General features: G+C 67.0%; 43 protein-coding genes, 1 tRNA gene and 1 riboswitch (1 of these 45 running past the window's edge). Of the genes, 27 read left to right on the top strand and 17 right to left on the bottom strand.

From position 1 onward, the window contains the following. Positions 1-175: 175 nt before the first annotated feature. The 4 genes from pncA to AC5P7X_RS18865 form a co-directional block, all read right to left on the bottom strand. Positions 176-802: a bifunctional nicotinamidase/pyrazinamidase gene (pncA, locus tag AC5P7X_RS18880; RefSeq protein WP_206619879.1), complete on the bottom strand. Its 627-nt coding sequence runs from the start codon at positions 800-802 to the stop codon at positions 176-178. Positions 803-857: 55 nt separating this feature from the next. After that, positions 858-1,529 carry an epoxyqueuosine reductase QueH gene (locus AC5P7X_RS18875; protein ID WP_061480745.1) on the bottom strand — a complete coding sequence of 224 codons (672 nt, stop codon included), beginning with the start codon at positions 1,527-1,529 and terminating at the stop codon, positions 858-860. A 139-nt stretch (positions 1,530-1,668) separates the two neighbouring features. Further along, positions 1,669-1,882, bottom strand: a riboswitch (cobalamin riboswitch). Between the two features lie 98 nt (positions 1,883-1,980). Further along, on the bottom strand, positions 1,981-3,390 hold the full coding sequence (locus AC5P7X_RS18870) for a nicotinate phosphoribosyltransferase (protein WP_206619880.1): 1,410 nt from the start codon (positions 3,388-3,390) through the stop codon (positions 1,981-1,983). A gap of 65 nt (positions 3,391-3,455) precedes the next feature. Continuing rightward, positions 3,456-4,505: a bifunctional nicotinamide-nucleotide adenylyltransferase/Nudix hydroxylase gene (locus AC5P7X_RS18865; protein WP_053498734.1), complete on the bottom strand. Its 1,050-nt coding sequence runs from the start codon at positions 4,503-4,505 to the stop codon at positions 3,456-3,458. 194 nt (positions 4,506-4,699) lie between these two features. On the opposite strand from AC5P7X_RS18865, the gene AC5P7X_RS18860 reads away from it, so the two are divergent. Next, entirely contained in the window at positions 4,700-6,592 is a 1,893-nt protein-coding gene (locus tag AC5P7X_RS18860; RefSeq protein WP_495215259.1) for a patatin-like phospholipase family protein, read from the top strand. 346 nt (positions 6,593-6,938) lie between these two features. On the opposite strand, the gene AC5P7X_RS18855 is transcribed toward AC5P7X_RS18860, so the two are convergent. Beyond that, positions 6,939-8,306, bottom strand: a complete 1,368-nt coding sequence (locus tag AC5P7X_RS18855) for a helix-turn-helix domain-containing protein (protein ID WP_495215258.1) — start codon at positions 8,304-8,306, stop codon at positions 6,939-6,941. Between the two features lie 115 nt (positions 8,307-8,421). Here AC5P7X_RS18855 and AC5P7X_RS18850 point away from each other — a divergent pair, with 115 nt between their 5' ends. The 5 genes from AC5P7X_RS18850 to mmsB are packed head-to-tail and all read left to right on the top strand — an operon-like array spanning position 8,422 to position 13,961. Then, complete coding sequence (locus AC5P7X_RS18850; protein ID WP_206619882.1) at positions 8,422-9,927, top strand: CoA-acylating methylmalonate-semialdehyde dehydrogenase; 1,506 nt, start codon at positions 8,422-8,424, stop codon at positions 9,925-9,927. Positions 9,928-9,941: 14 nt separating this feature from the next. Continuing rightward, positions 9,942-11,108 (top strand): acyl-CoA dehydrogenase family protein, encoded by a 1,167-nt coding sequence (locus AC5P7X_RS18845; protein ID WP_095378605.1) that lies wholly within the window; start codon positions 9,942-9,944, stop codon positions 11,106-11,108. Continuing rightward, complete coding sequence (locus AC5P7X_RS18840) at positions 11,105-11,902, top strand: enoyl-CoA hydratase (RefSeq protein WP_005420654.1); 798 nt, start codon at positions 11,105-11,107, stop codon at positions 11,900-11,902. Before AC5P7X_RS18845 ends, AC5P7X_RS18840 begins: the two co-directional genes overlap by 4 nt. After that, positions 11,899-13,074, top strand: coding sequence for an enoyl-CoA hydratase/isomerase family protein (locus AC5P7X_RS18835; RefSeq protein ID WP_053498743.1), 1,176 nt, complete (start codon positions 11,899-11,901; stop codon positions 13,072-13,074). The genes AC5P7X_RS18840 and AC5P7X_RS18835 overlap by 4 nt, the downstream gene beginning before the upstream one ends. Then, on the top strand, positions 13,071-13,961 hold the full coding sequence (gene mmsB / locus AC5P7X_RS18830) for a 3-hydroxyisobutyrate dehydrogenase (protein WP_372485085.1): 891 nt from the start codon (positions 13,071-13,073) through the stop codon (positions 13,959-13,961). The genes AC5P7X_RS18835 and mmsB overlap by 4 nt, the downstream gene beginning before the upstream one ends. Before the next feature lie 229 nt (positions 13,962-14,190). Here the strand turns inward: mmsB and AC5P7X_RS18825 are convergent, their stop codons facing one another. Continuing rightward, positions 14,191-14,616: an organic hydroperoxide resistance protein gene (locus AC5P7X_RS18825; RefSeq protein ID WP_004153735.1), complete on the bottom strand. Its 426-nt coding sequence runs from the start codon at positions 14,614-14,616 to the stop codon at positions 14,191-14,193. A gap of 111 nt (positions 14,617-14,727) precedes the next feature. Beyond that, positions 14,728-15,708, bottom strand: a complete 981-nt coding sequence (locus AC5P7X_RS18820; protein WP_495215257.1) for a cation diffusion facilitator family transporter — start codon at positions 15,706-15,708, stop codon at positions 14,728-14,730. A 208-nt stretch (positions 15,709-15,916) separates the two neighbouring features. On the opposite strand from AC5P7X_RS18820, the gene AC5P7X_RS18815 reads away from it, so the two are divergent. The 7 genes from AC5P7X_RS18815 to AC5P7X_RS18785 all read left to right on the top strand — a co-directional run bounded on the left by AC5P7X_RS18815 (position 15,917) and on the right by AC5P7X_RS18785 (position 24,457). Next, the gene (locus tag AC5P7X_RS18815) at positions 15,917-17,371 is read left to right on the top strand and encodes a SulP family inorganic anion transporter (RefSeq protein ID WP_065178425.1); all 1,455 of its coding nucleotides are present in this window, start codon (positions 15,917-15,919) and stop codon (positions 17,369-17,371) included. A gap of 155 nt (positions 17,372-17,526) precedes the next feature. Then, on the top strand, positions 17,527-18,120 hold the full coding sequence (locus tag AC5P7X_RS18810) for a lysozyme inhibitor LprI family protein (RefSeq protein WP_053498749.1): 594 nt from the start codon (positions 17,527-17,529) through the stop codon (positions 18,118-18,120). Between the two features lie 25 nt (positions 18,121-18,145). Further along, positions 18,146-20,536, top strand: coding sequence for a VgrG-related protein (locus tag AC5P7X_RS18805; RefSeq protein WP_235643061.1), 2,391 nt, complete (start codon positions 18,146-18,148; stop codon positions 20,534-20,536). Between the two features lie 94 nt (positions 20,537-20,630). Continuing rightward, complete coding sequence (gene dusA, locus AC5P7X_RS18800; protein WP_495215256.1) at positions 20,631-21,662, top strand: tRNA dihydrouridine(20/20a) synthase DusA; 1,032 nt, start codon at positions 20,631-20,633, stop codon at positions 21,660-21,662. 213 nt (positions 21,663-21,875) lie between these two features. Then, on the top strand, positions 21,876-22,250 hold the full coding sequence (locus AC5P7X_RS18795) for a hypothetical protein (RefSeq protein ID WP_065196018.1): 375 nt from the start codon (positions 21,876-21,878) through the stop codon (positions 22,248-22,250). A gap of 73 nt (positions 22,251-22,323) precedes the next feature. After that, positions 22,324-23,007 (top strand): response regulator transcription factor, encoded by a 684-nt coding sequence (locus AC5P7X_RS18790; protein WP_004136763.1) that lies wholly within the window; start codon positions 22,324-22,326, stop codon positions 23,005-23,007. 25 nt (positions 23,008-23,032) lie between these two features. Beyond that, positions 23,033-24,457, top strand: a complete 1,425-nt coding sequence (locus AC5P7X_RS18785) for an ATP-binding protein (RefSeq protein WP_053498753.1) — start codon at positions 23,033-23,035, stop codon at positions 24,455-24,457. 117 nt (positions 24,458-24,574) lie between these two features. Here AC5P7X_RS18785 and AC5P7X_RS18780 read toward each other — a convergent pair whose 3' ends face one another. After that, positions 24,575-25,366, bottom strand: a complete 792-nt coding sequence (locus AC5P7X_RS18780; protein ID WP_204274215.1) for a M90 family metallopeptidase — start codon at positions 25,364-25,366, stop codon at positions 24,575-24,577. Beyond that, a complete protein-coding gene (locus AC5P7X_RS18775; RefSeq protein ID WP_014645622.1) occupies positions 25,333-25,617 on the bottom strand; it encodes a hypothetical protein in 285 nt (94 codons plus the stop codon). The genes AC5P7X_RS18780 and AC5P7X_RS18775 overlap by 34 nt, the downstream gene beginning before the upstream one ends. Positions 25,618-25,761: 144 nt before the next feature. Here AC5P7X_RS18775 and birA point away from each other — a divergent pair, with 144 nt between their 5' ends. The 4 genes from birA (at position 25,762) to AC5P7X_RS18755 (ending at position 28,432) form a co-directional block, all read left to right on the top strand. Next, complete coding sequence (gene birA, locus AC5P7X_RS18770) at positions 25,762-26,730, top strand: bifunctional biotin--[acetyl-CoA-carboxylase] ligase/biotin operon repressor BirA (protein ID WP_053498755.1); 969 nt, start codon at positions 25,762-25,764, stop codon at positions 26,728-26,730. Further along, the gene (locus AC5P7X_RS18765) at positions 26,727-27,458 is read left to right on the top strand and encodes a type III pantothenate kinase (RefSeq protein ID WP_329843281.1); all 732 of its coding nucleotides are present in this window, start codon (positions 26,727-26,729) and stop codon (positions 27,456-27,458) included. The genes birA and AC5P7X_RS18765 overlap by 4 nt, the downstream gene beginning before the upstream one ends. A 9-nt stretch (positions 27,459-27,467) precedes the next feature. Then, positions 27,468-28,316 (top strand): SPOR domain-containing protein, encoded by an 849-nt coding sequence (locus AC5P7X_RS18760; RefSeq protein WP_346607457.1) that lies wholly within the window; start codon positions 27,468-27,470, stop codon positions 28,314-28,316. Between the two features lie 40 nt (positions 28,317-28,356). Beyond that, positions 28,357-28,432, top strand: a tRNA-Thr gene (locus AC5P7X_RS18755). 84 nt (positions 28,433-28,516) lie between these two features. Here AC5P7X_RS18755 and AC5P7X_RS18750 read toward each other — a convergent pair. The 3 genes from AC5P7X_RS18750 to AC5P7X_RS18740 form a co-directional block, all read right to left on the bottom strand. Beyond that, on the bottom strand, positions 28,517-29,641 hold the full coding sequence (locus AC5P7X_RS18750; RefSeq protein WP_346607458.1) for an XVIPCD domain-containing protein: 1,125 nt from the start codon (positions 29,639-29,641) through the stop codon (positions 28,517-28,519). Between the two features lie 22 nt (positions 29,642-29,663). Beyond that, complete coding sequence (locus AC5P7X_RS18745; RefSeq protein WP_139726619.1) at positions 29,664-30,263, bottom strand: hypothetical protein; 600 nt, start codon at positions 30,261-30,263, stop codon at positions 29,664-29,666. 287 nt (positions 30,264-30,550) lie between these two features. Next, entirely contained in the window at positions 30,551-30,952 is a 402-nt protein-coding gene (locus tag AC5P7X_RS18740) for a hypothetical protein (protein WP_053498761.1), read from the bottom strand. Between the two features lie 586 nt (positions 30,953-31,538). Here AC5P7X_RS18740 and AC5P7X_RS18735 point away from each other — a divergent pair. Further along, complete coding sequence (locus tag AC5P7X_RS18735; protein ID WP_053498763.1) at positions 31,539-32,309, top strand: DUF3011 domain-containing protein; 771 nt, start codon at positions 31,539-31,541, stop codon at positions 32,307-32,309. Between the two features lie 60 nt (positions 32,310-32,369). Here the strand turns inward: AC5P7X_RS18735 and AC5P7X_RS18730 are convergent, their stop codons facing one another. Continuing rightward, a complete protein-coding gene (locus tag AC5P7X_RS18730) occupies positions 32,370-32,819 on the bottom strand; it encodes a hypothetical protein (RefSeq protein WP_053498765.1) in 450 nt (149 codons plus the stop codon). A gap of 275 nt (positions 32,820-33,094) precedes the next feature. Between AC5P7X_RS18730 and rocF the strand changes: the two genes are divergently transcribed. The 3 genes from rocF (at position 33,095) to AC5P7X_RS18715 (ending at position 34,745) form a co-directional block, all read left to right on the top strand. Then, entirely contained in the window at positions 33,095-34,015 is a 921-nt protein-coding gene (rocF, locus tag AC5P7X_RS18725) for an arginase (RefSeq protein WP_005420594.1), read from the top strand. A gap of 163 nt (positions 34,016-34,178) precedes the next feature. Next, on the top strand, positions 34,179-34,316 hold the full coding sequence (locus AC5P7X_RS18720) for an entericidin A/B family lipoprotein (RefSeq protein WP_005407710.1): 138 nt from the start codon (positions 34,179-34,181) through the stop codon (positions 34,314-34,316). A gap of 207 nt (positions 34,317-34,523) precedes the next feature. Then, positions 34,524-34,745, top strand: a complete 222-nt coding sequence (locus AC5P7X_RS18715; protein ID WP_004153772.1) for a CsbD family protein — start codon at positions 34,524-34,526, stop codon at positions 34,743-34,745. Between the two features lie 73 nt (positions 34,746-34,818). On the opposite strand, the gene AC5P7X_RS18710 is transcribed toward AC5P7X_RS18715, so the two are convergent. Further along, a complete protein-coding gene (locus AC5P7X_RS18710; RefSeq protein ID WP_053498768.1) occupies positions 34,819-35,619 on the bottom strand; it encodes a hypothetical protein in 801 nt (266 codons plus the stop codon). A 108-nt stretch (positions 35,620-35,727) separates the two neighbouring features. On the opposite strand from AC5P7X_RS18710, the gene AC5P7X_RS18705 reads away from it, so the two are divergent. The 4 genes from AC5P7X_RS18705 (at position 35,728) to AC5P7X_RS18690 (ending at position 40,416) form a co-directional block, all read left to right on the top strand. Then, complete coding sequence (locus tag AC5P7X_RS18705; RefSeq protein WP_053498770.1) at positions 35,728-37,023, top strand: tryptophan--tRNA ligase; 1,296 nt, start codon at positions 35,728-35,730, stop codon at positions 37,021-37,023. Positions 37,024-37,226: 203 nt separating this feature from the next. Then, complete coding sequence (locus AC5P7X_RS18700) at positions 37,227-37,523, top strand: hypothetical protein (RefSeq protein ID WP_329843294.1); 297 nt, start codon at positions 37,227-37,229, stop codon at positions 37,521-37,523. Between the two features lie 202 nt (positions 37,524-37,725). Beyond that, positions 37,726-38,658 carry an MBL fold metallo-hydrolase gene (locus AC5P7X_RS18695; protein WP_329843276.1) on the top strand — a complete coding sequence of 311 codons (933 nt, stop codon included), beginning with the start codon at positions 37,726-37,728 and terminating at the stop codon, positions 38,656-38,658. Positions 38,659-38,763: 105 nt separating this feature from the next. After that, positions 38,764-40,416, top strand: coding sequence for a M28 family metallopeptidase (locus AC5P7X_RS18690; protein WP_053498772.1), 1,653 nt, complete (start codon positions 38,764-38,766; stop codon positions 40,414-40,416). A 113-nt stretch (positions 40,417-40,529) separates the two neighbouring features. On the opposite strand, the gene AC5P7X_RS18685 is transcribed toward AC5P7X_RS18690, so the two are convergent. Together AC5P7X_RS18685 and AC5P7X_RS18680 are read right to left on the bottom strand one after the other, a co-directional pair. Then, the gene (locus tag AC5P7X_RS18685) at positions 40,530-40,865 is read right to left on the bottom strand and encodes a hypothetical protein (RefSeq protein WP_495215255.1); all 336 of its coding nucleotides are present in this window, start codon (positions 40,863-40,865) and stop codon (positions 40,530-40,532) included. Between the two features lie 31 nt (positions 40,866-40,896). Next, complete coding sequence (locus AC5P7X_RS18680; RefSeq protein ID WP_005420583.1) at positions 40,897-42,231, bottom strand: MFS transporter; 1,335 nt, start codon at positions 42,229-42,231, stop codon at positions 40,897-40,899. Positions 42,232-42,454: 223 nt separating this feature from the next. Here AC5P7X_RS18680 and yedA point away from each other — a divergent pair, with 223 nt between their 5' ends. Both yedA and rarD read left to right on the top strand, forming a co-directional pair. Further along, the gene (gene yedA, locus AC5P7X_RS18675; protein ID WP_495215254.1) at positions 42,455-43,360 is read left to right on the top strand and encodes a drug/metabolite exporter YedA; all 906 of its coding nucleotides are present in this window, start codon (positions 42,455-42,457) and stop codon (positions 43,358-43,360) included. After that, the gene (gene rarD, locus AC5P7X_RS18670) at positions 43,357-44,253 is read left to right on the top strand and encodes an EamA family transporter RarD (RefSeq protein WP_495215253.1); all 897 of its coding nucleotides are present in this window, start codon (positions 43,357-43,359) and stop codon (positions 44,251-44,253) included. Before yedA ends, rarD begins: the two co-directional genes overlap by 4 nt. 120 nt (positions 44,254-44,373) lie before the next feature. Here rarD and AC5P7X_RS18665 read toward each other — a convergent pair whose 3' ends face one another. Then, on the bottom strand, positions 44,374-44,567 hold the 3' portion of the coding sequence (locus AC5P7X_RS18665) for a TonB-dependent receptor (protein ID WP_495215252.1). 2,632 nt of this gene lie beyond the right edge of the window; the window shows 194 of its 2,826 coding nt (coding positions 2,633-2,826); the start codon falls outside the window, past its right edge; the stop codon is at positions 44,374-44,376.

Below are 44,567 nucleotides of genomic sequence, written 5' to 3'. Positions count from 1 at the left end.
GCACTACCGAATCCTGATTTCATCCAATGAAAAGCCCCCGGTTCGGCCGTCCCGCGATCTGTAGGGGGGCGTAGTTAGGGGGCTGGATGAATCGATTGTGTTGTTGTGGGCAGGAGCGCGCAAGCGGCATAAGCGACGTGCGCGGTAGCGCCGGGCCATGCCCGGCGGTCACGCCTCAGACGATCGCGATCCCTGCCTTGCCCAGCGCTTCGCGCACCATCGCGTCGTTGGCTTCGGTCACCGGCCGGGTCAGCTCCCACAGGAACTTCACCCGGAAGCCGGACTTCACCGCATCCTGCGCGCTCCACAGCACGCAGTAGTCGCGGGCCAGGCCGCACACATGCACTTCGCGGATGCGGCGCTCATGCAGCCAGCCGGCCAGGCCGGTGGCCGGGCGCTCGCCATCAGGGCCGTGGTTCTCGCGGAAGGCGCTGTACGAATCCACCTGTTGGCGCGTGCCCTTGCGCAGGATCAGGTCGGCCACGGTCCAGTCCACATCCGGGTGCAGGTCGGCACCCGCGCTGCCCTGCACGCAGTGGTCCGGCCACAGGGTCTGCGGCTGCGCGTGCAGCAGGATGGTTTCGAACGGTCGCTTGCCGGGGTGCTGGCTGGCGAACGAGGCGTGGTCGGCCGGGTGCCAGTCCTGGGTCGCCACCACGGTGCGGTAGCGGCGCTGCGCCAACAGATCGCCAATCGGTGTTACCAGCGCATCGCCCTGGTCGCAGGCCAGCGCACCGCCGGGCATGAAGTCCGGCTGCAGGTCGATCACCAGCAGAGCGACATCGGCGGGCAGGGCGGTCATGGCAGTTCCGGTACAACAGAAGGGGCGACCAGCGTGGCCGCCCCATGCCTGCACGTCAATCGCCCTGCGGCGCCTCAGCGTCCTGCCCGTAGTACAGCAGGCCGATCCTGATCCGCTCGCGGCCGTTCTCACGGCGATGGCGGTTGGCATCGCGCAGCGAGTACACGCAGCCGCAGTACTCCTGCTGGTAGAACTGCTCGCGCTTGCTGATCTCGATCATGCGGCTGGCACCGCCGCCCTTGCGCCAGTTGTAGTCCCAGTACTGCAGGCCTTCATAGCGCGACGCCGCGCGGATGCCGCAGTCGTTGATCTGCGCCATGTTCTTCCAGCGCGAGATGCCCAGCGACGAACTGATGGTGTCGTAGCCGTGCTCGTGCGCGTACAGCGCGGTGCGTTCGAAACGCATGTCGAAGCACATCGTGCAGCGGATGCCGCGCTCGGGCTCGTTCTCCATGCCACGCGCACGACTGAACCAGTTGTCGGTGTCGTAGTCGCAGTCGATGAACGGAATGCCGTGCTGCTCGGCGAAGCGGATGTTCTCCTGCTTGCGCAGCTCGTACTCCTTCACCGGATGGATGTTGGGGTTGTAGAAGAAGATCGCGTAGTCGATCCCGGAAGCGGTGATCGCCTCCATCACTTCGCCCGAGCACGGCGCGCAGCACGAATGCAGCAGCAGGCGCTTGCCATCGGCGGGCAGGGTCAGGGTGGGGCGTTGGAACTCGGTCATCGTGGCGTGCGTCAGGGCGTGGGAGCGGTCTGGCCGGTTACCGTGAACAGGACGCGCGCGGCCACGCCGCCTGTACGTGCAGGCTGGCGATGGCCCCGGCACCCTCCCCGCGGAGAGTCCAGGTCGAATCAGGGGACGGTCGTGTCCCCCGGCCGGGGCCGGTATTCGGGCTGATGGACACGGGCCGCAGCCCACCTACTCCCTGCCGCTTCCCAGGCGCGAGCCCAGTGCTGTTGGCAGGATTCGTTTCCATTCACCGCTGCGGGGCAGCTCCGGAATGGGCGCACGAAGCGCCTTCACCGGATTCCCGTTTAACTCCCTGCCGCCATCCAGCCACGGCAGGGATACCTTCGGCGTGCCCACGGTGGACGCGTTGCCGGCGTGGGTCAAGGGGCACCGGGGTCGGAGCCCTTTGCGCTGCAACGGGATCCGACCCCGGTCGGGATGCGCCTCAACGCCCCGCCGCAGCCCGCGCGCGGATCTCATCCAAGCGCTGGTCGTGCAGCAGGCGCCCGTTCTCCCACACGGTCACCATCGCATCCTCGAAGCCGTCCGGCAGCGTCTCATCGCCATCACACGGCAACGCCACCGTGTGCAGGCTGCCGTCATCCAGGCGCCGCAGCAGGCGCATGCGGCCACGCTTGCTGGTCTTGCCGGCATCGGTGACCGGGTCCTTGTAGACGTCGATCCACTCACCCTCGACCCGTGCTGCCGAGCACTTCAGCGCGAACTTCTGGGTGTCGCGGTCCAGCCGCTGCAACAGCGCGCCGCCCATGCCGAAGGCCACGTTGTCGGCGGCGAAGCCGTCTTCGGTGATGCGCTGCAGGATGGCGCGGATCGTATCCGGGTTGATGCCATCGCCCTGGATCACCCGCACGTGGTTGAGTACGCGGTAGCCCTTGCCGTTGAGGGTGTGGCCGAATGCTTCATCCAGCCGGCGCAGGCTTTCGGCCACCACGTCCACCGGGTCACCCGAGTCGGGGCGGATGACCAGGGTGGCGCCCGAAGCGATCACTTCATCACGCAGCGTCGTGCCCCAGTGTTCACTGATCGCGCGGTAGATGTCATAGCTGTCCGACACCACTGCCACGATCGCGCCCGGCTTGCCGAACTGGCGCAGCATGTTGCGGTAGGCGTCCACTTCGCGCTCGCGGCCCCAGCTGGTGATGGTGCTGTGCTCGGCGGCGGGAATCGAATAACCGGCCATCGGCGCGTGATAGTGCGCGCGGGCCAGGCACAGGGCCGAGACGGTGTCGGTGCCGAGGAAGTTGACCAGGTGTGCGGCACCACCGAGCGCAGCCGATTCCAGGCTCGATACACCGCGCGCGCCGAAGTCGTGCAGCTTGAAGGGCAGCTGCCCCTGCGGATCGTCGCTGGTCTGCTGCAGGAACGCAGCAATGGTCTGCCGTGCATGCCAGCTGATGGTGGCCACGGTGACCGGGTACCACACGCGCAGCAGCAGCGTTTCCAGGTACGACGGCACCCAGAATGCAGCCGGGTCGGTCGACTCGATCGTCATCAGTGCCTGGTGGGTGGGTACCACGCTGCCCTCGGGCACGGCACGGATGCGCACTGGCAGGTTGCCCCCGAGCCGGTCGACGATATCGCGCCAGCCGGCTTCGTTGAACGGCTCGCCATGGGCGGCGAATACCGCAGCAGCGTCGTCGATGTCAGCGTGGGTGACCGGCCGTGCCAGCGCGTCCTTGAGGATCGCCTGCAGGCCGAAGAACACCGTGCGATCGTGCAGGCCGCCACGTGATTCGACGTAGAAGAACGTGGCATCGGTACCCGGCGGGTACTGCAGCCAATGGCTGGCCTTGTAGCTGTCGGTGTTGAGGAGAAGATTATCGAGGTAGTGCATGACGGAAGCTCCTTCGCGTCGAGTGACACCAGCGGTCTATCCGCCAGTGGGGAGAGCCGGGCAGGTCAGCCGCGGCCGAGGAAATACTCCAGGATGTGCAGGTGGTCCTCGAACAGCTGCGGGCCCATGTCCAACGCCTCACTCACCGGTATCCAGCGCGCCTTGTCGGCGTCGTCGCCACCGCGCACCGGCGGCAGGTCACCGGCCGGGAATTCGAAGTGGAACCCGTGGGTGATGGTGCGGCCGCGCTGGCTGCGGTCGGGGTGGTCGAATACCTGCTGGCCCTTCAGCGAACCCTTCAGCACCGGCAGCGGAATCTTCAGACGGGTTTCCTCGCGCAGTTCGCGCAGGCAACTGTCCAGCAGGCTCTGCTCCTGGCCAACGAAACCGCCGGGCAGCGCCCACAGGCCCTTGCCGGGCTCCGAACGGCGCCGTACCAGCAGCACGTGGCCCGAATGCACTACCACCGCATCGGTGGTGACGAAGGTGGGCGCGTAGGGCGCATCCTTCCAGGCGGCCTTGTACTGTTCGATGAAGCGGTACTCGGCCACCAGCTGGGCATACGCAGGCGCGCTTTTGCGGAACGCTTCGAGCATGTCGTACACCGGCGCCGGCACATTGCCACGCAGCATCAGCAGCGCGCCGTGGAAGTCGACGTCGCCGGCTTCGAACAGGTAGCGCCGCAGCTCGGTGGCCGACAGGGTGGCGGTGTGCTGCACGTCCACCAGCGGCCATTGCGGGAACTCCCTCAGGTAGTAGCTGGAGGCATCCTTGTCCATGCCGATCAGGCCGACCTTGGCATCGGCGGCGGCGCCGTCGTTGCGCAGGGCTTCGGCCACCTGGCGCTGCACGTTGGCGATCCACTGCGCTTCGTTGTACAGGTGGTCGCGCAGCGGGCGGATCAGCAGGCGGTCGGTGTGGCCATCGAGGGCTGCCTGGATCATCACGGCGCGTTCGGCCACGGTCCAGGGATTGCGGAGGCTGCGGGGGGTATCGGCAGAGCCGACCAGGAAGATCAGCTTGCGGGCCCGGCTCAGGGCCAGGTGGGCAACGGCGGCGTGGCCGTTGTGGAAGGGCTCGAATCGCCCGATGAAGACGAGATAGTCGAATTCCATGAGAATCCCTCATGTCGTTGTGGCAGCCGCGGGTCTGTCCCTTGGCTTGCTGCAGATGCTACGCCGATGGTGGGGCCGGTCAAGCCTGCAGGCCTGCCATCTGCTGAACGCCGCAGATTCCCGCCCGGACTGCGGTGGTGTTCTCAGGCCCTGAGAAGCCGCTGCGCCATACTGGCATTCACGCGGCGGACGGCATGCTCGGGGGCAAGACGGTGGCGGACAAGTACTGCGATCTGGTCATGAAAGGCGGCATCACCAGCGGCATCGTGTACCCCAATGCGGTACTGGCGCTGGCACGCGAGTATCGGTTCAAGAGCATCGGCGGCACCTCCGCTGGCGCCATCGCTGCGGCGGTAGCGGCTGCGGCGGCATGCGGTGATCGCCGCATGCAGGCCGGCGAGCACCTGCCCGGTGATGCCGGTTATGGCGGGCTGTCGGCGGTGTCGGCGCAGTTGTCGCGGCGCGGGTTCATCTACAGCCTGTTCCAACCGGCGCGGGGCGCGCGCGCGGCCTATCGGCTGCTGGTGGTGCTGACCGGCAATGCCGGCCTGCCGCACAAGCTGCTGTGCCTGGCGGTGGCGGTATTCGAGATCGCGCCGCTGGAAGTGCTGGTGTCGCTGGCGCTGCTGGTCGGCCTGGGCTGGTGGGGCGGTGGCTGGAGCGGCGTGGCCGCAACGCTGCTGCCGTCGCTGCTGTGCGCCTACGGTGCAGGCGTGGCCGGAGCCGCGTTGCGCGTTGCGCGTGTGGCCCGGCGCAACCTGCTGGGCCTGTGCAGTGGCCTCGGCCGCGATGCACGTAAACCGGCATTGACCGAGTGGCTGCATGAATGCCTGCAGCAGTTGTCCGGCAAGCCGCTGGATGCACCGCTGACCTTTGCCGACCTGCACGAGGCGCCGCGCTATGCCGGCGAGCCGGACAGCCCGCATGCGATCAGCCTGCAGATGATCACCACCTGCGTGTCGCACAATGAACCACGCACACTGCCGCTGGGCGGCGCGCAGTTCTGGTTCCTGCGCGAGGAGTTCGAGCAGTTGTTCCCCGCCAGCGTGGTGCAGTGGCTGGTGACGCAGGCCGGCCCGCCGCTGGAGGTGGAAGGGCGCCGGTACTACCACCTGCCGCAGGGCCCGAAGCTGCCGGTGCTGGTGGCCACGCGCATGAGCCTGAGTTTCCCGTTGCTGATCAGCGCGGTGCCGCTGCATGAGCCCTCGCGCCGCGAGCGCCGCTGCGAACCCACTGCACCGGCCGCCGACCAGGAACACAACGTGGCCGACAGCATGGAAGGGCTGACCAGCGCTGGGCAGACCTGCGGCCCGGTGATCACCGCGTTCCGCATCTGCTGGTTCTCCGATGGCGGCATCAGCAGCAACTTCCCGATCCATCTGTTCGATGCCGCGTTGCCGCGCTGGCCGACCTTCGCCATCAACCTGGTCTACCCGCAGCATGCCGAAGACGTGGGCCACGGTAGTGATGGCCGCCAGGCGCTGGAACATGCCGTGTTCCTGCCCACCGAGAACCGCCACGGCTGGCAGCGGACCTACCAGTCGATCGCCAGACCGTTGGCGGCGGCCGAGCTGGGTCGCTTCCTGTTCGCGGTGGTGGCGACCATGCAGAACTGGCGCGACCTGCTGCAGGCGCGCGCGCCGGGTTACCGTGACCGCATCGTGCACGTCAGCCTGCAGGGCGACGAAGGCGGCATGAACCTGGACATGCCGCAGGAGGTGCTGACCCGCATCGCCGACAAGGGCAGCCTGGCGGGTGCGCGCTTCTGTTCGTTCTCGTTCGGGAACCACTACTGGATCCGCTGGCGAAACCTGGCCTCGGCCTACCAGCGCTACACGCTGGAAGTGGCGCGTACCGACGACCCGGCGCAGCAGGTGCTGGCCTACCGCGCGGCGTACTCGATGGTTGCCCGTGGCGAGCCGGCACCGCCGTCGTACAAGCTGGGCTCGGAAGACAAGCGTCGCGGCTCGCAGCAGCTGTGGGCGCAGATGGTCGAGCAGGGCCGCACCTGGGAAGACCTTGGCCCGGACCTGACCGACGGCGCACCGCGCCCGCTGCCGCAGATGAAGGTGACGCCGATCTACTGACCCGGTAGTAGAACCACGCCATGCGTGGATGAACGTCCATCGAAATCGAATATTTCGAACATTCATCGAAGAGCATCCACGCATGGCGTGGATCTACCGTGTCGACCAAGGTCGACACCTACCAGAGCAATACGTCGTTCCGACAGATGGAAGGAAACTGTCGAAGGCGGGGTGGTGTCGGATTGCGGGGTGTCCGCGGCATGGATGCCGCGGCCAAGCCCCCAGGGACGGGTTCACGGCGTCCCCGCAATCCGACACCGCCCCGCAATCCCACGGAATGCCAGCTTTTGCTGTTGCTGTTGCTTCGGCTTCGGCAGGTGCAGGGCGCAGCCCTGCCGAACCAACCCTATCGCCCCGGTAACTGCGCGAACGCACGCTGCATGCAGTCCTCGCGTGGGCACACCCGGCAACCCGGTCCGATCGAAACCGAGTTCCCTGGGCTCTGCACATCCAGCCCCAGCGAATACACCAGGCGTTCGGCATGCTGTAGATCGCAGCCCAGCGCCACCGCGAAGGTCTTGCGCGGCTGGCCATGGCCCACCGGGCCACTGCTGACCTGCCGCGCCAGCCAGAAATGGCGGCGCCCGTCGGGCATGCGCGCGGTCTGGGTAAGGATGCGCCCGGGCTGGTTGAACGCCTCGTAGACGATCCACAGCGGGCACGAGCCGCCCACCTGCGAGAAATGGAAGTCGGTGGCCGAATGGCGCTTGGACACATTGCCGGCACGGTCTACGCGGATGAAGAAGAACGGCAGGCCGGGCGCACTGCGCCGTGCCAGCGTGCTCAGCCGGTGGCAGACCGCCTCGAAGCCGACGCCGAACTGGTGCGCCAGCAGTTCGATGTCATAGCTGCTGGCCTCGGCCGCACGCAGGAAGCGCATGTAGGGCATGACCAGCGCGCCGGCGAAGTAGTTTGAAAGACCCACCCGTGCCTGCGCGATGCGTGCGTCATCGGTGAAGCCGGCACGCGCCACCACCGCATCGATCTGCGGCAGGTAGCCGTGCAGGCCCAGTTCGGCGGCCATCTGGAACGCCTGCTGGCCCGGCTCCAGGTAGTCCGGCAGCCACAGCCGCCGCGTACCCGCATCGTACTGGCGCTTCTCGCGCCCGGCCTGCAGTGCGGCCACTTCCACCAGCACGCCGTGACGGTCGGCCAGCAGCTGGCGCAAGCGCGGCGCCACATGCCCGGGCGAGAGTCCCCACTCGGCGAACAGGCGCTCGGCCAGTTCGTCCAGCTCGGGAATGTGGTTGTGCATGCGGTTGAAGAACTCGCGCACCTGGTCGCCGGCCGGCAGGGTGCCGCCGGCGCCGGGCTCGCCCAGCTGGAATTCCAGCGCGGCGGCATGCTCGCGCAGTGCCAGGTGGCGGCGGTGCAGGTCCAGCAGCGCACGGCTGACCTGCGGCAGGTTGCCCGCCAGGGCGCGCAGTTCGGTGGCACTGACTTCGGCCAGGCCCAGGTCGCGCAGGGTCTCGCCCAGCGCTTCCTGCAGCGCGGCGGGCTCATCTTCGTCGAACAGCGCGGAAACATCGCCCAATACCTCGCCCAGCTTCTTCTGCACCGCTGGTGTGAGGGGGCGCTTGTTGCGCTCGATCTGGTTCAGGTAGCTGGCCGACAGCCCCAGCGCCCGCGCCAGGTCAACCTGGCTGTAGCCGCGCTGTTCGCGCAGGCGCAGCACGCGCAGGCCGAGTTGCCGCTGGGGAGCTGGGGTATTCACAAAATTAACAGGAATCGTGGGGTGTGTTGGCCAGATTAAGCGGATTCAGCCCGGAAATCGAGGTGCGTGCTGTGAATAATGCCAAGCATCTTTCGCACCCTGTGGGATTGTCGTCATGACTGTTGAAGCGCCCCGTATCCGCATGCTGATCGATGGCCAGTTCGTTGAATCGGCCACCTCCCACTGGCAGGACGTGATCAATCCGGCCACCCAGGACGTGCTGGCCAAGGTGCCCTTCGCCACCACCGGTGAAGTGGACGCCGCCGTCGCAGCCGCCAAGGAAGCCTTCAAGACCTGGCGCAAGACCCCGATCGGCACCCGTGCGCGCATCTTCCTGAAGTACCAGCAGCTGATCCGCGAAAACATGAGCGAGCTGGCCCACATCCTCACCGCCGAACAGGGCAAGACCCTGCCGGACGCCGAAGGCGATGTGTTCCGCGGCCTGGAAGTGGTCGAGCACGCCGCCGCCATCGGCAACCTGCAGCTGGGCGAGCTGGCCAACAACGTGGCCAATGGCGTGGACACCTACACGATCATGCAGCCGCTGGGCGTGTGCGCCGGCATCACCCCGTTCAACTTCCCGGCGATGATCCCGCTGTGGATGTTCCCGATGGCGATTGCAACGGGCAACACCTTCATCCTCAAGCCGTCCGAGCAGGACCCGATGGTCACCATGCGCCTGGTCGAGCTTGCCCTGGAAGCCGGCATTCCGAAGGGCGTGCTGAACGTCGTCCACGGCGGCGAAGAAGTGGTCAACGCGATCTGCGACCACCCGGACATCAAGGCCGTGTCGTTCGTCGGTTCCACCCGCGTCGGCACCCACGTGTACAACCGTGCCTCGCTGGCCGGCAAGCGCGTGCAGTGCATGATGGGCGCCAAGAACCACGCCGTGGTGCTGCCGGACGCCAACAAGGAACAGACCCTCAACGCGATGGTCGGTGCGGCCTTCGGCGCCGCGGGCCAGCGCTGCATGGCCGCCTCCACCCTGGTGCTGGTCGGTGAAGCGCGCAACTGGGTGCAGGATCTGGTCGAAAAGGCCAAGACCCTGAAGGTCAGCGCCGGCACCGTATCCGGCACCGACGTCGGTCCGGTCATTTCCTGCAGTGCCCGCGAGCGCGTGGAAGGCTTGATCGCCTCGGGTGTGGAGCAGGGCGCCTCGCTGGTGCTCGATGGCCGCAACCCGCAGGTGGATGGCTTCGAGAAGGGCAACTTCGTCGGCCCGACCATCTTTGCCGGTGTCACCACCGACATGCGCATCTACCAGGAAGAAATCTTCGGGCCGGTGCTGGTCATCCTCGAAGCGGAGACGCTGGAAGACGCCATCGCGATGGTCAACAGCAACCCGAACGGCAACGGCACCGCACTGTTCACCCAGTCCGGCGCGGCCGCGCGCAAGTTCCAGGAAGACATCGACGTCGGCCAGGTCGGCATCAACGTGCCGATCCCGGTGCCGGTGCCGCTGTTCTCGTTCACCGGTTCGCGCGCCTCCAAGCTGGGCGACCTGGGCCCATACGGCAAGCAGGTGGTGCTGTTCTACACCCAGACCAAGACGGTCACCGCGCGCTGGTTCGATGACGAAACGCTGAGCCACGGCGTCAACACCACGATCAGCCTGAAGTAACGGCAGGAGCAGCCATGAGCCACTCGATGACGACGGAACTGGAAGAAGCGCAGCAGGCGTACCGCGAGGCAGCGCGCGACTTCGCACAGGCCGAACTGGCGCCACACGCCGCGCGATGGGATGCGGAGGGCATCTTTCCGCGCGAGGCGATCGCCAAGGCCGGTGAACTGGGCTTCTGCGGTCTGTACATGGACCCGGAAGTGGGCGGCAGCGGCCTGAGCCGGCTGGACGCCGCCGTCGTCATCGAGGAGCTCGCCAACGTCGATCCGTCGACTGCGGCCTACATCAGCATCCACAACATGGCCTCATGGATGGTGTCCACGTGGGGCCAGCCAGCACTGCGCGATGCGTGGGGCACTGACCTGTCCTCAGGCAACAAGCTGGCCTCGTACTGCCTGACCGAACCGGGTGCCGGCTCCGATGCGGCCTCGCTGAAGACCACCGCCGTGCGCGACGGCGATCATTACGTGCTGAACGGCTCGAAGGCCTTCATCTCCGGCGCCGGTGCCACCGAACTGCTGGTGGTGATGGCACGTACCGGCGGTGCCGGTGCTGGCGGCGTCAGCGCCATTGCAGTGCCGTCGGACCTGCCGGGCATCAGCTTCGGCCGCAAGGAAGAGAAGATGGGCTGGAACAGCCAGCCCACCCGTGGCATCACCTTCGAAAACGTCCGCGTGCCGGTCAGCCACCTTCTGGGAGAGGAAGGCGGCGGCTTCAAGCTGGCGATGAAGGGGCTTGATGGTGGCCGCATCAACATTGCCGCCTGCTCGCTGGGTGCCGCGCAGGGCGCGCTGGATGCCGCGCGCCGCTACATGGGCGAGCGCCGCCAGTTCGGCAAGGCGCTGGCCGAGTTCCAGGCGCTGCAGTTCAAGCTGGCCGACATGGTCACCCAACTGGTGGCCGCGCGGCAGATGGTGCACACCGCCGCACGCAAGCTCGATGCCGGGGCCAGCGATGCCAATGTGTGGTGCGCGATGGCCAAGCGCTTCGCCACCGATGCCGGTTTCAACGTCTGCAATGAAGCGCTGCAGATCCACGGTGGCTACGGCTACATCCGCGAGTACCCGATCGAGCGCCTGCTGCGTGACTGCCGCGTGCACCAGATCCTGGAAGGCACCAATGAGATCATGCGGGTGATCGTTGCCCGTCACCTGCTCAACACCGAAGAGGAACTGCGATGAAGGATTGGCGTACCCAGGAGCACGTGGGCCTGAAGGTCGAGGCCGACGGCCATACCGCCGTGGTCACCCTGAACAACCCGCCGGCGCACACCTGGACCGTGCACAGCCTGTCGGCGCTGCGCGACCTGGTCGGCGCGCTCAACGCAGACCGCGACATCTACGCGCTGGTGATCACCGGTGACGGCGAGAAGTTCTTCTCCGCCGGTGCCGACCTCAACCAGTTCGCTTCCGGCGACAAGGCCGCAGCGCGCGAAGCCGCGCGCCGTTTCGGCGAAGCCTTCGAGGCGTTGTCCGGTTTCCGTGGCGTGTCGATCGCCGCGATCAACGGCTACGCGATGGGCGGAGGCCTGGAATGCGCACTGGCCTGCGACCTGCGCATCATCGAAGAGCACGCCCAGGTGGCGCTGCCGGAGGCCACCGTTGGCCTGCTGCCGTGCGCCGGTGGCACCCAGAACCTGCCGCGCCTGGTCGGCGAAGGCTGGGCCAAGCGCATGATCCTGCTGGGTGAGCGCATCAACGCCGAGACCGCGCTGCGCATCGGGCTGGCCGAAGAAAAGGTCGGCAAGGGCGAAGCCAAGGCACTGGCGCTGGAATGGGCGAAAAAGGCCGGCAAGCAGAGCCCGACCAGCATCGCCGCCTGCAAGACGCTGGTGCAGTCCACCCGCACCGGCACCCACGCCTCGGCGCTGGTGGCCGAGCGCGAAGCCTTCGTCGACCTGTTCGACACCGCCGACCAGGTCGAGGGCGTGACTGCCTTCCTGGAAAAGCGCGCCGCGCAGTGGAAGAACGCATGAGCGCCGACACCGCTGCCGACGACGCACCGGTGCTGTTCGAGGAGCGCGTGGCCGGTAACGGCGTGCGCATCGGCCTCGCCACGCTCAACGCGCCGCGCACGCTCAATGGCTTCTCGCTGCCGATGGCACACCTGCTGCTGGAGCAGTTGAACGCTTGGGCCGACGACGACGGCATCGCCATGGTGGTGCTGCAGGGTGCTGGCGAAAAGGCGTTCTGCGCCGGCGGCGACCTGCACAGCCTGTACAAGGCCATGGTCGCCTTCCGTGAGGACGGCCGCAGCGACATCCGCGAGAACGACTACGCCGCCGAGTTCTTCGACGTTGAGTACCGCGTCGATTACCTCATCCACACCTACGCCAAGCCGATCCTGTGCTGGGGCCACGGCATCGTGATGGGCGGCGGCATCGGCCTGATGTCCGGCGCCAGCCACCGTGTGGTCAGCGAGCGCTCCAAGCTGGCCTTCCCGGAAATCACCGTCGGCCTGTTCCCTGATGTCGGTGGCAGCTGGCTGCTGCCGCGCGTGCCGGGCAAGGGCGGGCTGTTCCTGGCCCTGACCGGCGCGCTGCTCAACCCGGGCGATGCCATCTACGCTGGCCTGGCCGATGTACATGTGCCCGAAGAGCGCCGCAGTACGGTGTTCGATGCGCTGCTGCAGGTGGCCTGGTCCAGTGACTCCGCACACAACCACGAACGCCTGACCCATCTGCTGCAGGCGCATGCCAGCGATGCCGCCACCGGTCCGCTGCTGGCCAATGCGGCGCAGGTCGATGCGTTGTGCGAAGGCGATGACCTTGAAGCCATTGTCGCGCGCATTGCCGGCCTGCAGACCGATGATGCGTGGTTGCAGGCGGCACAGAAGACCCTCGCCGCCGGTGCGCCGGGTTCGGCACGGTTGTCGTACGAGCTGCAGCGCCGCAGTGCCGGCCAGGATCTGGCCGCGATCTACCGCCTGGAGTACATCGTCGCCCTGCATTGCGCCGCCCACGGTGATTTCGCCGAAGGCATCCGCGCGCTGCTGATCGACAAGGACCGCAATCCGCAGTGGAACCCGGCCACCCTGGCCGAGGCCACCGGTGCGTGGGCCGACACCTTCTTCGCTTCCCCCTGGGCCGCTGCCGCGCATCCGCTGGCCGACCTGGGCACTCCCCTTGTTGAAAGGAGCCTTGCATGAGCCGCATTGCATTCATCGGGTTGGGCAACATGGGTGGCCCGATGGCCGCCAATCTGGTCAAGAACGGCCACACCGTGCGCGTGTTCGATCTGGTCCCGGCCGCGGTGCAGGCCGCCGTCGATGCCGGTGCCAGCGCGGCGTCGTCGGCACGCGACACCCTGGCCGATGCGGAAGTCGTGATCTCGATGCTGCCGGCCAGCCGCCACGTCGAAGGCGTCTACCTGGGCGATGACGGCATCCTCGCCGCAATCCCGGCCGGTGCACTGGTCATCGACTGCAGCACGATCGCACCAGCCAGTGCCCGCAAGGTCTCGGAAGCGGCCGCCGCGCGTGGCCTGCTGATGATCGACGCGCCGGTCTCCGGCGGTACCGCCGGCGCCCAGGCCGGTACCCTGACCTTCATCGTCGGTGGCGAAGAGGACGCGCTGGAGCGCGCCCGCCCGGTGCTGCAGGCGATGGGCAAGAACATCTTCCATGTCGGCGCCAGCGGTGCCGGCCAGGTCGCCAAGCTGTGCAACAACATGGCGCTGGGCGTGATCATGGCGGTGACCGGTGAAGCCATCGCACTGGGCGTGGCGCACGGGCTGGACCCGAAGGTGCTGTCGCAGATGATGGCGGTCAGCACCGGCCGCAGCTGGGCCACCGAAGTGTGCAACCCGTGGCCGGGCGTGCTGGAAAATGCGCCGGCCTCGCGCGGCTACAGCGGCGGTTTCGGCAGCGATCTGATGCTGAAGGACATGGGCCTGGCGGTGGAAGCGGCGATGAGTGTCGGCGCCTCGATCCCGCTGGGCGAAGTGGCCCGCAACCTGTACTCGATGAATCACCAGGCCGGCCGCGGCAAGCTGGATTTCTCCAGCGTCGTGCAGCTGATCACAAGCGAAAAATAAGGTTTGGATATGTAGAGCCGAGCCCATGCTCGGCTGCTTTTCCGCCGGATGTTCCAGCGCCGGACGGATCAGCCGAGCATGGGCTCGGCTCTACAGAAGCAGATGCGTCCCCGGCCATGTGCCGGGGACCACCCGGGGTGGGATGGGCGGATGCTTGGTTTCGACCGGCATCCGCCCATTTTTTTGCGCCGCGCGCGGGCAGTGCCGGCCGCTGGCCGGCAGCAGCGCATCAGGCAACGATCAGCGTCACGTCGATGTTGCCGCGGGTGGCATTCGAGTACGGGCACACGATGTGTGCCTTCTGCACCAGTTCTTCCACCTGCTCGCGCGGCACGCCCGGCACGTTGATGGTCAGCTCGGCCTCGATGCCGAAACCGGTCGGGATCTGGCCGATGCCGACCTTGCCGGTGACGGTGGTGTCGGCCGGCAGCGCGACCTTGGCCTGGCCGGCCACGAACTTCAGCGCGCCCAGGAAGCAGGCCGAGTAGCCGGCGGCGAACAGTTGTTCCGGGTTGGTGCCTGGGCCACCGGCGCCGCCCAGCTCGCGTGGGGTCGACAGCTGGATGTCCAGCACGTTGTCGGAGGAGACGGAACGGCCTTCGCGGCCGCCGGTGGAGGTGGCCTGGGCGGTGTACAGAACCTTTTCGATGGACATCGGGATGCTCCTGGTCAGTGGGTGGGTGTTGCGTTGGAGCCTACTTTGCCCGCTTTCCGCGTACGTTGGGTTGCAACGCGTACGAAAAACTTGATCGATCGTCCTGTTGGCCTAGATCGTCCACTCGCGGTCGGTGGTGAACATGATGGTCAGCCAGCGGTCCGGCGAGGCCTCGCCCAGCGCTTCGCCGATCTCGTCGCGCAGCCGGTCCCATTCCACCAAGGGCCGCGGCGGGTCGTCTTCCGGCACCACAAAGAACAGCTCGATCTGCTCGCCACGCCCCACCTGCGCGACGTAGCTGCGGTGCTCAACGAAGCCGTGCCTGGCCACGATCGCGCGTGCCACCGCATCCACATGCGCCTGCAGTTCCGGCGGGGTGACCAGCAGGATGCCGGCCAGCGCCCGGCGCACGGTGCCGAGCGGGGCGATCATCACCAGCACGCAGACGAAGGCGAGGATGGCCGGGTCGATGTACGGCCCGACCCAGGCCCAGGAGGTGCCCCGCACCAGCACGCCGCCGAGGAAGGCCAGCAGGTAGCAGGCCGACATGCTGGCCGCGATCACCCAGTTTTTCGCATCCAGTGCGATGAACTCCGAGCCGATGCGGCGGTTGGCGCGCAGCACGAACCAGGCCAGCGCACCTTCGCCGACGATCGACAGCCCGGCGAAGGCGATGGCCGGACCGAGCGCGATGTGGCGGCCGCCGGACATCAGCGCGTCGACCGCATTGACCAGCGCATACAGCGCAGCGCCGATCATCAGCGTGCCGCTCACCCCCAGCACGATCGGCTCCAGGTGCCAGAAGCCCATGGTGAAGCGCTGGTTGAGCCGCGACTGCAGCGCGTCGGTGCTGGTGGACAGTGCGATCAGCCGCGCGACCAGCAGTGACAGCCAGGTCATCACCACATCGATCAGGCCGTAGATGCCGTCGAAGATGATCAGCGAGGAATTGGCCAGCAGGCCGAACACTACCGCTGCCGCGGCCAGCAGCAGTGAGCCTGCGATGGACAGGCGCAGCACGCCTTGTTCGGTGGCGGGATCGAAGAACTGTGCGTGGTCGGTGGCCATGGCGCGATTGTAGAGCGGAGCCATGCTCCGCTGCCGTTGCGGACTGTCGACGCTGTCCCTTGGCAGCCCTGTGCCGTAGACTGCGTCCCTCCCACGTACCGATTCCCGCCTGCAGTGATCACGCCACCCTGACCCTTGCCGCATCTCGGCAGCCGGCCCGCCCGGCTCAGGAACCCGCGTCTTTCCACTGCAGCGCCATGCGGCCACGCCCGCGTGCGCGCGGAGTTTTTCCATGCAAACGTCCTACCCCCTGCGCCAGCAATGGCTCGGCAACATCCGTGGTGATCTGCTGTCCGGCATGGTCGTCGCCCTGGCCCTGATTCCCGAGGCCATCGCCTTCTCGCTCATCGCCGGCGTCGACCCCAAGGTCGGCCTGTACGCCGCGTTTTCCATCGCGGTGGTCACCGCCATCGCTGGCGGCCGGCCGGGCATGATCTCCGCCGCCACCGGTGCAATGGCGCTGGTGATGGTCGACCTGGTCAAGGACCATGGCCTGCAGTACCTGTTCGCCGCCAGCATCCTGGCCGGCCTGCTGCAGGTGCTGGCCGGTGTGTTCAAGCTTGGGTCGCTGATGCGATTCGTCTCGCGCTCGGTCATCACCGGCTTCGTCAACGCGCTGGCGATCCTGATCTTCCTGGCGCAGATGCCGGAACTGATCGGCCGCGGTCCCACCGTCTACGTGCTGTGTGCCGCCGCACTGGCGATCATCTACCTGCTGCCGCGCCTCACCCGCGCTGTGCCTTCGCCGCTGGTGGCAATCGTCGTGCTCACCGCCGTAGTGATCGGCTTTGGCGTGGACGTGCGCAGTGTTGGTGACATGGGCCAGCTGCCGGACAGCCTGCCGCAGTTCCTCATCCCCGATGTACCGCTCAGCTGGGAAACGCTGCGCATCCTGCTGCCGGTGTCGGCCACGCTGGCCGTGGTCGGCTTGCTCGAATCGATGATGACCCTGCAGATCGTCGAGGACATCACCGAGACGCCCAGCGAGCGCAACCGCGAATGCGTCGGCCAGGGCGTGGCCAACACGGTCACCGGGTTCCTCGGCGGAATGGCCGGCTGCGCGATGATCGGCCAGTCGGTCATCAACGTGACGTCTGGTGGCCGCGGCCGCCTGTCCTGCCTGGTGGCCGGCGTGCTGCTGCTGGTGCTGGTGGTGTACGGCAGCGACCTGGTGCGGCAGATCCCGATGGCTGCGCTGGTGGCGGTGATGATCATGGTCAGCATCGGCACTTTCAGCTGGCGCTCGCTGCGCGACCTGCGCACGCATCCGCGCAGTTCCTCGGCCGTGATGTTGCTGACCGTGGTGGTCACCGTGGCCACCCACGACCTGGCCAAGGGCGTGCTCAGTGGCGTGCTGCTGTCGGCGCTGTTCTTCGCCCGCAAGGTCGGCCGCATGCTGGAGGTGCAGCGCGAGGATGCCGGAGACACGCAGGTCTACCGCGTACGCGGGCAGGTGTTCTTTGCGTCTGCCGGCCAGCTGGGCGCGGCGTTTGACTACCAGCACGTCGCGCCGAAGGTGCAGATCGACCTGCGTGACGCCCACCTGTGGGACCTGACCGCAGTGGCCGCGCTGGAACGTGCGCAGGAAAAGCTGGCCGCGCATGGGGCGGAGGTGGTGGTGGTAAGCCTCAATGTGGCTAGCCAGACGCTGATCGAACAGGTGGGCGGGCGCGCGGGCGGGCATTGAGGCTTACGCATCCTGCTTCTGCGACGAGGTGCACGCATTCTGAATCCGGTCAGGCATCTGAAACCGGCGCTCGCGTAGCATGCGTTTCCTGATGGGGCCGATGGACGGCCCCGCGTTGACGGGCCACGCGCCTGGATGCCAAGGAGATGCAAGCAATGCAGGGAATAAACCACCTTCCAGCGGCCCCCCGTGAAACGTTCGGCAAGGCTGGGGCCATCGCCCTTGCGCTGGCCTTTGGCCTCAGCCTGGCGGCATGCCAGGCCAAGAGCCCGGAGGCGGATACGGCAGCTGCCCCCGCGGCCGCCGCACCGGCCACTGCATCGCCGCCCGCCACTGCAGAGCCTGCACGTGCCGCACCTGCCACGACGGTGGCCGATGCCGATGACCAGGACATGCCGCCGCAGCGCCCGGATGATTCCTACAACAAGGCGACGTTGCGGCCGCAGTATGCTGCATGCGTGAGATCCAGCGGCGGCGAGACATCGGCACTGCAGGCGTGTGGTGATGACGAGCTTGCTTGGCAGGAGCAGCGGCTCGAGCAGGCTTTCATGAAGATCGTTGACGGCCCCGATGGCAAGGACAAGGACAGGCTGATGGACGAGCAGGCTGCCTACATGTCCGATACCAATCGCTACTGCAGCTGGAACCCTGCCGAAGACGGGCAGGGGCAGATGCTGGACGCGCAGTCCTGCCGGATCAATCGCACCGCCAACCGTGCCGATGTGCTGCAGGCACTGACCTCAAAGTAAATCCCCCGCAAAGGAGTGCAGGAAGATGGATGTTGTGACCCAGGCAAAGCAGGCAATGGACAGCTGGCATCGCGGCCAGACGTCGGCGCATTTCGAAACCGGAGGTCGTGGCCCCGGCCACGTTTCCACCGGCAGGGGCGACCATGGTGGCGTGTCGTATGGCAGTTACCAGTACGCCACCAACGTTGGCGGCGTGGACGAATACGTCGCCGCCTCGCGCTATGGCAACCGCTTCAACGGCCTGCAGGCAGGAACCCCGGCCTTCACCGAACGCTGGAAGGAAGTGGCGGCGGCCGATCCGGCAGGGTTTGCCAGGGACCAGCACGACTTCATCCAGCACCAGTACTACGACGTGCAGATGGGCCGCCTGAAGGATGTAGGCATTGATCTTTCCGGCCGTGGTCCGGCCGTGCAGGACGCGCTGTGGAGCACCTCGGTGCAGTACCGCGGCATGACACGTTCGGTGTTCCAGAAGGGTCTCCAGCAAGCCTACAGCGAAGACTTCAAGCTGGCTGAGCTGAGTGACGAGCAGATTGTCCGCGCGGTGCAGGACTACAAGCACGCCAACGTGCAGTCGCACTTCCAGAGCTCGCCCACCCTGTGGGATTCGCTGCGTGATCGTGCGCTCACCGAGAAGAACGCGCTGGTCGGGCTGGCGCGCTACGACCAGGTCAACCAAAACCCCGAGGCTTACCGGGGCAAGGATTACCAGCAAGCGTTCGGTGAACCTGAGCCGGGCCGGCGCGGGCAGCGCGCGGCCGCATCGGCGATGGCCGACGGCGTGCTGGCACCCGGCGAGCACGGTACCGAGGTCCAGGCCCTGCAGGCCAAGTTGATCCAGGCCGGCCATACCGGCCGCAACGGGCAACCTCTGACAGCCGATAGCCACTACGGTGCCAACACCGAGCATGCAGTGCGCGAGTTCCAGCAGGCGCATGGGCTGACCGTTGATGGCAAGGCCGGCCGGCAGACCCTGCAGGCTCTGGATACGGTGGTACGCGAGCACACGCCGGCGCAGCCTGTGGCACCGGCCACGCCTGCTGCGGCACCCGCACCCGCGACTGCGCGCGAACCCGATGCCGCTGCCGCACCCGGTGGCCAGCGCATCGTCGTGGTCGAACCCTTTGGCAACGGCAGCAGCAACCGCACACTGCGTCATGGCACCAGTGGCGAGGATGCCTACCGCGAACTGAAGATCCATCACCCCAACACCAACGCCGAGGCCGTGCGCACCGGCAATGCCGCCAAGGCTGACCGCCCGTCGGCAATGGTCGAGGGCGAGCTGGAAACGGTGCGGACCCGTGGTGATCGCAACGGCATTCCGCTGGTGCACAAGGATCTGATCCTGAGTACTTCGCGCGGCGACCGGGAAGTGATGATTCCCAATCCGGTCGCGGGCTACGTGCAGGTCAACAACGACAAGTGGAACTCCATCAGCATCTGGAGCCATCCGGCCGGGCATCCGCAGCGTGAACTGGTCGGGCAGGTGCTGCATGGTGCACGTGGAAGCACCCCCTACAAGACTGGTGATTTCGTCGAGTACGGCGCGCCGTTGATCCGCCAGTCCGATGCCGGCACCCCGGGTGCCGTGCACGCACATATCGAGCTCGAGCCGGACCAGTACCGCAGGTTCCTGGGTGACATGCTCAATGACCGCATCACCCTGGGCGGCAAGGTCCACGCGCAGGGCCCCGAGGCCGCGCAGGCCGCACGCAGTGCACAGCAGGCGCCGATGGCCGATGGCGTGCTGAAGCAGGGCGAGCGCGGCGATGAGGTCAAGGCCTTGCAGGGCAAGCTGGCGGCGCTGGGCTATGCCGGGGCCGATGGCAAGCCGCTGCACGCCGATGGTGTGTATGGCAAGGACACCTTTGCGGCGGTCAAGCAGTTCCAGGCCAACAACGGCCTGGACGACGATGGCAAGGCAGGCCGCAAGACCCTGGCGCAGGTCGATGCCCCCAACGCGGTCAAGGCCGGTACCCCGCCGGCGGCACCGGCCCGGGCCGAGCCCGCAGAGCCGGCCAGCATGCGCGACCCCGGGCACGCCGACAACGCGCGCTTCGGCCGGGCGCTGGGCAAGCTGCAGGCGCTGGAGCAGCAGCGTGCCCAGGCCGGCCTGAAGCCACTGTTCGCCAACCCGCAGGAGGTTGAGCGGGCGGCCGGCCAGCTGGCGTACGAAAGCAAGGTGTCCGGGATGCGCCAGATCGACCACGTCGTGGCCCGCCCCGACGGCACCGGTCTGTTTGCGGTGCAGGGCGAGCTGGGCGACCCGGCGGCGCAGCGGACCTTCGTCGACCGCCAGCAGGCGGTATCGCACTCGGTCGAGGCCAGCAGCCGGCAAAGCGAAGCGCTGGACAGCCAGTTCAACCAGCGTGCGCAGGAGCAGCAGCAGGAACAGGTGCGCAACCGCGGGTTGTAAGCCACGCGGCGACCCCGGGGCCGGTCGAGCGGCCAGTCCCGGCGCCACCCGCCGCCGTTCAGCCGTCCGGTGTAAACTATTGATCTCACTGGCAATGCCAGTCTCCCCGATCAACACCCCGATGACGTCCGCCACCGCCCGTTACGCCGATTCCCTGCGCCTGTCCGTGGCCCCCATGATGGACTGGACCGACCGCCATTGCCGCGTGTTCCACCGCGTGCTGGCGCCGGGTGTGCGCCTGTACACGGAAATGGTGCACGCCAATGCGGTCATCCACGGCGATCGCGAGCGCCTGCTCGGCTTCGACCGCAGCGAGCAGCCGCTGGCGCTGCAGCTGGGCGGCAGCGACCCGGCGCTGCTGGCGCAGGCCGCGCGCATCGCCGCGGAGTGGGGCTACGACGAGGTCAACCTCAACTGCGGCTGTCCGTCCGACCGCGTGCAGGCCGGGCGTTTTGGCGCCTGCCTGATGCGCGAGCCGGCGCTGGTAGCCGACTGCGTGGCGGCGATGGTCGACGCGATCGGGATCCCGGTGACGGTGAAGTGCCGCCTGGGCGTGGACGAGGACAACGACTATGACGTGTTCGCCGCCTTCGTCGACCGCCAGGTCGCCGCCGGTGCCGCAATGGTGGTGGTGCATGCGCGCAACGCGTGGCTGAAGGGTCTGTCGCCGAAGGAGAACCGCGAGGTTCCGCCACTGAAGTACGACTGGGCCTACCGCCTGAAGCAGGAGCGCCCGGCGCTGCCGGTGGTGCTCAATGGCGGCCTGGCCAGCATCGAGGCGGTGCAGGCGCAGGCCGCGCACGTTGATGGCGTGATGCTGGGCCGCGCGGCCTACCACGACCCCTACCTGCTGCATCAGCTGGAGGCGCTGCAGACCGGCGCGCCGTTGCAGGCGCGCGGTGACCTGCTGCGCACGCTGCGTCCCTACGTGGAAGCGCGCCTGGGCGAAGGCCTGGCACTGAAGCACATCACCCGCCACCTGCTCGGCCTGTTCCACGGCCAGCCCGGTGGCCGCGCGTTCCGCCAGGTGCTGAGCGAGGGCGCGCACCGCCCGGGCGCCGACTGGAGCCTGGTCGAGCAGGCGCTGTGGGTCACCGAGCGCGAAGCCGATCGTGCCGCAGCGTGACCGCAGTCACATTCCTGACTTGACAAGGGACGGCGATTCGTCCCGAATGTTCACCTAGCTGAACATCGCGGGGCTGCGGCCGGAAAAGTTCAGACCGGATTCACTGCCCCAAACCAAGAATTTGCAAAGGATTTGTAAAGCGCCGGGCCCCGAACCCGGCATCCGGATTTACGACTTTTGAACGAATCGCCGTGCTCGGCTAGGATCGCATCGATGTCTTCCGCTCCCTTCCATTGCCGCATTGCCCTGGCCACCTGTGTGGCGCTGTCGGCTGCGCCGCTGTCTTCGGCGCTGGCGCAACAGCCGCCGCGCGGCGAGCAGGCACGGGCGGAAATGATGGATCGGGGAGAGCGTGGCAACCGTGGCGACGAGCGTTCGCTGTCCGATGCCGTGCGCCGCGTGCAGCGCAGCACCGGCGGCCACATCCTCGGCGCCGAGCGCGTGCCGTTCGATGGTCGTGATATCAACCGGGTGAAGTACATGGACGACCGGGGCCGGGTCCGCTACATGGACGACCCCGCCCCGTCGCGTTCACAGCCGCGCACGCCGCGGTCGGATATGTCATCACTACGCGGCGATAACCCCTGAACAGGGATAGTCGTCGCTATCAACCCGTACCCCACAGGCCTCCGGGCCACACCCAGGACACTAGGGAGAGTTCATGCGTATCCTTCTGGTCGAAGACGAAGCCCCGCTGCGTGAGACCCTGGCAGCCCGGCTCAAGCGCGAAGGCTTTGCCGTCGATGCTGCGCAGGACGGCGAGGAAGGCCTCTACATGGGGCGCGAAGTTCCGTTCGATGTCGGCATCATCGACCTCGGCCTGCCCAAGATGTCGGGCATGGAGCTGATCAAGGCCCTGCGTGACGAAGGCAAGAAGTTCCCGGTACTGATCCTGACCGCGCGTTCGAGCTGGCAGGACAAGGTCGAGGGCCTGAAGCAGGGCGCCGACGATTACCTGGTCAAGCCGTTCCACGTCGAAGAGCTGCTGGCCCGCGTCAACGCGCTGCTGCGCCGCGCCGCCGGCTGGAGCAAGCCGACCCTGGAATGCGGCCCGGTCGCCCTGGACCTTGCTGCCCAGACGGTCAGCGTGGCCGGCAGCAATGTCGACCTGACCAGCTACGAGTACAAGGTGCTGGAGTATCTGATGATGCATGCCGGTGAACTGGTCTCCAAGGCCGACCTCACCGAACACATCTACCAGCAGGACTTCGACCGCGACTCCAACGTGCTGGAGGTCTTCATCGGCCGCCTGCGCAAGAAGCTGGACCCGGATGGCGAACTGAAGCCGATCGAGACCGTGCGCGGTCGCGGCTACCGTTTCGCGATCCCGCGCAACGAGGGCTGAGCCGGCTCACCCTGGCGATAACACGATGTCCGGCCGTCTGTGGTTCTTCCGACGCTGGCGGCCGCGCTCACTGCAGGCGCGCCAGATGCTCGCCGCGTCCGTGGGCCTGGTGGCGTTCCTGGCGCTGGCCGGCTACGCGCTCGACGCCGCCTTCGCCGATACGGCGAAGGCGAACCTGCGTGAGCGCCTGAAGAACTACGCCACCTCCTACGCGGCCGGCATCGACTTCACCCGCGACCGCTCGCTGTACATCCGCGAGCAGCCGCCGGATTCACGCTTCGACGTACCTGGCAGTGGCCTGTACCTGCAGGTGGTGATGCCGCACGGCAAGGGCAATTCGATGTCCGCCGAAGGGCCCATGCTGCCCACCGTGGGCGGCGGCCTGCTGGCGCCGCGCCAGGAAGTGTTCGAAGGCCCGCTGCCGATGATCCAGATCGATGGCAGCCAGGGCTCGGTGTACCGCTATGGCCTGGGCCTGGTGTGGGGCGCCGACGCCGACCCCGCCACTGAATTCCCCTACACCATCTATGTGATGGAAGACTCGCGCGCGCTGGGTGCGCAGCTGCGCGTGTTCCGTGGCCGCGTCTGGTTCTACCTGGGCGGCATCGGCCTGATCCTGCTGCTGCTGCAGACCGTCATCCTGCAGTGGAGCCTGCGCCCGTTGCGCCGGGTGATCACCGAGCTGACCAAGGTGCAGCGCGGCGAGACCGAGCGCATGAGTGAGCGCCACCCGCGCGAGCTGGAACCGCTGACCGACAGCATCAACGCCTTCATCGAAAGCGAGCGCGAGAACCTCGAGCGCCAGCGCAACACCCTGGCCGACCTCGCGCACAGCCTGAAAACGCCGATCGCGGTACTGCGCACGCAGATGGACAGCGGCGCCGGCGACGGTGCGCTGCGCGAAGAACTGGACGTGCAGCTGCAGCGCATGAACAACCTGGTTTCGTACCAGCTGGCACGCGCGGCCTCGTCGGGCCACAAGCTGTTCTCCGCGCCGCTGCCGATCGAGTCCAACGCCGAGGAAATCGTGCGTGGCCTGGAAAAGGTCTACGCCGCCAAGGGCGTGCTGTGCGAATTCGATATCGACCCGGCCGCACGCTTCCACGGCGAACCGGGCGACCTGCAGGAACTGCTCGGCAACCTGCTGGAGAACGCCTTCAAGTGGGCCAACCGCCGCGTGCTGTTGACCGCGCAGCCGCTGCCGGCGCCGAACGCACGCCGTGCCGGCCTGCTGCTGGCGGTGGACGATGATGGCCCGGGCATCGCCCCGGACGACATCGGCAAGGTGCTGCAGCGTGGCGTGCGTGGCGACGAGCGCGTGCAGGGCCACGGCATCGGCCTGTCGATCGTGCAGGACCTGATCAAGGACTACCGCGGCGAACTGACCGTGGGCCGTTCGGCCGAACTGGGTGGCGCCCGCTTCGAAGTGCGCTTGCCGCCGGGGCCGTAAACCGCGCATTCCCGTCCGCCGGGCATTGCCTGGTGCAACAACGCAGGGTGTTCCGGTAGTGCCGGCCGCTGGCCGGCAACCTCATGATCTTCGGTAGCCTTGCTTGGTTGGCCGGCACTACCGAAATTCGATCTTCGGCGGCTCGCCATAGAACCGCCGCAGCTGCGCGGCGACCTCGGGCAACGCCTGCTGCAGCAGATCCGGTGCCGAGAAGTGGTACTCGCTGGCTACCGCGAAGAACTCTTCCGGCGCCTCGGCCGCATACGGATCGATCAGCGTCTCTTCGCCTGCGTCCACCTGCGCACAGAAGGCGTCGTAGGCGCGCTGGAACGTGGCCGCCCACTCGCGCTGCCATTGCCGCGGCAGCGGCGGTGTGCCGTCCATCGCACCATCCAGTGCATCGAGCTTGTGCACCATCTCATGTACCGCCACGCAGTAGCCGTCGTGCGGCGCGGCCAGGTCGGCCTGCACATCGGCCCAGGACAGGATCAACGGACCACTGTCCCACGACTCGCCGATCAGCTCGTCATCCCACTCGTGCAACACGCCGGCCGCATCCATGTGGCTGCGGTGCACGCGGAACGCATCCGGGTAGACGATCAGCTGCGACCAGCCTTCCAGCCCCACTTCACCGAATTCCAGCAGCGGCAGGCAGCACAGTGCGGCCAGCAGCACGCCATCGCCAGCCTGCAGTTGCAGTTCACCGACAGGGGTAATGGTCTTCTCATGCAGGAAGCGCGTGGCCAGCACGCGCAGTCGCGCGCGGCGTTCGTCGTCCAGGCCGTGCAGCCAGGCCGCACGGCGGCAGGCGTCTTCCCAAAGCGCATCGTCGATCGGCCGCGGCGAGGGCCGCAGCCACTGCAGCAACGACTTGATCAGCGGAACATTCCCGGCAGGTAGCTGTGCCACTTCGGCGCACGGATGCGCTGCAGCACGTCGTCGTCGCTGCCGCCGCCCCCGGTGCTGGTGGCACTGCTGGCCGCAGGGCGTACCGGTGCCGGCTTGGTGGTCGCAGCCGAGGCGGTCGCGGTCGGCGCGCGCTGCGAGGCGGCATCACCGTTGGAGGACACGCAGGCGCCCCGGCTGTCGTCCAGCGCTGCCGTTGCAGACGCCGCGAAGGGCATCATCAGCAGGATCAGGCAATGGGCATAACGGCGCATTGACGACATCCACGTTAAGGGAGGGTGAGTTCCCGATTCTAGCCCGAACCCGGCGCCCCGTTGGAAGCCCCTGCGGAACCCAGCGTGGCAGGCGTCGCTGGCGGCTTTCCCGCATAATTCCTTCCTGACTTCGTGGAAGCTGCCGTGGACGATCGCCAATTGCTGGCCAAACTCGCTGCCGGTCGCCTGTCCGGCGACGCCCTGGCCCGAGAGCTGGGCCAGACCCGGGCGGCTATTTGGAAGCGTATTCAAGGGCTTAGGGCCGCAGGTGTGGACATCGAGGGCCGTGCTGGCGAGGGCTATGGCCTGACCCGCCCGGTCGACCTGCTGGACCCGGCGGCGATCCGCGCCGGCCTGCCCGCCGATGCCCAGGCCCTGCTGCACGACCTGCAGGTGGCCTGGACGGTGGACTCCACCAACGCTGAATTGCTGCGGTGCAGCGCGCCCCAGCGCGGGGTCAGCGTGCTGCTGGCCGAACGCCAGACCGGTGGCCGCGGCCGTCGTGGCCGCACCTGGGCCTCGCCGCTGGCCGCGCATATCTACCTGTCGGTGATGCGCCTGTACTCCGGCGGCCTGGGCCGCCTGGCCGGGTTGAGCCTGGTGGCCGGCATCGCCGTGGCCGAAGCGCTGCACGACCTGGGCTACACCCAAGCGCAGTTGAAGTGGCCGAACGACCTGATCGTCGATGGCAAGCGCAAGCTGGTCGGCCTGCTTGCCGAGGGCGGTGGCGAATACGCCGGCCCGGCGCGCGCGGTGATCGGCATCGGCATCAACACCCACATGCCGCCGTCGTTCGGCGAGCAGATCACCCAGCCGTGGGTGGACCTGGACACGCTGGCCGGCAAGCCGGTGGACCGCAATGGGGTGGTTGCTGCCGTGCTGGCGCGCCTGCTGCCGGCGCTGGAAGAATTCGATCGCGAAGGCCTCGCTCCGTTCCTGCCGCGCTACGCTGCCTTCGACATGCTGGCCGGCCGCGAAGTGCGCGTGGAACTGGACGGGCAGTGGCAGCACGGTACTGCGCTTGGCCTGGCTGATGACGGCGCATTGCGCGTGCGCATCGATGGCCAGGAACGCCTGCTGCACGCCGGAGAAGTCAGCGTGAGGGCGGCATGAGCGATTGGTTGTTCGACCTCGGCAACTCGCGCTTCAAGTTCGCGCCGTTGCAGGGTGACCGTGCCGGTGACGTACAGGCCTGGGCGCATGGCGCCGAAGGCATGGCCGGGCAGCCGCCGCACAGCCTGCCCAGCGGCCGCACCGCGTTCGTGGCCAGCGTGGCGGCACCGTCGCTGACCAGCGCCATGCTGGACCAGCTGCAGCGCCGCTTCGAGCATGTGCATGTGGTGCGCACCAGCGCCGAATGCGCCGGCGTGCGCATTGCCTATGCCAGGCCGGAAAAGTTCGGCGTCGACCGCTTCCTCGCCCTACTGGCTGCGGCCAAGGCGCAGCGCCCGGTGCTGGTGGTCGGCGTGGGCACCGCACTGACGATTGATCTGCTCGATGCCGACGGCCAGCACCACGGTGGCCGCATCTCCGCATCGCCCACCACCATGCGCGAAGCACTGCACGCCCGTGCCGTGCAGCTGCCCGCGACCGGTGGCGGCTACAGCGAGTTCGCCAACGACACCGCCGACGCGCTGGCTTCCGGCTGTGATGGCGCTGCGGTGGCGCTGATTGAACGCAGCGCACAGCACGCGCACACGCTGCTGGGCGTGGCACCGTCGCTGCTGGTGCACGGTGGCGGCGCAGCGGCGCTGATGCCGTTGCTGCCCGCTGCCGATTACCACCCCTCGCTGGTGCTGGATGGCCTCGCCCGCTGGGCGGTGTACCAGCCCGCGCGCTAGTATCCGCGCATGCTCACCCGTGCCCTGATCGTCGTACTGGCCATTCTCAATCTCGGCGTCGCCTGCTGGTGGCTGCTGCGCGATGCGCCGCAGAAGCCTGCGCCTGCGCCGCAACCGGCTGGCGTCGCCGAGCTGCGCTGGGTGCCCGGTGGCGTGGATGCCAATGCCGCAGCCGAGGCCACCGCCGCCGCCCCGACTGCACCGCTGATGGAGCGCGAACCGGCGGCGAAGACCGCGGTGGCTGCGACACCCGCGCCCGTTGCGCCGGCAAAGCCGGAGATCGCCAAGCCGCAGGTGGCTGAGGCTACGCCGGTTGCTGCCGCTGCCAAGCCGGTAACACCGCCTGTACCCGTTCCGGCAGCGGAAAAGCCCGTAACCCCGCCCGCGGCCGCCGAGCCGCCGCGCTGCGTCGCGCTGGGCCCGTTCGCCGACCGCGCCGCCGCGAGCAGCGCGCAGGGCAAGGCCGGCACGCTGCTCAGCCAGGTGCGCCTGCGCGAACAGCCCGCTGCCAGCGGCAGCGCCCGTTACCGGGTGATGCTGCCGGCCGCCGCCAACCGTGATGAAGCCCAGGCCACCGTGAAACGCATTGTCGCCGCCGGCCTGAGCGACTACTACATCATCAGCCAGGGCGAGGAGGCCAACGCCGTGGCGCTGGGCCAGTACCGCAACCGCGAAGGCGCCGAACGGCGCATGGCGGCGGTGCAGGCCGCCGGCTTCCAGCCGCGCCTGGTCGCCAGCGGCGACGCCGGCCAATGGTGGCTGGAAGGGCAGCTGGCGGCGGGCACGCAGCCGGCCCAGGCCCAGCAGCGCAGCGGGGCGGCACAGAGCCGGTCGCTGGAATGCACGCGGTTGCGCTAGAATCCCCGGACCGCGGCGCTGCCGCCGGTGCACCACCCATGCCGCTTTAGCTCAGTTGGTAGAGCAACTGTCTTGTAAACAGTAGGTCATCCGTTCGATTCGGATAAGCGGCACCACCCCAAAGATTCAGCGCCTCTTTGCGCTGCTCCAAGTACCTGCCCGGTGGTTCGAAGGGCGGCAGAGCTGTTTTCTCGACAGCCTCACCTTGAAAACGATGGCCCGTCCTGCGCATGAACCTGCTGCGCCGGCTGCTGTTCAAGATTTGCGGCCAACGCTTCAGCGCGATGAAGGGACTCTGCTTCAGGCACGCGAAGCGCGTCCATCGTACTCATGGTTCCACGGCGTTGGGCAGGATCGTCCATCGCCCCCTCGACGATGAATACTTTCTCGCCACGTGCAAGGGACTCCGTCGGGTTGTTCAATACAACGTGGTCAACTCTTGAAAACCCTTGCTCCTTCGCGAGCACCAACAGACTCGCGGACATGCGCTGGCTCGACTCATCCCACTGCTTCCCGCTCTCGGCGTCCAAGCGTTCCACACCCGCTCTTATCTGCATGTAGAGAGAGCGGTCAGCGTCGCCGAGTTCAGCTACTGAGGAAGCTGTTCGCTGCACTGAGAGTGAGTCGTCGGCGACCACGGCGACTCTTTCCCCAGCCGAAGTGCGCTCGGCGTCAAATTCTGGCTCGGGCCTACGTCGACGCTGCGTGGGTGCTATGTGCTGATCGTAGTGCGCGCCATAGTAAAGCTCGTATGTCGCATGAGGACCAACAGAAGGAGCCTCCGTTTTGAACACCTCAGCGATCTGTCCAAGTGCCTGGTTTCGATTGATCCGCCCGGCCTGGAGTTCAACGGCAATGGCTCCATACTGTTGCGGTCGATTACCCGTACCCGACACGCCAATGTCCGGTCCACCGGCCGCAATGAGTTCACGCTGGACCTGGACATTACTGAGCGTCGCAGCGGCTTCTCCGCGTAGCAGGGTGTTTACATAGGATTGCTTGGACGTCGGATCGGGACGTTCGGTGAAGAGATGGTGCCCCACCTCGTGTGAAAGAGAGCGCGCGATTCTGGAGCCTTGTCCAACCGCGTTCTCGTCAATAACGATCTTCTCACCGGGAACAAGATAGGTGCCCCTACCGGCTTGTCCCCAGACAACCTCCAGATCGTCGCGCTCGGCCTGTGCGAGACCCGCCCGAAGTGTTGGGGATTTCGCTAGAAGCGGCGCCAGCGAGGGGTCAGCTAACGGGGAGTCCGGCCGACGTACGGGTCCTGGGCGAGGCCCCCCCTGTGGCTGCGGCAGTACAGAGTCTTCAGTACGTTCCATGTTGGAGCTCCTGCCCTGGGGGTCAACGCTGACTGATCAATACGTGGGTCAATGTCGCATTGTCAGGGGCCAGAGTGAGTACAACCTCAGCACCGTTCACTGGCGCGGTCCAGTAAGGGCGTGAGTCAGGGGCATCAGGCCGAGGTGGATATTGCGCGGTTCCCTCCCAGATGACTTCTTTGAGCGCGACGCTCGGTGGCGCGACATCGAAGGTCAGCTTCGCCTGCGCAGGATTATCGACAGCACTTCTCAGTGAGATGTTCCGAACTTCAAGGCCACCCAACATTCCACGTTCTGCGGTTCGCTCGTCTCTCAGGCCCTGCCGGGTCGGTTTTCCAAGATGCGTGTGAAGCTGTTCGTTCAACGCATCGATATCGCCAAAACGCACATTGGACAATCGCTCGATGCTGTTCTTGAATCGCTCCATACCAGCTTCACTCCCTGATTTGATGGCCTGTCTTTGATTCACATGATCTGATGGGGGCGGCGTCGCGGCGCTCGAACATGCTGTCAGCACAAGCGCCGGAATAACGATCGCGAGGCGACGACGCGCTGCGATCCAGAGGCGGCGCCGAAGTCCGCGTTTTGATGAAGAATCGCATTTCTCGACCCATGCATCCATGAAAGCGTCTCTCGCGCCAATGTCACGCTCTTGAATCTAGCACAGCATCTTTTGACTGCGGATTGGGTCCGTGGTCCGTGCCTTGGGTGTGCGCTTGCATGCCAGAGCAGCATGGGCATGCGCCGATCATGATGCGTCGGCGCGGCGCCGGTCGCAAAGGCGATGGAACGAAAATGAAGAAACCGCCATTCGCTGGTTTTCTCGTCCCAACCCGGTGAGTCAACTCACTGTATGGCGCGGGCAGATCCTTCGATCAATGCCGCACACACACTGCGACCGCAGCAGCCTCAGCTACGCACCTGCAACGCCACATACTCCGCCAGCCCCCGGCAGGCCAGCATCAGCCCTTCGCGCGTGCCATCGCCGATATCGTCCTTCTCTTCCCCGTCCACGCGCACGCGCTCGGCGGCGTGATACAGCTCCAGCAGCGACACCAAGCCAACCGCAGCGCGATCCCGGCGCGCGGCAGCCACCGCTTCACCAGGTGTGCCTGCCGGCCCCGGCCACGGCTGTCCATCGGCGGCGTCACCGGCCTGGATGCGCTGCAGGCAGCCGGGCAGGTTGATCGGCGCGGGCGCCTCGTTCGCGGCGGCGAAAGCGGCTTCCAACGGCTGCGCCAGTTCAGGTGGCAGGCGCAGAGCCGCCTCGCCGAGGGTGGCGGTCAGGTACGGGTGAGGGGTTCTGGACATGCGGGCATCCTCGTCAGGAACAGAGGTGCCGCCACGGTAAGGTGGCGGGCGATACGTGGTTTCCAATCCCGGGACTGAATTAGCCGGTGGGCACGAGGCCCCCACGCACCGCCCGCCGTCGATCGGCGAACGGATTGCCAGCCGGCGCCGCACCTGGAAAGGACGACGCCGGCTGGCAAGCGTATACAGCTTTCAGTCTTCGGGTTGGAAATCCCGGCCACCTCGCTGAAGGTGGCGATTCATCATGCGCACGTGAAATCACCGCCTGCCAGTCGTTTGTTTCGATGGCATCGGGAGATCTGAAAGGAAAAATGAATTATCGCGTTTGGCCCGTTTCGGGCATCGCAATGCCAGAAGCGACAGATTGCGCAGTGGCGCCATCAGCGAGAAATCTGCCCGAACCATCGCTGCCGCATGCCCTGAGCTGGCCCACGAAGTAAAGGTGACTTAACAGCCAGGGCAAGGCTCCACATCTACCATAGCAAACACAAACGCCCGAATGCGCTGCCGGCTTTTTGATTCTCCTCACAGACCATTTGCAGACCCCCGACACATACTGGGGACACATGCCCTTCGGGACCCGCCCATGCGTCGCCATGCCCTGCCGCTCACCGTCGCACTGTTGGTCACAACCTTCGCAGCCCCGGCCATGGCCGCCGTGCCGTTCTTCAACGCCAGCTGCCCGGGCGGCATCGATGTTCACGCAGACGATGGCGGGCCGGTCTACGTGCAGGGCCGCGAGACGGCGCTGAAGCGCTTCAACGACCGCTATTTCGAAGCACGCGATGCCGACAGCGGCATCACCCTGTCGATCAGCCGCAGCGATGACGGCACGCCGCAGATCAGCTATACCGGCCGTGGCGGCGCCAATGGCATCTGCCAGGTCAGTGCCAGCGGAACGCCCGCGCCCGCCGCAAATGGCGCACACCCGCGCGAGGTTGCTACCGGTGACGCCGCGCTACCGCGCGAAGTCACCTGCGAATCCACTGGCGAGCAGCAGGTGTCGTGCGATCTGAATACCCGCGGCAATGTGGAAATCGTGCGCCAGCTCAGCCGCACCCGCTGCGAGGAAGGCAGGAACTGGGGCCTGTCGCGGCACTCGGTGTGGGTCAATGGCGGCTGCCGCGCGGTGTTCCGCAATGTGTCTTCGGTGACCACCCCGGCGCCGGCGGGCGATACCGCGTTGGGCGCCTGCAACATGCGCAAGGGCGCTCAGGGCACGCTGGTGACCCAGATGCCGGTGGGCAGCGATTACCAGGAACTGATCATCGATTACCCCGATGGCCGCTTCCTGTGCATGATGCGCAACAACGGCCAGGTGCAGAGCCTGACGCCGGTTCGCCGCCGCGGCGGTTGAACATTCGGCGTTGGCGTATGTCCGGACTGGGGCAACGCAGCACGCGTTGCCCCAGTGCGGCTACTGCTGGTTCACCGGGTCATTTCCCTTCTTGTAGGTGTAGCCGGTTACGTCCCAGCCGCCGCCATGGCCGGATGAGGGTTCCACCCAGGTGAATTCCCACGTCTGGATGGAGCCGTCGGGAAGCAGGTTTTCCACCCGGTAGATCTCACCGGGAATGCCCTGGTCTGGCAGTTTTCCAGGAATCGATTCATCCGAGCGTGCAGACGCACGTCCTACGGAGACTGCCTGTCGTTCCACCTGCACGTTGCCGTAGCCCTGGGGGGCGAACGACGGCTTCACCCGCTGCGCCACCCAGTCGAGTACCTGGCGTGCGCCTGCCGTCTGCATGGGATACGCATCGGAGGTCACCGTATGCGTGATGCGTTGCGAGGGTGCACTGGCAGCGGCGGGAAACAGTCCGCCCAGGGCAATTGCCAGTACCGCAAGTCCATTGAGTGCATGTTTCATGCGCGTGGTGCTCCATGATTGAGGAAGTGAGGCGGCACCTTCAGGGTGCCTGCGCAGCGTGGACACAACAACAGCCTTGCGTAAGAGGCGAAACCGACCGGGATGTGAGGTGGATCGCGGAAGGTCCAGTTCCTGACGACCCAGCGCTGGAATGCCTGACCGGGTACGGCTGCCAGGCTGCGGCGATCTGACCCATGCCCTGCTGCACCGCCGCGAGTGGTGTCACACAGCTCTGGCTAGACTGTGCTTCTTTTTCCGCACCGCAGGAGGCACCCATGGCCCATCCCATTTCCGTATCCCTGATTGGCGTTCCGACCGATGTCGGTGCGGGCCATCGCGGTGCACGGCTGGGGCCGGAGGCGCTGCGCGTGGCGGGCCTGCCGGAGGCGCTGGAAGCGCGCGGCGTGGACGTGCGCGACGTGGGCAACCTGGATGGCCCGCGCAACCCGTGGACTGCGCCGGTGGAGGGCTACCGCCACCTGGATGAGGTGGTGGCCTGGAACCGCGCACTGATGGAAGCCAGCTACGCCGAGCTGCAGGCCGGGCGCATGCCGATCATGCTCGGTGGCGACCATTGCCTGGGCATCGGTTCGATCACCGCCGTCGCGCGCTGGTGCCGCGAGCAGGGGAAGAATCTGCGCGTGCTGTGGCTGGATGCGCATTCGGACTTCAACACCAGCGATGTCACGCCGTCGGGCAACATCCACGGCATGCCGGTGGCCTGCCTGTGCGGCCTCGGCCCGGACGCGCTGACCCGTCTGGGCGGCAGCGCACCGGCGATCACCCCGGCGCAGATGCACCAGATCGGCATCCGTTCGGTGGACCCGGAAGAGAAGCGCCTGATCAAGACCCACAAGGTCGATGTGTACGACATGCGCTACATCGATGAGAACGGCATGAAGCGCGCGGTGGAGGCGGCGCTGGCCGGCATCGACGAGAACACCCACCTGCATGTCAGCTTCGATGTCGACTTCCTCGACCCCAGCATCGCGCCGGGCGTGGGCACCACGGTGCCGGGCGGGGTGAACTACCGCGAGGCGCAGTTGGTGATGGAAATGATCGCCGACACCGGGCGCATGGGTTCGCTGGACATCGTCGAGCTCAACCCCTTGCTGGACAAGCAGAATGCCACCGCCGAACTGGCCGTGGACCTGGTGGAAAGCCTGTTCGGCAAGTCCACCCTGATGCGCGACTGACCGCCCCCCGCTGAACGGATCGCCGAACCGTTCACGCCCGCTCCACGCCCCTGCCGCCAGATTGCACTTCACGCGGCGGCAGTGGGCATTGGTGCCCTCCCGCCGAGCGAAAGAATCCCATCCGCGAATGAAGCGGTATAGCGGCGAACCCAAGGAGAAGCCCATGAAGCGCGTAGTTGCCCTGATGCTGTTGTCGATGTTCTCGGTGGCCCTGCTGGCCGGTTGCAACACCGTGGCTGGTGCCGGCAAGGACGTGCAGAAGGCCGGTGAAAAGGTTGAGGATGCCGCCAAGGGCCGTTGAGCCTGAAGTGGAACGGAAAGCAAAAAGGCCGGGGGGATCTCCCCGGCCTTTTTGCTTGCGCGTTTCTCAGCAGCGTACGTGTCGAAGCGTAGTGAACCATTCAAGCAGGTGAGCGTGCATTTCATTGCCGGTTGACCGGTACTCAACAGCGACTGCGCGAAGCTGGAGCCACGGTAAGAACGCCGTTGCAACCAAGGACTCCCAGCAATGAACAAAGACATCATTTCCGGCAAGTGGTCGCAGCTGAAGGGCAAGGCCCAGGCCAAGTGGGGCGATCTGACCAACGACGACTTCGATGTGGCCGAAGGCAATGCCGAGTATCTGGCCGGCCGCCTGCAGGAACGTTATGGCTGGGCCAAGGACCGCGCGGAGAAGGAAGTGCGTGAGTTCCAGGACGCGGTGAGCAAGGACTACCCGGACTACAAGTAAGCGCTTCGGTTTCCCCCACATCACGACGCCCGCACCGTGAGGTTGCGGGCGTCGTGTTGTCTGCGCGGGACGATCAGCGGGCCGGAGGGTCCGGCACGTAGCGGTTGGGGAACGCCTGCGGTTCGCGCGGCAGGCGCGAGGGCGCATCGACCAGGATGCCGCGCGCACGCAGGTTGCGGGCACTGTCGTAGCGCAGCTGCAATACCTGAGCAGGGCTGCGGCTGGCACGTTCGAAGTCGGTGTCGCGTACCGAGGATTGCTCGCGTGCGCCATGGCCGGTACCCAGCGCCGGGGCCTGCGACTTGCTGGCGTAACCCTCGATGCGGCTGGCACTGGCGTCGGCCGCCGCTTCGGCCTGTGCGGCTGGAGCCGGCGGCGGCAGGCCACGGCGCAGGATCGGCTCGGGGCGCCAGCGACGCGCTTCCTCGAACACGGCCACGCCGACCACACCGATGTTGTCCGGGCGGCCGGTGCGGCTGGCATAGCTGCCGCTGGGGCTGCTGAACACGAACTGCGCCACTTCGTTCTGGCTCTTGCGCCAGCCGGTGATGTCGGCGCGCTGGCCGGGATTGAGCACGTAGCCGGTCTGCGAGGGATCGGCATCCTCGCCGGAGATGGCGTTGACGCCGTCCACCGACAGCACTACCAGTACCCGGCGAGGGCTGTCGTTGTACAGGCGCACGGCGTAGCGGTGGCCGCGCTCGCCGGCCACCCAGCGCTGGCCCTCGGCAGGGTAGCTGCGCAGTTCGGTGCCGCGGTCGCGGTCGACCAGGGCCATGCGCACGGGGCCGCCGTCGTACACCGGCGGCGGCAGGGGAGCCGGGCGGAAACCGGCCAGGGGCAGGATCAGCAGCAGGGGCAGCAGGCGTTTCATCGGGCGTCTCCAGCGGGGTTGCGTGAATGAACGCGCCGCAGGCCCTGACGGGGTTGGTGGCGTGCAAGGTAAACTGGCCCCGTTCATCGAAGGTTACCCCACGCAGTCATGACGACCCGAGTCCTTACCGGCATCACCCCCTCCGGCACGCCCCACCTGGGCAACTACGTTGGCGCCATCCGTCCGGCGATCGCGGCCAGCCGCGCGCCGGGGATCGAGAGCTTCTTCTTCCTGGCCGACCTGCACAGCCTGATCAAGTCGCAGGACCCGCAGCGCACCCAGCGCGCGACCCTGGAGATCGCGGCCAGCTGGCTGGCCTGCGGCCTGGACCCGGAACACGTGTGGTTCTACCGCCAGAGCGACATCCGCGAGACCACCGAGCTGATGTGGTTCCTGACCGCCATCGCCAGCAAGGGCATCCTCAACCGCGCGCACGCCTACAAGGCGGCAGTGGACAAGAACCGCGAGGAAGGCGTGGACGAGGACGCAGGCGTCAGCGCCGGTCTGTTCATGTACCCGGTGCTGATGGCCGCCGACATCCTGATCTTCAAGGCCAACCAGGTACCGGTGGGCCGTGACCAGATCCAGCACATCGAGATGGCGCGCGATTTCGCCCAGCGCTTCAACCACGTGTACGGCAAGGAGTACTTCCCGCTGCCGGACGTGGTGATCGATGAGCAGGTGGCAACGCTGGCGGGCCTGGATGGCCGCAAGATGAGCAAGAGCTACCACAACACCATTCCGCTGTTCGTGCCGCGCGAGGAGCTGAAGAAGCTGGTGTTCTCGATCCTGACCGACTCGCGCGCACCGGGCGAGCCGAAGGACACCGAGGGCTCGGCGCTGTTCCAGATGTACCAGGCGTTCGCCACGCCGGAACAGACCGCGGAATTCGCCAGGGCCTTCGCCGCCGGCATCAGTTGGGGCGACGCCAAGCAGCAGCTGTTCGAGCGTATCGACAGCGAGCTGTCGCCGCTGCGCGAGCGCTACAACGCACTGATGGCCGAGCCGGAGAAGATCGAAGCGCTGCTCAAGCGCCGTGGCCAGCAGCTGCGCGAGCAGCTGGCGGCACCGCTGCTGGACGAGCTGCGCCATGCGGTGGGCCTGCGTGACCTGTCCAGTGCCGGTGGCATCGCCAGCGAAGATGCCGGCGTGGCCCGCGTGGCGCCGCCGCAGTTCAAGCAGTACCGCGAAAAGGACGGCCGCTTCTACTTCAAGCTGACCGCCGGTGACGGCACGCTGCTGATCCAGAGCGAAGGCTTCGATTCGCCACGCGATGCCGGCCAGTTGATTGCGGTGATCAAGCAGGCCGAGCAGGGCGACCAGTTGCAGAGCGAGCTGTTCAAGCTGGAAACCGAGGTGGACGCCGTGCTGGCCGCCCTGGCTGCGTTGCGCGAAGCGGCCTGATCGCCGGGCCTGCCTGCCCTTTGTAGAGTCGAGCCATGCTCGACCCGGCTCCGCCTCTGTAGAGCCGAGCCCACGCTCGGCTGCTTTGCCACCCAGCCGAGCATGGGCTCGGCTCTACAGGGAAGACCCCCGCCGGCACGACCGTGGCACAGCCCCATGGCATGATGTCCGCGCGCCTCTGGCGCGATGACATGGAGTCCGCGATGGCCTGGTTGTCGCTGCTGCTGTTCCTGCCCTGGTTCCTGCTGCTGGGCAGCCTGTACTGGCTGTTTCCGCGCCAGCCGCGCAGCGCGCGGCGGCGCCTGTTCGATGGCACCATCCTGGTGCTGGCCTTCGCCCTGAGCATCGTGTCGATGCTGTGGGGCTACCGCATCGGCGTGGTGCAGCCCGGCGCCGGACCTATCTGGCCACAGGTGCTGGCGGTGCTGTATGCCTACGGCGCGTTCCTGGCGGTGCTGGTGCTGGCATTGCTGCTGCGGCCGCGCTGGCTGGACCGGTAGCCCTGCCTCTGTAGAGCCGAGCCACGCTCGACTTCGCGTGCCTCTGTAGAGCCGAGCCTATGCTCGGCTGGTGCCTGACAGAATGGCAGCCGAGCGTGGGCTCGGCTCTACAGAAGCGCCCTCCGACCAAAGCCGCATCGAACCCGGGCCGCCTGCGCGCCTACCATGGGCGTCTGTTCCCGATCCTGCCAGGTGCGTGCCGATGACCGCCGATCCCAGCATCCACACCATCGATACCGGCTTCCAGCGCCCGGACTTCGACGCGGCCTACCTGATCGTTGAAAACGGCCGCGCGGCCTTCGTCGACTGCGGCACCGGCCTGTCTGTGCCGGCGATGCTGCAGGCGCTGGTGGACGCTGGCCTGGGCGTGGATGCCGTGGACTGGCTGCTGCTCACGCACGTGCACCTGGACCACGCCGGCGGCGCCGGACTGCTGATGCAGCAGCTGCCCAACGCAAAGGCGGTGCTGCATCCGCGCGGTGCGCCGCACATGATCGACCCGACCCGGCTGATTGCGGGTGCGACGGCGGTGTACGGCGCCGAGGAGATCGCGCGCAGCTACGGCCGCATCGAGCCGATTCCCGAACACCGCGTGGTGGTGGCCGAAGACGGCCACCGCATCGATCTCGCTGGCCGCGAGCTGGTGCTGCTGCACACGCCGGGCCACGCACTGCACCATTATTGCGTGTGGGATGCGCGCAGCCGCAGCTGGTTCACTGGCGATACGTTCGGCATCTCCTACCGCGAGCTGGACAGCGCGCAGGGCGCTTTCATCTTCCCGACTTCCTCGCCGGTGCAGTTCGACCCGGAGGCGATGAAGGCCTCGATCCGACGCATGCTGGGCTACGCCCCGCAGGCGATGTACCTGACCCACTATGGGCGCGTGCAGCAGGTGGAAAAACTGGCTGCGGACCTGTTCGAGCAGATCGATGCGATGGCCGCGATCGGCCGCCAGTGCGATGGCCGCCCGGACCGCCACCGCTGCCTGCTGGCGGCACTGCAGGCGCTGTACCTGGAATGGGCGCAGCAGCATGGTTGTGCGCTGGACGATGCGGCGGTGATTGCCGTGCTGGCGATGGACATCGAACTCAACGCACAGGGCCTGGCCTGCTGGCTGGATCGCATCAGCAGGTAGATCCACGCGATGCGTGGATGACACTGGCCCAAGCCGCGCCGTGGTGTCACGACCACGTTACACTCTGGTGACTTCCAAGCTAGCCGTGGTACTGCCGTGAATCCGATGCGCGTGTTGCTGCTGTCGTCCTGCCTGTTTGTCGGTGGCCTGGCCCATGCGGCCAACGACCTGCCGGGTGGCGGCATCGATCCGCAGGCACTGTCGCGGCATGTGCGTGTGCTGGCGTCGGATGAGTTCGAGGGCCGCGCACCGGCCACCGAGGGCGAAGAGCGCACGGTGCAGTACCTGATCGAGCAGTTCCGCAGCTATGGCCTGCAGCCGGGCGGCGTGGACGGCAGCTGGGTGCAGCCAGTGCCGCTGGTGCGCGCGCAGCTGGAGGGTGAGGCCAAGGCCAGCCTGTCGCTGAAGCAGGGCAAGCGTGCGCTGGCCAATGGCGTGGACGTGACCCTGCAGAGCCTGCAGCCGCGCAAGCGCGTGCAGATCAAGGATGCACCGTTGGTGTTCGTCGGCTACGGCATCGACGCACCGGAACGCCACTGGAACGACTACAAGGACGTGGACCTGCACGGCAAGATCGCCGTGGTGCTGATCAACGACGCCGACTTCGAGGCCGACGCGCCGGGCGCGTTCGATGGCAAGGCGGTGACCTACTACGGCCGGTGGACCTACAAGTTCGAGGAAGCCGCACGCCGGGGTGCCGAAGGCGTGCTGATCGTGCACGAGACCGCGCCGGCCGCGTATGGCTGGGCCACGGTAAAGAGCTCGGGCACTTCGCCGCTGTTCGACATCGAGCGCGGCCACGCCGAAGCGATGGCGCAGCACACCCCGCTGCGCGGCTGGATGCAGCGCGAGCTGGCCGAGGCGATCTTCGCCGACGCCGGCCTCGACTTCGATGCGGAGAAGCGCAAGGCGATGCGTGCCGACTTCCGCCCGGTGGCACTGGACAACGCGAAATTGAGCGTGGATTTCGCGCTCAAGCGCGAGCAGGTGGTAACCCGCAACGTGGTCGCCAAGCTGCCCGGTGGTGAACATGCTGACGAGGCCGTGATCTTCTCCGCGCACTGGGATGCGTTCGGCATCGGTCAGCCCGACGCCAAGGGGGACCGCATCCGCCGCGGTGCGATCGACAACGCCACCGGTGTGGCCACGGTGCTGGAGCTGGGTCGGGTGTTCGCTGCCGGCCCGCAGCCACAGCGCACGCTGTACTTCGTGGCGCTGACCGCTGAAGAGAAGGGCCTGCTGGGGGCCAGCTACTATGCTGCGCACCCGCTGGCGCCGCTGGACAAGACCGCTGCGGTGCTGAACATCGAGATGTTCAGCCCGGATGGCCCGACCCGCGACATTGCCTCGTGGGGCAAGGGCCGGGTGTCGTTGGAAGGCGATCTGGAGCGCGTGGCCAAGGCCCGTGGCCGCAGCTACAGTCCGGACCCGAACCTGGAAGCCGGCTTCTTCTACCGTGCCGATCATTTTGCCTTCGCCCGCCTGGGCGTGCCGGCGATCACCATCGGCCCGGGCCTGGACAAGCTGGACGGTGGCGTTGAAGGCGGCCGCGCGCTGCGCGAAAAGTACTTCGCCGACTGCTACCACCAGGCCTGTGATGCCTGGACGCCGAGCTGGGACCCGAGCGGCCACGCTGCCGACACGCTGCTGGTCTACGACCTGGGTGCCGAGCTGGCCAACAGCCGCCGCTGGCCGACGTGGGAAAAGGAATCGGAGTTCCGCGGCGCGCGCGACAAGAGCGAAGCGGCCCGCCGCTGAGGTAGTGCCGGCCGCTGGCCGGCAACTCCCTGCTCTTTCCGGAGGTTCATGAGGTTGCCGGCCAGCGGCCGGCACTACCGAAAGAAGGTGGCTTTGCCGGCCAGCGGCCGGTACTACCGGCGCCGTCGCAGCAGCTTCCACGCGCCCCAGCCGCCGGCGACGAGCGCTGCCAGATAGCACGCCACCATCGTGCGCAGGCCAACCAGGGGGGCCGGACTGACACCGCGATGCAGCCGCAGGTGCAGCGAGCTGTGGCCGCTGCCCAGGTCCATCGCCAGCTGCAGCGCCAGCGCGGCGCAGAACACCAGCAGGGCGATCCCGAAACCCGTGCGCGGCCACGTGGCCTGCGCGTTGGGGCGGCGCAGCACCCAGGCCAATGCCGTGGCTGCGGCCAGCGTCACCGCGATCCACATCAGCGTGGTGGCGGGAGACGTAGCGGCCACCGGCATTGCGCCAGTGGCCGCGATCAGGGCAACGCGCTTACTTGCGGGTGCCGTCGAGCCAGTTCGGGCCCTTGTTGGTAAGGAAGAACACATAGACCACCAACGATACCGCGATCGTGGCGGTCACGTAGATGGCGAACCAGTCGACGTGGCCGGTCTTCAGCGCGCCCTGGTACAGCAGCGGGGCGGTGCCGCCGAACAGCGAGTTGGCCAGCGCATAGCCCAGGCCCACGCCCAGTGCACGCACGTGGGTGGGGAACAGCTCGGCCTTCACCACCGCGTTGATCGAGGTGTAGCCGGTGAGGATGACGAACGCCAGCGCCAGGGTCAGGAAGGCCAGGGTGGCGTCATGCTGGTGCGGCAGCTGGGTGATCAGGTACCAGCTGTACAGCACGCCGCCGACGCCGAAGAACACCAGCAGGGTCTTGCGGCCGATGATGTCCGACAGCCAGCCGCCGACCGGTTGCAGCACCATCAGGAAGGCCAGCACGCCCAGGTTGATCAGGGTGCCGGTCATCGGGTCGTTGCCGGCGAAGGCGCTCTGGATCATCTTCGGGCCGTTCACCGAGTAGGTGTAGAAGGCCACGGTGCCGCCAGCGGTGATCAGGAAGCACAGCAGCAGCGGCCGCCACTGGTGCACGAACAACTCGTACATCGAACCGGACTTCTTTGCCTTGCCCTCGCGCGCGGCCTCGATCGACGACTCCGACAGCGATTCGTCCATGCCCCGGCGCAGCCAGAACACCACCACCGCAGCGATGCCACCGATACCGAAGGCGATGCGCCAGCCCCACTCGGAGATCTCCGGCTTGCCCCAGAAGGTCAGCATCAGCAGCAGGGTCAGCTGGGCCAGCACGTGGCCGCCGACCAGGGTGACGTAGTGGAACGAGGACAGGAAGCCGCGACGGCCCGGAATGGCGGCCTCGGACATGTAAGTGGCGCTGGCACCATACTCGCCGCCAGTGGCGAAGCCCTGCAGCAGGCGTGCGAACAACAGGATCACGGCGGCCCAGATGCCGATGCTGGCGGCGGTGGGGGTGATGGCGATGAGGAACGAGCACAGCGCCATCAACGTGACCGAGACGGTCAGCGCCAGGCGGCGGCCGTGGCGGTCGGCGAAGCGGCCGAAGAACCAGGCGCCGATCGGGCGCATCAGGAAGGTCGCCGCGAAGATCGCCCACACGTACAGGGTGGAGTTCTTGTCGTCCGGCGAGAAGAACTGCGATTCGAAGTACACGGCGAACACCGAGTACACGTAGACGTCATACCACTCCACCAGGTTGCCGGCGGAGCCTTTGAGGGTGTTGGAGATCGACCGCCGCAGGGCGGCACGGTCGTTCGCGGGGACAACAGGTTGGGACGTGGTGCTCATCTGGGTGGAAATCCTCGATGCGGCGCGTCCGTGCGCAGGGAAAACGGCGTCCGGCCTTGGGGCGGCGCGGCCGGGCAGCCCTCTTGGTACTGCATCGGCCGTCAACACGGGGTAGCAGACCAGAGCAGGGTGCATGGATGGATGACAGCGTGCCACCGTATGGGGTCCCGGACCATACTCAAAACGTCCTAGAATCCGCCTTCCCCCGGCTCCCTGGTGTGTCATGTCGGCTCCCCCCTCTTCGTCTGCGGCTGCCCCCCGGGGTGGCCTTGTCGCGCTGGCACTGCTGCTGGTCTACGTGGTCTGGGGTTCGACCTATCTGGGCATCGCCAAGGCCCTGCACGGCGGCGCACTGCCGCTGACGATGGTCTCCGGCAGCCGCTTCATCATTGCCGGCGGCCTGATGTTCCTGGCCTTGCGCCTGTTCTGGAAGCTGCCGAACCCGACGCTGCGGCAGTGGCGCAACCTGGTCATCATGGGCGTGACCATGCTGGTGCTGGGCAACGGCATGGTGGTGCTGGCCGAGCGCGAGGTGTCCTCGGGCCTGGCCGCCACGGCGGTGGCCTCGGTGCCGCTGTGGATGGCGCTGTTCTCGGCGCTGCGCGGGCAACATGCCAGCCGTGGTGAGTGGCTGGGCATCACCATCGGCTTCCTCGGCGTGGTCTGGCTCAACGCCGGCAGCAGCCTGACCGGCTCGCCGACCGGGCTGGTGCTGCTGCTGATCGCGCCGATCGGCTGGGCGTTCGGTTCGGTGTGGGCACGCGGCCTGGACCTGCCGGGTCCGTTCATGACCGCGGCCGGGCAGATGATCTGCGGCGGCGTGCTGCTGGTGCTGATCGGCCTGGCGGTGGGCGAGCGCCCGACCACGCTGCCCGATACCGGTGGCCTGCTGGCGATGGCCTATCTGTGCGTGTTCGGCTCCATCGTCGCGTTCACTGCCTACGTGTGGCTGCTGCAGAACGTGCGCCCGGCGCTCGCGGGCAGCTACGCGTATGTCAATCCGGTGATCGCGGTGCTGCTGGGCGCGCTGCTCAACGGTGAGCGCTTCGGTTGGCGCGACCTGCTGGCGATGGCGGTGATTCTTCTGGGTGTGGTGGTGCTGACAATGGCAAGGACGAGAAAGAAGTGAGCATGGACGAGAAAGAACAACGCCGGGGCCTGCTGGTCACCGCATCCACCTTCGTGATCTGGGGCCTGGTGCCGGTCTATTGGCACCTGCTCAACGAGGTGCCCTCGTTCCAGATCATCGCCCACCGCATCATCTGGAGCACGGTGCTGGTGCTGGGTTGGCTGTTGATCAGTGCGCGCCTGGGCTGGTGGCGGAAGATCGCCGCGCAGCCGCGCGCGCTGCCGATCCTGCTGGTGTCGAGCCTGACCATCGCGTTCAACTGGGGCCTGTACATCTGGGCGGTCAACGCCGGTCATGTCATCGAGACCAGCCTGGGCTACTTCATCAACCCGCTGGTGAACGTGCTGCTGGGCGTGCTGGTGCTGAAGGAACGGCTGCGCCGGCTGCAGTGGGTAGCGGTGGCAATGGCGGCGGTGGGCGTGGCCTGGCTGACCATCGATGCAGGTACGCCACCGTGGATCGCGCTGGGCCTGGCCTGTTCGTTCGGCTTGTATGGCCTGCTGCGCAAGCTGGTCTCGGTCGACCCGGTGGCCGGCCTCGGCGTGGAGAGCATGTACCTGTTCCTGCCGGCGCTGGCGTTTGCGATCTGGGCCGAGAACGGCCACGGCGGTGCGTTCTTCCAGGGTTGGGGCTGGCGCAACGACCTGCTGCTGATCTTCGGCGGCGCGGTCACCGCAGTACCGCTGATCGGCTTCGCCTACGGCGTGAAGCGCATTCCGCTGTCGCTGGTCGGCATCCTGCAGTACATCGCGCCGAGCCTGCAGCTGCTGCTGGGTGTGTTCTTCTTCCATGAGGCATTCGACGCTGCCAAGGCGATCGGGTTTGCAGCGATCTGGGCTGGCCTGGTGCTGTTCGTCGGCGACAACATCCGCACGATGCGCGCCAAGCGCTAGCGCCGGCGGGGATCTGACCCCGCTTCCACGCAAAAAAGAACGGCGCCCCGAGGGGCGCCGTTCTGCTTCCATCCACGGCCAGGAGAGAGGGATGGCCGTGGCGGGAACGCGGTTGCAGGCTTAGAAGCGCTGCTGGTACTTCATGTACATGAAGCGGCCGATGTCGAAGCCACCGTAGTAGGTGAAGCTGCTGTTCGGCTGGCTGTACATGATCGGGCCCTGGTGGTTGAACACGTTGTTCACGCCCAGCGACACGGTGCCATCCCACGGCAGGCTGTAGCGCACCTGCAGGTCGTGGAAGGTGTTGGAGCCCA

The organism is Stenotrophomonas sp. YJH_SMC_53 (assembly GCF_059369995.1).
The sequence above is the reverse complement of the archived record's forward strand: the minus strand, read 5'-3'. Positions and strand labels throughout refer to the sequence as shown.

Excerpts from the sequence above, each read along its gene's own strand:
- AC5P7X_RS18870 (WP_206619880.1), bottom strand. The coding sequence starts at position 3,390 with ATGCACTACCTCGATAATCTTCTCCTCAACACCGACAGCTACAAGGCC.
- AC5P7X_RS18690 (WP_053498772.1), top strand. The coding sequence starts at position 38,764 with ATGCGCGTGTTGCTGCTGTCGTCCTGCCTGTTTGTCGGTGGCCTGGCC.
- AC5P7X_RS18875 (WP_061480745.1), bottom strand. The coding sequence starts at position 1,529 with ATGACCGAGTTCCAACGCCCCACCCTGACCCTGCCCGCCGATGGCAAG.
- AC5P7X_RS18695 (WP_329843276.1), top strand. The coding sequence starts at position 37,726 with ATGACCGCCGATCCCAGCATCCACACCATCGATACCGGCTTCCAGCGC.
- AC5P7X_RS18810 (WP_053498749.1), top strand. The coding sequence starts at position 17,527 with ATGCAGGGAATAAACCACCTTCCAGCGGCCCCCCGTGAAACGTTCGGC.
- AC5P7X_RS18795 (WP_065196018.1), top strand. The coding sequence starts at position 21,876 with ATGTCTTCCGCTCCCTTCCATTGCCGCATTGCCCTGGCCACCTGTGTG.
- AC5P7X_RS18765 (WP_329843281.1), top strand. The coding sequence starts at position 26,727 with ATGAGCGATTGGTTGTTCGACCTCGGCAACTCGCGCTTCAAGTTCGCG.
- AC5P7X_RS18805 (WP_235643061.1), top strand. The coding sequence starts at position 18,146 with ATGGATGTTGTGACCCAGGCAAAGCAGGCAATGGACAGCTGGCATCGC.
- AC5P7X_RS18710 (WP_053498768.1), bottom strand. The coding sequence starts at position 35,619 with ATGAAACGCCTGCTGCCCCTGCTGCTGATCCTGCCCCTGGCCGGTTTC.
- AC5P7X_RS18685 (WP_495215255.1), bottom strand. The coding sequence starts at position 40,865 with ATGCCGGTGGCCGCTACGTCTCCCGCCACCACGCTGATGTGGATCGCG.
- AC5P7X_RS18845 (WP_095378605.1), top strand. The coding sequence starts at position 9,942 with ATGAGCCACTCGATGACGACGGAACTGGAAGAAGCGCAGCAGGCGTAC.
- AC5P7X_RS18825 (WP_004153735.1), bottom strand. The coding sequence starts at position 14,616 with ATGTCCATCGAAAAGGTTCTGTACACCGCCCAGGCCACCTCCACCGGC.
- AC5P7X_RS18740 (WP_053498761.1), bottom strand. The coding sequence starts at position 30,952 with ATGTCCAGAACCCCTCACCCGTACCTGACCGCCACCCTCGGCGAGGCG.
- dusA (WP_495215256.1), top strand. The coding sequence starts at position 20,631 with ATGCCAGTCTCCCCGATCAACACCCCGATGACGTCCGCCACCGCCCGT.
- mmsB (WP_372485085.1), top strand. The coding sequence starts at position 13,071 with ATGAGCCGCATTGCATTCATCGGGTTGGGCAACATGGGTGGCCCGATG.
- rocF (WP_005420594.1), top strand. The coding sequence starts at position 33,095 with ATGGCCCATCCCATTTCCGTATCCCTGATTGGCGTTCCGACCGATGTC.
- AC5P7X_RS18735 (WP_053498763.1), top strand. The coding sequence starts at position 31,539 with ATGCGTCGCCATGCCCTGCCGCTCACCGTCGCACTGTTGGTCACAACC.
- AC5P7X_RS18840 (WP_005420654.1), top strand. The coding sequence starts at position 11,105 with ATGAAGGATTGGCGTACCCAGGAGCACGTGGGCCTGAAGGTCGAGGCC.
- AC5P7X_RS18860 (WP_495215259.1), top strand. The coding sequence starts at position 4,700 with ATGCTCGGGGGCAAGACGGTGGCGGACAAGTACTGCGATCTGGTCATG.
- AC5P7X_RS18785 (WP_053498753.1), top strand. The coding sequence starts at position 23,033 with ATGTCCGGCCGTCTGTGGTTCTTCCGACGCTGGCGGCCGCGCTCACTG.
- AC5P7X_RS18760 (WP_346607457.1), top strand. The coding sequence starts at position 27,468 with ATGCTCACCCGTGCCCTGATCGTCGTACTGGCCATTCTCAATCTCGGC.
- AC5P7X_RS18815 (WP_065178425.1), top strand. The coding sequence starts at position 15,917 with ATGCAAACGTCCTACCCCCTGCGCCAGCAATGGCTCGGCAACATCCGT.
- AC5P7X_RS18750 (WP_346607458.1), bottom strand. The coding sequence starts at position 29,641 with ATGGAACGTACTGAAGACTCTGTACTGCCGCAGCCACAGGGGGGGCCT.
- yedA (WP_495215254.1), top strand. The coding sequence starts at position 42,455 with ATGTCGGCTCCCCCCTCTTCGTCTGCGGCTGCCCCCCGGGGTGGCCTT.
- AC5P7X_RS18720 (WP_005407710.1), top strand. The coding sequence starts at position 34,179 with ATGAAGCGCGTAGTTGCCCTGATGCTGTTGTCGATGTTCTCGGTGGCC.
- AC5P7X_RS18680 (WP_005420583.1), bottom strand. The coding sequence starts at position 42,231 with ATGAGCACCACGTCCCAACCTGTTGTCCCCGCGAACGACCGTGCCGCC.
- AC5P7X_RS18715 (WP_004153772.1), top strand. The coding sequence starts at position 34,524 with ATGAACAAAGACATCATTTCCGGCAAGTGGTCGCAGCTGAAGGGCAAG.
- AC5P7X_RS18775 (WP_014645622.1), bottom strand. The coding sequence starts at position 25,617 with ATGCGCCGTTATGCCCATTGCCTGATCCTGCTGATGATGCCCTTCGCG.
- AC5P7X_RS18865 (WP_053498734.1), bottom strand. The coding sequence starts at position 4,505 with ATGGAATTCGACTATCTCGTCTTCATCGGGCGATTCGAGCCCTTCCAC.
- AC5P7X_RS18705 (WP_053498770.1), top strand. The coding sequence starts at position 35,728 with ATGACGACCCGAGTCCTTACCGGCATCACCCCCTCCGGCACGCCCCAC.
- AC5P7X_RS18820 (WP_495215257.1), bottom strand. The coding sequence starts at position 15,708 with ATGGCTCCGCTCTACAATCGCGCCATGGCCACCGACCACGCACAGTTC.
- AC5P7X_RS18745 (WP_139726619.1), bottom strand. The coding sequence starts at position 30,263 with ATGGATGCATGGGTCGAGAAATGCGATTCTTCATCAAAACGCGGACTT.
- AC5P7X_RS18790 (WP_004136763.1), top strand. The coding sequence starts at position 22,324 with ATGCGTATCCTTCTGGTCGAAGACGAAGCCCCGCTGCGTGAGACCCTG.
- pncA (WP_206619879.1), bottom strand. The coding sequence starts at position 802 with ATGACCGCCCTGCCCGCCGATGTCGCTCTGCTGGTGATCGACCTGCAG.
- AC5P7X_RS18700 (WP_329843294.1), top strand. The coding sequence starts at position 37,227 with ATGGCCTGGTTGTCGCTGCTGCTGTTCCTGCCCTGGTTCCTGCTGCTG.
- AC5P7X_RS18730 (WP_053498765.1), bottom strand. The coding sequence starts at position 32,819 with ATGAAACATGCACTCAATGGACTTGCGGTACTGGCAATTGCCCTGGGC.
- AC5P7X_RS18850 (WP_206619882.1), top strand. The coding sequence starts at position 8,422 with ATGACTGTTGAAGCGCCCCGTATCCGCATGCTGATCGATGGCCAGTTC.
- AC5P7X_RS18835 (WP_053498743.1), top strand. The coding sequence starts at position 11,899 with ATGAGCGCCGACACCGCTGCCGACGACGCACCGGTGCTGTTCGAGGAG.